Genomic DNA, 44,873 nt, shown 5'->3' with positions numbered 1-44,873 from the left:
AAGTCAAGCATTTAATTTCGCTTTTCTTCGTGAGGTTCTCAGTGGAACCCCGCTGACCCGGCGGCTTGTAATCCGTTGTTCCGTGTCAGTGGAGGCGCATTATAGGGAGTTATTTCAGGCTGACAAGTTAAAAATACAAAAAACTTATCAAGCGATTACTTTTCGGACAATGAAGCTATTTTTGCCTGGTTTTCAAACAAAAACGAGCCCCGCAGGGCCCGTTTATTTAGGTTTTGTGACTTACTGCACTGCCACAATACGATCGTCATTCACTTCCAGACGAATCGTTTTGCCCGGAATCAGCTCACCAGACAAGATTTGCTGTGCCAGTGGGTTTTCGATCTGCTGCTGGATAGCACGTTTCAATGGACGTGCACCATACACAGGATCATAACCATTCACACTCAGCAATTTAAGTGCTTCGTCAGAGATGTGGATTTCATAACCACGCTCTTCCAGACGTTTGTACAGACGCTGCAGTTGGATCTGAGCAATAGAAGCAATGTGTTTCTCACCCAGCGGATGGAATACAACAACCTCATCTATACGGTTGATGAATTCCGGGCGGAAGTTCTGGCTCACAACGCCCAGCACCATATCTTTCATATGGCTGTAATCCAGCTCGCCGAAGCGCTCCTGAATCAGATCAGAGCCCAGGTTCGAAGTCATGATGACAACCGTATTACGGAAATCGACCGTTCTCCCCTGCCCGTCAGTCAAACGACCATCGTCAAGCACCTGCAGCAGAATGTTGAAGACATCCGGATGCGCTTTTTCCACTTCATCCAGCAGAATGACCGAATAAGGGCGACGACGCACCGCTTCCGTCAGGTACCCACCTTCTTCATAACCGACATATCCCGGAGGCGCACCTACCAGACGAGATACCGAGTGTTTCTCCATAAACTCGGACATATCGATACGCACCATCGCATCGTCACTGTCGAACATAAAGTTCGCCAGTGCTTTGCACAGCTCGGTTTTACCGACACCGGTTGGCCCCAGGAACAAGAATGAACCAATCGGACGATTCGGATCGGACAATCCTGCACGGCTACGACGGATGGCGTTAGATACCGCTTCTACCGCTTCGTTCTGGCCAATCACGCGGCTGTGCAGATCCTGTTCCATCCGCAACAATTTTTCCCGCTCGCCTTCCAACATACGAGCCACCGGGATACCGGTCCAGCGCGCCAGCACTTCGGCAATTTCTGCATCCGTCACTTTATTACGCAGCAGACGCATAGTTTTACCTTCAGACTGGGTTGCAGCTTCCAGCTGTTTTTCCAGTTCCGGAATTTTGCCGTACTGCAGTTCAGACATGCGCGCCAGGTCGCCGACACGACGCGCCTGTTCGATAGCGATTTTTGCCTGTTCCAGCTCTGCCTTAATGGTTTGCGTTCCAGAGAGGGACGCTTTTTCAGCTTTCCACTCTTCTTCTAACTCTGAATACTGGCGCTCTTTGTCGTCCAGTTCTTCATTAAGCATATCAAGACGTTTTTTACTTGCCTCATCAGACTCTTTCATCAACGCCTGCTGTTCCAGCTTGAGCTGGATAATACGGCGGTCGAGTCTGTCGAGTTCTTCCGGCTTGGAGTCAATCTGCATACGGATACTGGACGCTGCTTCATCGATAAGGTCGATAGCTTTATCCGGCAACTGACGGTCAGCAATGTAGCGGTGAGACAGCGTGGCTGCCGCAACAATCGCCGGGTCAGTAATCTGCACATGGTGGTGCAGCTCGTAACGCTCTTTCAGGCCGCGCAGAATGGCGATGGTGTCTTCTACTGATGGCTCAGCCACAAACACTTTCTGGAAACGACGTTCCAGCGCCGCATCTTTTTCGATGTACTGGCGATATTCATCAAGCGTGGTGGCCCCTACGCAGTGCAGTTCCCCGCGCGCCAGCGCCGGTTTCAGCATGTTACCGGCGTCCATCGCGCCATCGGCTTTACCTGCGCCGACCATTGTATGCAACTCATCGATAAACAGAATGACGTTGCCTTCCTGTTTCGAGAGATCGTTGAGCACACCTTTTAAACGTTCTTCAAACTCACCGCGATACTTCGCCCCGGCCACCAGCGCGCCCATATCCAGCGCCAGCACGCGACGACCTTTTAACCCTTCAGGTACTTCACCGTTAATGATTCGCTGTGCCAACCCTTCGACGATAGCGGTTTTACCAACACCTGGCTCACCGATCAAAACCGGGTTGTTTTTAGTACGACGTTGCAGCACCTGAATCGTGCGGCGAATTTCTTCATCACGACCGATAACCGGATCGAGCTTGCCTTGTTCGGCGCGTTCGGTCAGGTCGACGGTATATTTTTTCAAGGCCTGACGTTGGTCTTCAGCCCCCTGGTCATTCACGCTTTCACCTCCACGCATTTGTTCAATTGCCTGAGTGATATTGGCGGTTGTCGCTCCTGCTGATTTTAATAAATCGGTCAGCGTACCGCGCGACTCAAGCGCTGCCAGAACGAACAGTTCTGACGAAATGAAATTGTCTCCACGTTTTTGCGCCAGCTTGTCGCAAAGATTCAGTGCACGCACCAAATCCTGAGAAGGCTGAACATCACCGCCGGTACCTTCTACCTGTGGTAAACGGCTCAATGCCTGATCAATCGCTGTGCGTAACTGGCCAGCATTGATGCCAGCGGACGTTAACAAAGGACGAACCGATCCCCCTTCCTGATTCAGCAAGGCGCTCATTAGATGAAGTGGTTCGATAAATTGGTTGTCGTGCCCCAGTGCGAGTGACTGGGCATCGGCAAGAGCAAGCTGGAATTTATTGGTAAGACGATCCAGACGCATAACTCCTCCCATAACAGGTCAAAATTGCTACTGGAGATTAAATGAGGTCATCCCTCAATTATTCAAGGTGAATGACCTGAATTATGTGAAAAGAAAATTACACGTACCGGATCGTCTTGATTCTTTAGGTTATATCAGCCAAATAAAACTTGCCATACGACCCGTGGTATTGTCGCGACGATAAGAGAAGAACGTCTCACTTTCGTTGAAGGTGCAATGGTCGCCACCGTAGACGCTCTCTACCCCTACATTTGCCAGACGTTGACGTGCAAGCTTATAGATATCCGCCAGATATTTTTCACCACGCGGCACAAATGCACTGTCAGCTTGCGGATCTTTTGCCATAAACGCGGTGCGAACTTCTGCACCTACCTCAAACGCAATCGGACCAATCGCCGGCCCTAACCAGGCAATAATGTTTTCCGGCTTGTCGGCAAAGCACGCCACCGTTTCTTCCAGCACACCTTCACATAACCCGCGCCAGCCCGCATGGGCCGCCGCCACTTCTGTTCCAGCACGATTACAAAACAGCACCGGCAGACAGTCCGCCGTCATCACTGCACATACGGTGCCTGGCGTATTGCTGTAGGACGCATCTGCACGTTTAGATAAGTATGGCCCGCCGCTTAATTTCAGGACATCTTTACCGTGTACCTGTTCAAGCCAAACGGGTTTCGAAGGCAGATTGCCCGCAGCAAACAGCCGCTTGCGGTTCTCTTCCACATGCTCCGGGTTATCGCCACAATGGGCACCCAGGTTCAGCGAATCATAAGGCGACATACTGACGCCGCCAATGCGGGTAGAACTACAGGCTGCGACACCCTGAGGTATCGGCCACTGCGGGACAATTAGCTTACTCATAACCAGGCAACATCATCCTTATGCTCTTCAAAATCAGCGCGCATCACTTCGATAAGCTCCACCATATCTTGTGGGATTGGCGCATGCCATTCCATCTCGATACCGGAAATCGGATGATACAAACGCAACATGGTCGCGTGCAGCGCCTGACGGTCAAACTTACGCAGCACGGAGATAAACTCGTCAGAAGCACCTTTCGGCGGGCGCGGACGACCGCCGTAGACCTGATCGCCTACCAGCGGATGGGTGATATGCGCCATGTGCACGCGGATCTGGTGCGTACGTCCGGTTTCCAGACGCAACCGCAGACGCGTGTGCACACGGAAATGCTCCATAATGCGATAGTGCGTTACCGCAGGTTTCCCCATTGGATGCACTGACATATGCGTACGTTTGGTGGGATGACGGCTGATCGGTTCTTCGACCGTACCGCCCGCTGTCATATGGCCAATCGCCACAGCTTCATACTCACGAGTGATTTCGCGCAGCTGCAATGACTCGACCAGGCGTGTTTGCGCCGGGACAGTTTTTGCCACAACCATAAGCCCGGTTGTGTCTTTATCCAGACGGTGCACAATACCGGCTCGTGGGACATCCGCAATTGGCGGGTAGTAATGCAGCAACGCATTCAAAACCGTACCATCAGGATTGCCCGCGCCCGGATGAACCACCAGATCACGTGGTTTGTTGATGACGAGAATGTCGTCATCTTCATAAACGATATCCAGCGGGATATCCTGAGCTTCAAAACGAATCTCTTCATCAATTTCAGCATTGATGGAGACACGCTCTCCACCTAACACTTTTTCTTTCGGCTTATCGCAAAGATTGCCATTTACCAGTACGCGCTGGTCGAGGATCCATTCTTTTATGCGCGATCGCGAATAATCAGGGAACAATTCGGCCAAAGCCTGATCTAAGCGTTGACCAAGCTGATTTTCGGAGACTGTTGCGGTGAGTTCTACTCGTTGTGCCATAAACTGCTTCTTCGTTTAACGTTGGGTTTTACGGCTTTGCCGTTTAATATAGTGTGCTATTGTAGCTGGTCTTAACCGGGAGCAGGAACAGAGAATCTCCCGTATTACATTTTGAGGAAAGTCAAAACGTCATGACGCGCATGAAATATCTGGTGGCAGCAGCCACGTTGAGCCTGTTTTTGGCGGGTTGCTCTGGTTCAAAGGAAGAGGTGCCCGATAATCCGCCAAATGAAATCTACGCGACTGCTCAGCAAAAGCTGCAGGACGGTAACTGGAAACAGGCAATAACGCAATTGGAAGCGTTGGATAACCGTTATCCATTTGGACCGTATTCTCAGCAGGTGCAATTAGATCTCATCTACGCCTACTACAAAAACGCCGATCTGCCACTTGCTCAGGCTGCCATCGATCGTTTTATTCGTCTGAACCCAACTCACCCTAACATTGATTATGTCATGTACATGCGTGGCCTGACCAATATGGCGCTGGACGATAGCGCACTGCAAGGATTCTTTGGCGTCGATCGTAGCGATCGCGATCCACAGCATGCCCGAGCTGCGTTTAATGACTTTTCCAAACTGGTACGTGGTTATCCGAACAGCCAGTACACAACCGATGCCACTAAGCGTCTGGTATTCCTGAAAGATCGTCTGGCGAAGTATGAATACTCTGTTGCTGAGTACTATACCGCCCGTGGCGCATGGGTTGCAGTCGTGAACCGTGTGGAAGGTATGCTGCGTGACTATCCGGATACCCAGGCAACGCGTGATGCCCTGCCGTTGATGGAAAACGCTTATCGCCAAATGCAGATGAATGCCCAGGCAGAAAAAGTAGCGAAAATCATTGCCGCTAACAGCAGCAACACCTGATTGACCTCAGAATGCAAAACGGCAGCCTCTGGGCTGCCGTTTTTTTATTCGTTAACGCCACAACTGAAGCGGTTTAGCTGCGACGCATCCTATCAAATATGGCCTGCTTTCAGGTATTCCTCAAGTAAAAAATCGCCTGTTCCTGCGGTGCCTCACAAAAAGGTTTTCTTGACAAAAAGCGACAAAATAATGTGATTTAGATCACACATTTTGACATTAGGAACGGTATGCTGGAATCACCAAGACGGGAAAGACAAGAGGTAAAATTTATGACAATGAACATTACCAGTAAACAAATGGAAATTACTCCGGCAATTCGCCAGCATGTCGCAGACCGTCTCTCCAAACTGGATAAATGGCAAACTCATCTGATTAATCCACATATCATTCTGTCTAAGGAGCCACAGGGTTTCATTGCTGATGCCACCATCAACACCCCGAATGGACATCTGGTCGCCAGCGCAAAACACGAGGATATGTACACCGCCATTAACGATTTGATCAACAAGCTGGAACGGCAGCTCAATAAAGTGCAGCACAAAGGCGAAGCCCGTCGTGCAACAACTTCAGTAAAAGACGCCAACTTCGTCGAAGCAGAAGAAGAGTAGTCCCTTACATTGAGTGTATCGCCAACGCGCCTTCGGGCGCGTTTTTTGTTGACAGGGTGAAAACAGTACGGGTACTTTACTGATGTAGCCAAAGGAAAATTACATGAAACTTGTCCCGTTCTTCTTCGCATTCTTTTTTACCTTCCCCTGAATGGGAGGCGTTTCGTCGTGTGATAAAGAATGCGAAGACGAACAATAAGGCCTCCCACAACGGGGGGCCTTTTTTATTGATAACAAGAAAGGCAACACTATGACATCGGAAAACCCATTACTGGCGCTGCGAGAAAAGATCAGCTCGCTGGATGAAAAATTACTGGCCCTGCTGGCAGAACGACGTGGTCTGGCGGTAGAAGTCGGTAAAGCCAAGTTGCTGTCTCATCGCCCGGTACGCGATATTGATCGGGAACGCGACCTGCTGGACCGTTTAATTCAGCTTGGTAAAGCACATCACCTCGATGCCCACTACATCACGCGCTTGTTCCAGCTTATTATCGAAGACTCTGTCCTGACCCAGCAGGCGCTCCTTCAGCAACATCTGAACAAGATCAACCCGCATTCCGCTCGTGTTGCCTTCCTGGGACCAAAAGGGTCTTACTCACACCTTGCAGCACGTCAGTACGCCGCACGTCATTTTGAGCAGTTTATTGAAAGCGGCTGCGCGAAATTTGCCAATATCTTTAATCAGGTTGAAACCGGACAGGCAGACTACGCGGTAGTGCCTATTGAAAACACCAGTTCCGGTGCGATTAATGACGTTTACGATCTTCTGCAGCACACCAGCCTCTCTATCGTCGGAGAGATGACGATTACTATCGACCATTGCGTACTGGTGTCGGGAACAACCGATCTGGAGAGCATCGACACGGTATACAGCCATCCGCAGCCGTTCCAGCAGTGCAGCAAGTTCCTGAACCGCTACCCGCACTGGAAGATTGAATACACTGAAAGCACTTCAGCTGCGATGGAAAAGGTCGCCCAGGCTAACTCACCACGCGTAGCAGCCCTGGGGAGCGAAGCCGGTGGTGTATTGCATGGTCTGCAGGTACTTGAGCATATTGAAGCTAATCAGACGCAAAACATTACCCGCTTCGTGGTTCTGGCACGTAAAGCAATCAATGTTTCTGACCAGGTTCCAGCGAAAACAACGTTGCTGATGGCGACAGGACAACAGGCAGGTGCGCTGGTTGAAGCGCTGCTGGTACTGCGTAACCATAATCTGATTATGACCAAGCTGGAATCCCGCCCGATTCACGGCAATCCGTGGGAAGAGATGTTTTATCTCGATATCCAGGCCAACCTGGAATCACCCCAGATGCAAAAAGCCCTGAAGGAGTTGGGGGAGATTACGCGTTCGATGAAAGTATTGGGATGTTATCCGAGTGAAAACGTGGTGCCGGTCGACCCGAGCTAACGTGACAATGCCGGATGGTGCTGCGCTTATCCGGCCTACAATTCAGGCGATTTTTGTAGGCCGATAAGGCGAAGCCGCCATCAGGCATCTTACTTATTGACGGCTATCGTTAGCCTGGCGTAACAGGGTACGACTTTCACTCTGGAAGCGCTGCGCATAGTCGCCAAACCAGTGTTCCACCTTACGGAAACTGTCGATAAAAGCCTGCTTATCCCCCTGCTCCAGCAAACCAATCGCTTCGCCAAAACGTTGGTAATAACGTTTGATGAGCGCAAGATTACTCTCTGACGACATAATAATATCGGCATAGAGCTGAGGGTCCTGGGCAAACAGACGACCAACCATTGCCAGTTCAAGACGGTAAATAGGTGAAGAAAGAGCCAGCAACTGCTCCAGTTGCACATTCTCCTCCGCTAAATGCAGCCCGTAAGCAAATGTCGCAAAGTGACGTAGCGCTTGAATAAACGCCATATTCTGGTCGTGCTCAACGGCGCTAATCCGATGCAGTCTCGCGCCCCAAACCTGAATCTGCTCAAGGAACCACTGATAGGCTTCCGGCTGCCGCCCATCACACCAAACCACGACCTGTTTTGCCAGACTGCCGCTGTCCGGACCAAACATCGGGTGTAAACCCACAACCGGACCGTCGTGTGCCGCCAGCATCGCCTGCAGAGGACCATTTTTCACCGAGGCCAGATCGACCAGAATACAATCAGACGGCAGGCGCGGTAATTTCGCGATTACCTGTTCAGTAACGTGGATCGGCACACTGACGATCACCATGCCTGCATCGGCGACGATCTCAGTGGCGCGCTCCCAGTCCTGCTGTTCCAGGATCCGCACCTGATAGCCAGACAGCGTCAGCATCTTCTCGAACAGCCGCCCCATCTGCCCGCCACCACCGACGATCACCACCGGACGCAAAGAAGGGCAAAGCGTCTTAAAGCCTTTGTCATTCTCACTTGAATAAGACTCGCGCATAACCCGACGCAATACATCTTCGATCAGATCTGGCGGCACCCCCAGCGCTTCAGCTTCTGCGCGGCGGGAAGCCAGCATTGTGGCTTCCCGCTCTGGTACGTAGATCGGCAGCCCAAAGCGGCTTTTGACTTCACCGACTTCGGCAACCAGCTCCAGACGGCGTGCCAGTAAATCCAGCAATGCCTTATCAACTTCATCAATTTGATCGCGCAATGCGGTCAATTCAGCAACCATACCAACCTCTTATGCTACACGCGCCGTCAGCTGGCCGTTTAAATCTTGACTAATTTCACGCAGTAGCGCATCCGTCATTTCCCAGCTAATGCAGGCATCAGTTACGGAGACACCGTATTTCATTTCGCTGCGTGGCTGTTCGGAGGACTGGTTGCCTTCGTGAATATTACTTTCAATCATCAAGCCGATGATCGAGCGATTGCCATCTTTGATTTGGGCGATCACAGATTCAGCCACGGCTGGCTGGCGACGGTAATCTTTATTGGAATTACCATGACTGCAATCTACCATCAGAGAAGGTCGTAGTCCTGCCTGCTCCATCTCTTTTTCGCACTGGGCGACATCAGCCGGGCTGTAGTTCGGCGCTTTACCACCGCGCAGGATCACGTGACCATCTGGATTACCCTGCGTTTGCAGCAGTGCAACCTGCCCCGCCTGGTTAATACCCACAAAGCGGTGTGATTGTGCTGCAGCACGCATGGCGTTAATTGCCGTCGCCAGGCTCCCATCCGTACCATTCTTAAAACCAACCGGCATAGAAAGACCAGAAGCCATTTCACGATGCGTCTGTGATTCAGTGGTACGCGCACCGATAGCTGACCAGCTAAACAGATCGCCCAGGTATTGCGGGCTGTTTGGATCTAACGCTTCTGTAGCCAGCGGTAGCCCCATATTCACCAATTCAAGCAGCAATTGACGCGCAATTTTCAGACCCGCTTCAACATCAAAAGAGCCATCCATATGAGGATCGTTAATCAACCCTTTCCAGCCGACGGTGGTACGGGGCTTTTCAAAATAGACGCGCATCACCAGGTAGAGGCTATCGCTGACCTCTGCGGCAAGGGCTTTAAATCGACGAGCGTACTCAATAGCCGCTTCAGGATCGTGAATCGAGCATGGACCACACACCACCAGCAGTCGCGGGTCGCGGCCAGAGATAATGTCTGAAATGGTTTTACGCGACTGAGCGATTTGCGCCTCCTGTGCGAGGCTCAGCGGAAATTCCGCTTTAAGCTGCTCTGGGGTCATCAGAACCTGTTCGTCGGTAATGTGTACGTTGTTCAGCGCGTCTTTTTGCATGATGGTGATCCTGTTTAGCTCGTTTGCGATAGTTTTCCTCAGCGAGGAGGTAATCACGATAACACAACGGGTAAAGATTTCAATCCACATTCCGTAATTTTTTGTTTACAGTAAGCGACTTTTCAGCAAAATTACCGCAAGATACCGTACATTTAAATTTACACATCTCTATATATGAATCCGCTATGCTTTAAAAAAACGGGGAGAACAGGCAATGAAGCAACTCATCTGTACCTTATTTGTATTATTTCTCAGCGGATGTCAGATAGATCCCTATACTTTCTCCCCCACCTGGACAGGTACCGACTGGTTTGATGCCGGGATACAAGATGCCATTTCAGGCTATGTCGTTAAAGATAACGAGACACTTGCCGACAACTACAATGACCCAGAGGTCGATCGCGCCCAATATCTTAAGGGGTACGCCGAAGGACAAAGGAAAACCTGTCAGCAGGACTTTGTTTACGCAAGAGGATTGACCGGAAAAACCTTCCCTGCCAGTTGCGACACGGTAGACAATGTCAGCCAGTTACATGACGCATGGCAAAAAGGAGCAAATGAAGGTGCGGCCTCAACAAGGTTAAATTAAACAAGAGCTTAAATTTTATAAATTAATGAGATTTAGCTTAAATACTCAATACACTCATTCCAGGAATAATGACGCCCTGGGAAAATAATGTTATTTTGTTGCAAACGATCTTGAATGTATATCGACGCATTACGGCAAACGCTGGTAGGTACCTATTCATGAGCTTTTCTTACCGACTCATACTTCTACTGGCACTGCTTCTGACCGGATTACCTCTGTACGCTCACAGCGTTACGGAAGAGGCAAAATCTGTGCGCTCTATGGTTTCCGGTATCGTCAGTTATACACGCTGGCCCGCACTTTCAGGGCCACCAAAACTGTGTATATTCTCTTCTTCGCGCTTTTCCAGCGTGCTGGAAGATACCCGAGCAGGAGCACTACCCTATCTTCCTGTCATCATTCATACGGAACAAGAAGTTTTAGTTGCGCAGTGTGATGGCTTTTATTTTGGAAAAGAAAGCCCTACATATCAGGCGGAATTAAAGAATAAATATCCTACTAAGGCATTGTTATTAATTGCCGAACAGAATCCCGAATGCGTTATTGGCAGCGCTTTTTGCCTCATAATTAAAGATGAAGACGTGAGATTTTCCGTAAATATGGATTCCCTGTCACGCAGCGGTGTAAGGGTGAGTCCGGACGTATTGATGCTTGCGCGGAATAAAAAGCATGAATAAGGGTCCTTCTCCCATAAAACGCCCAACGTTTAAGCGGACACTACGGCGTATCAGCATCGTCAGCGTACTGGTAACCATGACGCTGATTTGGCTGCTGCTTAGCATTTCTTCTGTGCTGGCTTTGAAGCAATACGCACAAAAGAACCTGGATCTCACGGCAGCAACCATGACCCGCACGCTCGAAGCAGCATTAGTCTTTTCGGATAGTGTCGCAGCATCGGAAACGCTGGCTGCATTGGGGCAGCAAGGGCAATTTTCAGTTGCAGAGGTCCGCAATCAAAAGCAGAAAGTGATCGCCACCTGGCACTATGACGCGCAGGATACCACTGACAAAATCAGCAGCATCATCAGCCACTGGCTGTTCCCGCAACCGGTGACTCAGCCCATTTTGCACAATGGCGACGTTATTGGTGAGGTGCGCTTGATTGCCCGCGATAGCGTTATTAGCCATTTTATTTATTTGTCGCTAGCCGTTCTTACCGGATGCATTTTACTGGCATCGGGTATTGCGTTGATGCTTACTCGTTATTTACACAATGGCGTCGTGGACGCCCTGCAAAATATTACTGAAGTGGTACATGATGTTCGTACCAATCGAAATTTCTCGCGGCGCGTATCTGAAGAGCGGATTGAAGAATTTCATCTGTTTGCGCAGGACTTTAATAGCCTGCTGGATGAGATGGAAGAGTGGCAACTACGTCTGCAGGCAAAGAATGCCCAACTGTTGCGTACCGCGCTACATGACCCTTTGACCGGTCTTGCGAACCGTGCCGCATTTCGTAGCAGTATTAACGCACTGATGAACGACGACGCGGCCCACAGCAGCTCTGCGTTGCTATTCCTTGATGGCGATAATTTTAAATTTATTAATGATACCTGGGGACACGCTGCGGGCGATCGGGTCCTGATCGAAGTCGCAAAAAGGTTGGCCGAATTTGGTGGTAATCGGCATCACCCATACCGACTTGGCGGCGATGAATTTGCCATGGTGCTTTACAGCGTCCATTCTGAATACGAAGTTCAACGTATCTGCGCGGCGTTGTCGCAAGAGTTTAATCGACCTTTTGACCTGCATAACGGTCATCTGGCAAGCATGACACTCAGTATTGGTTTTGCACTGACGTGGGAACATGCCTCTGCCGAGAAATTACAAGAACTTGCCGATCACAATATGTATCAGGCTAAAAATTTGCGCGCTGAGCGCATTATTAAAAAATAAGGAATTACACACATGCTAAAACGTTTATTATCCCCGTTTATTCTCATCATGCTGATTCTGGCAGGCTGTCAGGCGCCTCAGGGGAAATTTACCCCAGAGCAAATTGCAGCGATGAAATCGTACGGATTCACTGAAGCTTCAGGAGACTGGTCTCTGGGTTTGTCTGACACCATACTGTTTGACAAAAACGACTATAAACTCCGCCCTGAAAGTGAAAAGCAAATCCAGGAAATGGCGTCCAAACTGGCTGCTACCGGGTTAAACCATGCTCGTCTGGATGGGCATACCGATAACTATGGTGAGGACAGCTACAACGAAGCTCTGTCGCTCAAACGAGCCAATGTGGTTGCAGATGCCTGGGCTCAGGGTGCCAACATTCCACGCACTAACCTGACAACCCAAGGGCTCGGGAAGAAATACCCGATTGCCAGCAACCAGACTTCAAAAGGGCGCGCTGAAAACCGCCGCGTTGCGGTAGTCATCAGTACACCTTAATCATTACCCGGCTGGCTGCGCTAACAGAGAATGGGACGTACTGAACTCGCGCAGTCAGTCGATTGCAATGACGAACGAAACACCCGCCCCACACGACTCAGCACCTCGCCGGTAACGTAACAATCACCTTTCCATTAAGCCTTAAACGCCCCAAAACCAATTTACCCGGCTAACCGCTGGCATCGGTATTCTGTCGATATAAAAAAAGGGGCCAGCCAAAAATGGCCAGCCCCTTCTATCAGGATGTCGCCTGAGCGATATCTTAGTTAAGACGCTCTTTGATACGAGCAGACTTACCAGTACGCTCACGCAGGTAGTACAGTTTAGCTTTACGAACAGCACCACGACGTTTAACAGCAATGCTGTCAACTACCGGAGAGTGAGTCTGGAAGACACGCTCAACGCCTTCGCCGTTGGAAATTTTACGAACAGTGAATGCAGAGTGCAGACCGCGGTTACGAATAGCGATAACCACGCCCTCGAATGCCTGCAGACGTTTTTTGGAACCTTCAACAACCCATACTTTCACTTCCACGGTATCACCCGGACGGAAGGAAGGTACGTCCTGCTTCATCTGTTCTTGTTCAAGTTGCTTAATAATGTTGCTCATAATTTAATCTCTTATCCTGGGTAAACTGATATTGGGGGCTTACGCCTGCCCATCATGTTTATGTTGCTGTTGTGCGTGTTCCTTTTTGAACTCCGCCAGCAACCTTGCTTGCTCTTCAGTCAGAGCCAGGTTTTCCAGAAGTTCAGGTCTTCTAAGCCAGGTCCGGCCCAGCGACTGCTTCAAACGCCAGCGACGTATTTCAGCGTGGTTTCCCGACAGTAATACCGCCGGTACCTCCATCTGTTCTAACACTTCAGGTCGGGTATAGTGTGGACAGTCCAGCAACCCGTCAGCAAACGAATCTTCAATTGCTGATGCTTCATGACCCAGTACGCCCGGAATAAACCGGGAAACGGAGTCGATCAGCGTCATTGCCGGTAACTCACCACCGCTGAGAACGTAATCGCCGATTGACCATTCTTCATCAATTTCGGTTTGAATCACGCGCTCATCTATTCCTTCATAGCGACCGCACACCAGAATCAACTTTTGATTCGTTGCCAGTTCGCTAACGCCCGCTTGATCAAGCTTGCGTCCCTGAGGTGACAGATAAATCACCTTTGCGCCTTCACCAGCCGCAGCTTTTGCTGCATGAATAGCATCCCGTAAAGGTTGCACCATCATCAACATCCCCGGTCCGCCGCCGTAAGGACGATCGTCCACGGTACGGTGCCGGTCATGCGTAAAGTCACGAGGACTCCAGCTCTGGATGTTCAGCAGGCCATTTTTTACTGCCCGGCCAGTTACCCCGTAATCGGTAATTGCGCGGAACATTTCTGGAAACAGGCTAACGATACCTATAAACACAAGCCAATCCCCATAACGCCGACTTTTACCGTTTATCCGGTGGTTTAAAAACCAGGATCCCAATCTACTTCGATAGTACGAGTAGCGAGATCGACTTTCTTGATAACCTGCCCATCGAGGAACGGTACTAAACGTTCCTTGATACCAAACGCATCTTTCAGGTTTGCCTTAATGACGATCACGTCATTCGATCCGGTTTCCATCATATCGACGACTTTTCCGAGATCGTAGCCTTCAGTGGTCACTACCTGGCAACCCATAAGGTCTTTCCAGTAGTAGGAACCCTCTTCCAGCGCAGGCAACTGCGAGGAATCCACGACAATTTCACAATTAGTCAGTAGATTCGCCGAATCACGATCGTCAACGCCTTTCAGCTTGATGATCAGATCCTGATTGTGGTGCTTCCAGCTTTCCAGCTGTACTTGCTGCCACTGACCCGCCTTCTGGATAAACCAGGGCTGATAGTCAAAAATGCTTTCGGCGTCTTCAGTGGAAGAAAACACTCTGAGCCAACCACGGATACCGTAAGAAGACCCCATTTTCCCCAAAACGATGGGTTCCACGGGTGCCTGTGCGGCGAGTTGCTTGCTCATCATGACCACCGTGACAGATTAAGCTGCTTTGTTTGCTGCTTTGATCAGCGTAGCTACGCGATCAGAAATAGTCGCGCCCTGGCCAACCCAGTGAGCGATGCGATCCAGATCCAGGCGAGTGCCTTCTTCTTTTTCGCTAGCGATCGGGTTAAAGAAGCCAACGCGCTCGATGAAGCGACCGTTGCGTGCATTACGGCTGTCGGTGACAACAACCTGGTAGAACGGACGCTTTTTAGCGCCGTGACGAGCTAAACGAATAGTTACCATAACATCCTCTTGTGTGAATAAAACACCGGGCCCCATCGAGGGAAGGGACCCGGTGTCATATTAAAAGCCCAAAAATTTTACTGATTTCTGAGAAAAAAGCAATCAACAGTTAATAACTCTGCCGTAGAAGGCCGTCGGCGGCGCAGCAAGTTCGGTGCCGGCGTGCGCGCAGCCACCGCAGCGTACACGCAGTACGTGAGGATGGCGAGCACACCCCGGAGCCGAAATAGCCAGTGAGCCAGGCCGGAAAAATTAGCGCCCAGGGAAGCCAGGCGGCATCATCCCCTTCATATTCCGCATCATCTTCGCCATCCCGCCCTTCTTCATTTTCTTCATCATGCGCTGCATGTCGTCGAACTGTTTCAGAAGACGGTTAACATCCTGTACCTGCATCCCGCAGCCCAGTGCGATACGGCGTTTGCGGGAACCTTTGATGATTTCCGGCTTAGCGCGTTCTTTCATCGTCATCGAGTTGATGATGGCTTCCATACGCACCAGCACTTTATCGTCCATCTGCGATTTCACGTTGTCAGGGATCTGACCCATGCCCGGCAGTTTGCCCATCAGGCTGGCCATGCCGCCCATGTTTTTCATCTGCTTAAGCTGTTCAAGGAAATCGTTCAGATCGAAGCCGTCGCCTTTTTTCAGCTTGCTGGCTAATTTCTCTGCCTGTGCGCGGTCAACTTTGCTTTCGATATCTTCGATCAGCGACAGCACATCACCCATGCCGAGAATACGGGAGGCAATCCTGTCCGGGTGGAACGGCTCCAGCGCTTCCGTTTTCTCACCGACACCGAGGAATTTAATCGGCTTACCGGTGATATGACGAATAGACAGTGCCGCACCGCCACGGGCGTCACCGTCGACTTTAGTCAGTACCACACCGGTCAGCGGCAGAGCTTCGTTAAACGCTTTCGCAGTATTCGCAGCATCCTGACCCGTCATAGCATCGACAACAAACAGCGTTTCTACCGGATTGATAGACGCGTGGACCTGTTTGATTTCGTCCATCATCGCTTCATCAACGTGCAGACGACCGGCGGTATCCACCAGTAGCACGTCGTAGAATTTGAGTTTAGCTTCTTTCAGCGCGGCGTTAACGATATCAATCGGCTTCTGACCGACGTCAGAAGGGAAGAAGTCCACGCCGACCTGTTCGGCCAACGTTTCCAGCTGTTTGATCGCCGCCGGGCGATAGACGTCCGCGGAGACCACCAGTACTTTCTTCTTGTGCTTCTCGCGCAGGAATTTACCCAGCTTACCTACGCTGGTCGTTTTACCCGCACCCTGCAGACCCGCCATCAACACCACTGCCGGTGGCTGGGCCGCCAGGTTCAGCGTCTGGTTCTCTTCGCCCATCGCCGCGACGAGTTCGTTACGAACAATTTTGACGAACTCCTGACCCGGCGTCAGGCTCTTATTCACTTCATGACCAACCGCTTTCTCTTTTACGCGATTGATAAACTCACGCACTACCGGCAGCGCGACGTCAGCCTCCAGCAGCGCCATGCGCACTTCGCGCAGCGTCTCTTTAACGTTGTCTTCAGTAAGGCGTCCACGGCCACTGATATTGCGCAGCGTGCGCGACAAACGATCGGTTAAATTATCAAACATTGTCTCTCGCCTGGGGTGGAAACGGTCGGTCGCAACAGCGACACATCAACAGAAATTTGCCGCAGTATAACATGAAGCCGCCTTTGTTGTTATGCAACGGTTGGAGCAGAGGTCACGTAACGCTATACTGCTTTTCTTTACTCTTGGTCAACTGTCGACACCCATATGCCCGTTTTTGCTCTGTTAGCCCTTGTCGCCTATTCCGTCAGCCTTGCGCTGATCGTTCCCGCCCTGCTGCAAAAAAACAGCGGTTGGCGGCGTATGGCTATTCTTTCTGCGGTTATCGCGCTGGTCTGTCACGCGTTTGCCCTGGAAGCACGTATTCTGCCAGGTGGTGAAAGCGGACAAAACCTGAGCCTGCTGAACGTCGGTTCTCTTGTTAGCCTGATGATCTGTACGGTAATGACCATTGTGGCCTCACGCAACCGCGGCTGGCTATTGCTGCCGATCGTGTATGCCTTTGCATTAATCAATCTGGCATGCGCTACGTTTATGCCCAACGAATACATCACCCACCTTGAAGCCACACCGGGCATGATGATTCACATCGGGCTATCGCTCTTATCCTATGCCACCTTAATCATTGCCGCGCTGTATGCGCTGCAACTGGCATGGATCGATTATCAGCTCAAAAATAAAAGACTGGCGTTCAACAATGAAATGCCGCCATTGATGAGCATTGAGCGCAAAATGTTTCATATCACCCAGATAGGCGTGGTTCTGCTGACGCTGACGCTATGTACTGGCCTGTTTTATATGCACAACCTGTTCAGCACAGAAAATATTGATAAAGCCGTTCTGTCTATCGTGGCATGGTTTGTCTATATCGTTCTGCTGTGGGGACATTACCATGAAGGCTGGCGCGGACGTCGTGTCGTCTGGTTTAACGTCGCAGGCGCAGGCATTCTGACGCTGGCCTATTTCGGCAGCCGCATCTTGCAGCAGTTTGTGAGTTAAGTCTTTTAAGGAACCTACGTGGAACACATCTCCACCACCACGCTTATTGTTACGCTTCTCATCATGGTGGTTATTTCCGCCTATTTTTCCGGTTCCGAAACCGGAATGATGACCCTGAACCGCTACCGTCTGCGACACCGCGCAAAACAGGGAAATCGTCAGGCAAAACGCGTTGAGAAACTGCTTCGTAAGCCCGACCGTCTGATAAGCCTGGTCCTCATTGGTAACAACCTGGTGAATATACTGGCCTCAGCGCTCGGAACCATTGTCGGTATGCGTCTGTATGGCGATGCGGGCGTGGCAATCGCCACCGGGGTTCTGACCTTTGTGGTACTGGTATTTGCTGAAGTATTGCCCAAAACCATTGCCGCGCTGTATCCAGAAAAGGTGGCCTATCCCAGCAGCGTGTTGTTAGCGCCACTGCAAATACTGATGATGCCGCTTGTCTGGTTACTGAATACCATCACACGTCTGCTGATGCGTATGATGGGCATCAAAACAGATATCGTGGTGAGCGGTTCGCTGAGTAAAGATGAACTACGAACGCTGGTGAATGAATCGCGCTCGCAAATCTCTCGCCGTAACCAGGATATGCTACTGTCCGTGCTGGACCTGGAAAAAGTCAGCGTCGATGACATTATGATCCCGCGTAACGAAATCATCGGTATCGATATTAACGATGACTGGAAATCAATCGTCCGCCAACTTTCGCACTCCCCGCACGGGCGTATCGTGCTGTACCGCGACTCACTGGATGATGCCATTAGTATGCTGCGCGTCCGTGAAGCCTGGCGACTCATGGCCGAGAAAAAGGAGTTCACCAAAGAGACCATGTTACGCGCCGCCGACGAGATCTACTTTGTCCCGGAAGGTACCCCACTCAGCACTCAGTTGATCAAATTTCAGCGTAATAAGAAGAAGGTCGGCCTGGTGGTCAACGAATATGGCGATATTCAGGGGTTGGTCACCGTTGAAGATATTCTGGAGGAGATTGTCGGTGACTTCACCACGTCAATGTCCCCGACGCTTGCCGAAGAAGTCACGCCGCAGAATGACGGCTCAGTGATTATTGACGGCAGCGCCAACGTTCGTGAAATCAATAAGGCCTTTAACTGGCATTTGCCGGAAGATGATGCGCGAACGGTAAACGGTATTATCCTTGAAGCACTGGAAGAGATCCCCGTTGCCGGCACGCGAGTGCGCATTGGTCAGTACGATATCGATATTCTCGACGTACAGGACAATATGATTAAGCAGGTGCAGGTATTGCCGGTCAAACCGCTTCGCGAGAGCGTATCTGACCAGTGAGGATAATCCAGACCGGGTAACGCATCAGCACTACCCGGTCTGAAGCTGATTAGCTTTTAGCTTTCGCGACGGAAACCATCGCCGCGCGAATGGTACGTCCGTTAAGGGTATAGCCTTTCTGCATTACCATCAGCACGTTACCGGCAGCAACTTCATCAGACTCAACCATGGCAATAGCCTGGTGTACGTTCGGGTCCATCGGCACATCGATATCCGCAACCACCTGCACGCCAAACTTCGCCACAACATCCAGCATCGATTTACGGGTCAGTTCAATACCTTCAACCATCGCCGCCATCGCGTCATTATCTTTGTTCGCCACTTCCAGCGCGCGGTCCAGGCTATCCAGCACCGGCAGCAGTTCGTTGACGAATTTTTCCAGTGCAAACTTATGCGCTTTTTCTACGTCCAGTTCGGTACGACGACGCAGGTTTTCCATTTCCGCTTTGATACGCAACACGCTGTCACGCTCGCGCGTTTCAGCTTCTGCAAGCTGAGCCTCCAGATTCGCAATCTTTTCATCGCGCGGATCCACCTGCTCAGCAGAAGCGTCTGATTCAACCGCCTCAACTTCTTCGTGCTGATCCATGATAATTTCTTCCGGGGCTTGCCCCTCAGGCGTTTTCTGTTCTTTACTACTCATGAATTTCTCCGCGTTTTTTCGCATTCATCTCGCTAACTTGGCTTATTATGGGGATCAGATTCAGGGATTCAAGGGAAGTACTCACATTGTCACCAATCTTCGTTACAAGGACCTCGATAAAATGAACAAACATTTCAAGTGTATTGGCATTGTGGGGCATCCACGTCACCCTACTGCACTGACGACACATGAAATGCTCTACCGCTGGTTATGCACGAAAGGTTACGAGGTTATCGTGGAGCAACAAATCGCCCATGAGCTCCAGCTGAAAAATGTGCAGACCGGTACGCTGGCAGAAATTGGTCAACAGGCGGACCTCGCGGTGGTTGTCGGTGGTGACGGCAATATGCTTGGGGCCGCACGCACGCTTGCGCGTTACGACATCAAGGTCATCGGGATTAACCGCGGCAACCTCGGTTTTCTGACCGATCTTGACCCGGACAATGCCCAACAGCAATTAGCAGATGTACTGGAAGGTCATTATATCAGCGAAAAGCGTTTTCTACTTGAAGCACAGGTCTGCCAGCAGGATTGCCAAAAGCGTATCAGCACTGCAATTAATGAAGTGGTGTTGCACCCAGGCAAAGTTGCGCACATGATTGAATTTGAAGTCTATATAGATGAAATTTTTGCCTTCTCTCAGCGTTCAGACGGACTGATTATCTCCACGCCAACTGGGTCTACCGCCTACTCGCTGTCTGCCGGAGGCCCCATTCTCACCCCTTCCCTGGATGCCATTACGCTGGTACCGATGTTCCCACATACGCTCTCCGCGCGCCCGCTGGTAATTAACAGTAACAGCACGATTCGCCTGCGCTTCTCGCATCGCCGTAATGACCTGGAGATCAGCTGCGACAGCCAGATTGCCTTACCTATACAGGAAGGCGAAGACGTATTGATTCGCCGCTGTGATTATCACCTGAATCTGATTCATCCCAAAGATTACAGCTATTTCAACACATTAAGCACTAAGTTAGGCTGGTCAAAAAAATTATTCTAATTTAACGCCAACCTCTTTACTGTATAAAAAACCAGTTTATACTGTATGCAATCACAGTCATGGTTTTTCATACAGGAAAACAGCTATGTTGGCACAACTGACCATCAGCAATTTTGCTATCGTTCGTGAACTGGAGATCGATTTCCAAAGCGGAATGACCGTCATCACTGGCGAGACCGGTGCGGGTAAATCCATTGCCATTGATGCTCTCGGGTTGTGTCTGGGCGGGCGGGCGGATGCCGACATGGTGCGCACAGATGCCACTCGCGCCGATCTGTGTGCGCGTTTCTCTTTAAAAGACACCCCTGCGGCGCTACGCTGGCTGGAAGAGAACCAGCTTGAAGAGGGGCGTGAGTGTTTGTTACGCCGCGTAATCAGCAGCGACGGACGCTCCCGAGGCTTTATCAATGGCACTGCCGTTCCCCTGTCACAGCTTCGCGAACTAGGTCAGTTGCTTATTCAAATCCATGGCCAGCACGCGCATCAGCTCCTGACAAAATCGGAACACCAAAAGTCCCTCCTTGATGGTTACGCTAATGAAGCGTCCCTGATTCAGGAAATGTCCGCACGCTACCAGCTATGGCATCAGAGCTGCCGTGATCTGGCCCATCATCAGCAACAAAGCCAGGAACGCGCAGCCCGGGCAGAACTGTTGCAATATCAGTTAAAAGAGTTGAACGAATTTAACCCCCTGGCGGGCGAGTTCGAGCAAATTGATGAAGAGTACAAGCGTCTGGCTAACAGCGGGCAGTTGCTCACCACCAGCCAGCAAGCGCTGGCTATCATGGCCGATGGCGAAGACATTAACCTGCAAAGTCAGTTATACACAGCCAAACAGCTGGTCAGTGAACTGGCGGGCATGGACGGCAAGCTCTCTGGTATTCTGGACATGCTGGAAGAGGCGACTATTCAGCTCAGCGAAGCCAGCGACGAACTGCGACACTATTGTGATCGCCTGGATTTAGACCCTAACCGTTTGTTTGAGCTTGAACAGCGTATTTCTAAGCAAATCTCTCTGGCGCGTAAGCATCACGTCGCCCCTGAAGCATTGCCACAGTTTTACCAGTCCCTGCTTGATGAGCAACAGCAGCTTGACGATCAGGCTGACTCGCTCGAAACCTTAACCCTGGCGGTAAACGCGCACCACCAGCAGGCGCTGGAAACGGCAAAAATATTGCACCGCCAGCGCCAGCATTACGCTCAGGAATTGGGGAAACTCATCACCGAGAGTATGCATGCACTCTCAATGCCGCACGGTCTCTTTTGCATCGATGTGAAGTTTGATGAACACCATCTGAGCATAGACGGAGCCGATCGCATTGAGTTTAAAGTCACCACGAACCCAGGCCAACCATTGCAGCCAATTGCGAAAGTCGCTTCTGGTGGGGAACTGTCGCGTATCGCACTGGCCATTCAGGTGATTACCGCACGTAAAATGGAAACCCCTGCGCTGATTTTTGATGAAGTTGACGTTGGTATCAGTGGTCCGACGGCAGCGGTTGTGGGTAAGCTACTGCGCCAGTTGGGTGAATCAACTCAGGTGATGTGCGTCACCCACTTGCCGCAGGTTGCGGGTTGCGGTCATCAGCATTTCTATGTCAGCAAAGAAACGGACGGCGCAATGACTGAAACACATATGCAGGCGCTTGATAAACGCGCACGTCTGCAGGAGCTCGCTCGCTTACTTGGCGGTAGCGAAGTAACGCGTAATACCCTCGCGAATGCAAAAGAACTGCTGGCAGCATAAACTTTTTTACCTTGCTAAGGTCTGAGTTCAACATAAAATCGCCGACTGACCTGACACCAAAAGGTTTTAAAGTGGTGAAAGGTCTATTATCATCGGCATATTACATATGAGCCGCGTACTGCTCGGGCCCGAAAAGGAATCAAATCACTATGCGCTGTAAAACGCTGACTGCTGCTGCAGCAGTACTACTGATGTTGACCGCAGGCTGTTCCACTCTGGAGCGAGTGGTTTACCGCCCTGACATCAACCAGGGAAACTATCTGACACCTACTGATGTCGCTAAAGTACGTACGGGTATGACGCAACAACAGGTTGCTTATGCTCTGGGTACACCAATGATGTCCGATCCTTTTGGCACCAATACCTGGTTTTATGTGTTCCGTCAGCAGCCGGGTCATGAAGGCGTGACGCAGCAAACGCTGACGCTGACCTTTAACAGCAGTGGTGTATTGACCAACATTGATAACAAACCTGCCCTGACCGACAAAAAGTAGGTTTAAGAGATCAAAAAAAGGTGCTCAATGAGCACCTTTTTTAATGTTTGTTATTTTTTAGCGGATTTCTCTGCCCGCTGCCTGCGCAGTTCTTTCGGATCAGCAATCAACGGTCGATAGATTTCTACCCGATCGCCATCATGTACGACATCAGCAAGCTTCACCGGACGGCTGTAGATGCCCACCTTATTTTTGCTGAGATCGATATCAGTACGTAGTTCCAGCAGCCCGGAAGCGCGAATCGCTTCTTCGACGGTTGCGCCCTGCTGCAACGTCACGCGCTGTAGATACTGTTTCTCCGGCAGCGCGTACGCGACTTCAACGACAATCTTAGCCGACACTGACACTGTAAACCTCTTTTGCGCGAACCGTGAAGGCCTGCACCATGTTCGACGCCAGCTCTTTAAAGATACGGCCAAATGCCAGTTCGATCAGTTTATTCGTGAACTCAAAATCAAGATGAAATTCAATGCGACACGCTTCCTGGCTCAACGGCGTAAACTTCCAGCCCCCAATGAGTTTTTTGAACGGTCCATCGACCAGATGCATAAGGATGCTCTGGTTACTGGTCAGTTGATTACGCGTGGTGAACGTTTTGCTAATCCCTGCTTTAGAGACATCCACAGCCGCTGTCATCTGCCCCGGAGTCGACTCCAGGACACGGCTTCCGGTGCAACCCGGTAAAAACTGAGGATAGGATTTAACATCATTCACTAACTGATACATCTGTTCCGCACTGTAAGGTACTAAAGCGGTCCGGCTAATCTGAGGCATAACAATTTCCATCAATATCAATCGTGCAAATAATACCATTTATCATCCGCTAAAAAAAACGCTATAGCCCAACTCGTGATAAGATAGCGCCTTGCGCCCCGCTGGATGAAATGGGGTGTTTTTCAATTCCAGATTACCTATACTGAGCGGCATTATGACGAAGAAAAAAGCACACAAACCTGGCTCAGCCACAATCGCGCTTAACAAGCGCGCACGACACGAATATTTTATCGAAGAAGAGTTCGAGGCTGGACTCGCACTGCAAGGCTGGGAAGTCAAATCCCTGCGTGCAGGAAAGGCCAATATTGGCGATAGCTATGTCATTCTCAAAGACGGCGAAGCATTCCTGTTTGGTGCCAACTTCACGCCGATGGCCGTTGCCTCAACGCACGTCGTGTGTGACCCTACTCGCACCCGTAAACTTCTGTTAAACCAACGCGAACTCGACTCCTTATATGGGCGTATGAATCGTGACGGTTACACCGTTGTGGCACTTTCTCTGTACTGGAAAAATGCCTGGTGCAAAGTCAAAATCGGCGTCGCAAAAGGGAAGAAACAGCACGACAAGCGTTCTGATGTAAAAGAGCGTGAGTGGCAGTTGGACAAAGCTCGTATTATGAAAAATGCAGGTCGATAAATCCCTTCTCAGCAGCCAGTCTCTCATCATGAGGCTGGCCCTTATTGTTTAGTTATTGAAACTCATCCATTACATTCACCAAGATTATAGTTTTTACACCGCTGAATCGTTAAAACCTAAAATAGTCTTCCCATTATTTTATCGCGTCCATAGCTTAATAAAGTAAAAGTTCAAGAGCGTATTATTTATATTTTACACTTCACCAATAACACTATTATTACTGGTGTTTATTAGCTTTATAAAAAAACCGCATAGAATAAAAACAACTTTATATACAATGATTTAGGTTTAAGCAAAAACCAAAACATGTACTGGAAAGTATCCTTTTCAATTGTCCCAATGTATTTTTAATATAGATAATTTGCGTAATACATCCTTTCTGACTATATCATCTAATACGAAAGAACTATTCAAACTTAAAGGCTCTGACGTATTCGATAAACAAACTGATACCTGCGTGACCTAATCAATGAAATCACACGTGCAAACTCATCTATATGATGAACGGGCACCTGTCAGCTCATTTTCCCAACACGCTATTGTGGATTAATACTCTCGGCCTGCCATCAGGAGTGAATATATGCGTCTACTCGCCGTTGTATCAAAATTGACTGGTGTTTCCACAAATATTGAAGCTTCTGAAGTCACGCTCAATTCACCTTCCATCGTGAAGCTGTCTGTTTCTCGTGAAGAAATCAGTCAACTTTCCCGCGTAAATCAGGATCTGATTGTCACACTCCGCTCCGGTGAAACCATCACAATTAAAAACTTTTACGTTGGCAAAGGTGATGAACAAAGCCAGCTCGTACTTGAAGATAGCAACGGTGCGCTATGGTGGGTTCAGGATACGGATGGCGCATTCCACTACCAGCATCTGGACGACCTCACCCCATTAATGGCGAGCGAAGGCAGTCATGAAGGCGGTGCAGTTTGGCCGTGGGTTCTTGGCGGGATCGCTGTGGCTGGGGGAATCGGCCTCGCCGCAGGCGGTGGCGGCGGTGGCGGCGGTGGAAATGGCAATAATGCTGGCAATGGCAATGAAGGAAATGGTGCTGGTGACGGAAATGGCAACGAAGGAAATGGCGATGGTGACGGAAATGGCAACGAAGGAAATGGCGATGGCGGCTCGCCACCCACGACAACGCCCACGATGCCAGGCGTACCGATTATTACCAGCGTCACTGACAATCAGGCTCCCATTACTGGTCTTGTCAATCAACAGACGTCTACTAATGATAATACGCCAGAACTTCAGGGCACTGGCCCCGCGAACGCAACCTTACATATTTTCGATAACGGTACCGAAATAGGTCAGGTCACTATCGATGCCAACGGGAACTGGACGTTTACTCCATCCTCCCCGCTTGCAGAAGGTACTCACCAGTTTACGGTCAGCGCATCAAACAATGTGGGCAGCAGCGCAATCTCAGACAGTTGGGTCATTACCATCGATACAACCCCACCTGCCGCCGCAATAATTTCTTCAGTGAATCAGGAAGGCACTACAGTGACGGGTAGTGCAGAGCCCGGAAGCACTGTCACTATCATTGGCAGTAACAACCAGGTTCTGGGATCAACTATCGTCGGTTCAGGCGGTACCTTCACTATTGGCATATCGCCCGCGCAAACACACGGTGAAGCGCTAACAGCAAAGATTCAGGATGAAGCAGGCAATATCGGGCCAGATACCTCATTCAGTGCCTCTAATTCCGGTTATCCAGGCGTACCCGTGATAGTCAGTGTTATGGATGATGTCGCTCCCTCCGTTGGGCCATTGCTCAACAATCAGTCAACTAATGATGCGACCCCAACGCTTTCCGGGACAGCTGAGGCTAACAGTACGGTTAAAATTTACAATAACGGGGCATATATCGACAGCGTCGTCGCCGACAGAAACGGTAGTTGGGACTGGACCTCCAGCACAAACTTGCGGGACGGCTCATATGCCTTCACCGCTACGGCAACCAACCACCTGGGTACGGGGGGAATGTCGACGGCCTTCAATATCAATATCGATACTCAGCCGCCGCTGTCGCCAGACGATCTGACCGTATCTGCCGATGGCGCTGTCGTCACGGGTACGGCTGAACCCGGCAGTACCGTGACGATAACCGACAATAACAATCATTTAATCGGCAGTGGTGTTACCGGGCCAGATGGCTCGTTTACTATCACCATAAACCCACCACAAACCAATGGCGAAACCATCACCGCTATCGCTACCGATCCGGCAGGAAACACGAGTTTACCTGAAACGGCGATCGCTCCCGATATCACCGCCCCGCTACCGCCCACAAACCTGACAATCAATAATGCGGGCGATCAGGTTTCCGGCACGGCAGAGCCCAACAGTACCGTACATATTCTCAATCCTGGTGGCACTATCATTGGCACAACCACCGCTGATGCTGACGGAGATTTCACCGCCACACTGGTTCCGCCACAAACTAACGGCGAACATCTTGTCGCCAACGCAACGGATGCAGCAGGCAATACCAGTGGTAACACAGCACTCACAGCGCCAGACAGCACCGCACCTGATGCGCCGACAGGGGTGATTGTCGCCGGGGATGGTGGTTCAGTGAGTGGACATGCTGAAATCGGCAGCACCATCACCGTAAAAGACAGCAACGGGAGTACGATTGGCGTGGGTCAGGCAGACAGTGGTGGTCACTTTGTTGTGTCGATCACCCCGTCACAAATCAATGGTGAAACGGTAAAAGTGACCGCAACGGACAGTGCAGGCAACGAAAGTCTGCCCGCTTCCGCACTGGCTCCGGATATTACCGCGCCAGACCAACCGATTATTATTGCCGTCTTAGACAATGTTCCCGATGTCATCGGAAAAATTGATAACAACACGCTGACTAACGATGATAAACCGGAAATTAAGGGCACTGCCGAAGCGGGCTCGCAGGTCAAAATTTACGATAATGGCACCCTGCTAACTACCGTTACCGCCGACATCAATGGTAACTGGGACTACACGCCCAGCACCGCGCTGAGCCAGGGCGCACACGTGTTTACGGTTACGGCAACCGATGCCGCCAACAACACCAGTAGCGCCGCCAGCTGGAAAATCATTGTCGATAGCGTCGCGCCGGCCGTCCCGGCTATTACTTTGATCAACGATGACGTCGGAACCATCACCGGTAACATCGCGAATAACAACGGGATAACCAACGACAACACGCCGACCCTCTCAGGGACCGGCGAGCCAGGCTCGCTGGTGAACCTGTATGATAACGGTTTACTGATGACGGTGATGCTCATCGACAAGTCAGGTACCTGGAGCTATACCGTCCCGGACAACAAGCAGCTTGCCGATATTGACCATCGTTTTACCGTATCCGCAACGGATGCCGCCGGTAACGTCGTCACCTCCCCCGTGACTGTCACCATTACCGTTGACACCCAGCCTCCAGGGGTACCAGTCATTTCAGCCACCACCGATAACGTCGGAAATGCCCCCGTTGACTTGCCTTCTGGTAGCCGCTCAAACGATAACCTGCCGTCACTGAAAGGGACCGGAGACGTTGGCTCCACCATCACTATCTACGATGGTGCCACGCCTATTGGAACGACCACCGTTGTGGCTGGAGGAACCTGGAGTTTCCCTGTCACCCAGCCACTTAGTGAAGGCTCGCACACATTGTCAGCTATCGCGACAGATGCGGCAGGTAACGCCAGTACCGCCGGAAGTTTCATGCTGACTGTCGATACAACGCCACCCGCAGCCCCGATCATCACCTCAGCGGAAGGGCTTATTGGCCTGGAAACTAAAGTACTGAGTAATGGCGGCAGTACGAAAAGCGACAACCCCAAACTGTCAGGAACAGGTGAACCGGGCGCGACAATTACGATTTATGAGAATGGCGGCCTCGCCGGCATCGCTACCGTACAGCCAGACGGCACCTGGACATTTACCCCAACCTCACTTGCAGATGGGCCGCATAAATTCACCGCCACGGCGACCGACGCCGCGGGCAACACAGGGATCCCATCGGCGGGCTTTACGCTGACGGTGGATAATCTGCCGCCAACGCAACCGCTCCCACCCACCATTACGGATGACGTCAATCCGATAACCGGGGTCGTGACCAACGGCATAACTAACGACACCACGCCAATGTTCAGCGGCACGGGGAGTGTCGGCGACCTTATTTCCATCTACCTTGGTAATAATCCCGCGCCGTTGGGTACCGCGACGGTGGGCGCAGATGGTAAGTGGAGCTTTACGCCTGGCGACCCCATCAATCCAGACAGCTATCAGATTACCATTACCGCAACTGACCCTGCCGGCAACGTCAGCCTGCCATCAAATGCCATCACCCTGAATATCGACATCACGCCGCCGGCAGCGCCAACCATTATCGCCGTCAATGATAATGTCGGCACTATTCAAGGCAATCTTGCGCCTGGCGCAATAACAGATGATACGACGCCAACTATTCGCGGAACCGGCACTGACGGCGACACGATCACGCTGTACAACGGCAGTACGATTATCGGTACCACAACGGTGGTTGGCACCACCTGGAGTATTACTCCTGGGACGGCGCTGGCAAACGGAAGTTATACGCTAACGGCCATTGCAACCGATGCGGCGGGGAACGCCAGTACCTCATCAAACAGCGTCTCGTTTACGGTTAACAGCACCGTGCTGACCCTACCGCTGGTTACGGATATTGCAGATGACGCTGGTGCTATTATCGGTTCATTGACCAACAATAGCGTCACGGATGATACCACCCCAACAGTCAGCGGGACCGGTGCGCCGGGCAGTACGGTAGTCATTTTCGATGGTGGCAATCCCATTGCCGAAACCCTCGTTGCAGCGAATGGTAGCTGGAGTATTGAGATTACGCTGACGGGCAATGGCCCGCACACGCTGACGTTCGGCGCCAGGGATGCAGCGGGTAATTCCCTGGCGGCAGGAAACCCTGTAATGTTGATACTCGATACACAGCCTCCCGCCGAGCCAATCGTCACCAGTGTTGACCCGAACGGCACGCTGGTAAGTGGGACAGCCGAGCCGGGCAGCACCGTCATCATCAGAAGTGGTACTACGGTACTGGGCCAGGGCATTGCGAATAGCGTCACAGGTGCCTACACCGTCACGATCTCACCCGCACAAACTACGGGGCAGAATCTGAACGCAATCGCCCAGGATCAGGCGGGCAATAGCAGCGACCCTACGCCATTTAACGCGGCCACATCCAGCATTCCGCATCCGCCAACTCTCGAAATCATTGATGATGTCTCGCCTGTTACAGGAGCGATTGGCAACGGTAAAACCACCAATGACACCTTGCCGCTGTTACAAGGAACCGCCACGGCAGGAGCAACGGTCAAAATTTATCAGGATGGGAATGTAATCGGTACGGTCACCGCCGATGCCGTTTCCGGCGCATGGAGCTATCCATTATCCGCTCCGCTGACAAACGGCACGACTTACAATTTCACCGTATCGCAAACTGTTGCGGGTATAGACAGTGGCATATCGCCCAATTACGCCATCACTATCGATACAGCCGCCCCACAAGCCCCTGCGATCACCAGCGTAATTGACGACGTGTTACCGGGTACAGGATCGTTAGATACCGGACAAATTACCAACGATTCACGCCCGACCCTCAATGGAACTGGCGAAGCGGGCGCGACGATCACCCTTTACGATAAAGGTATCGCGATTGGCATAACCACCGTAAGTGGCAGCGGATACTGGAGCTATACACCAACTGATGGGTTGGGAGAAGGCGAGCATATCTTTACCGCACGCGCAACGGATGCTGCAGGCAACCTGGGCGATCCCTCCAACAGCTTCCGGATTATTGTCGATACGTTAATCCCAAGCGCGCCCTCTATTGTGTCGGTAATGGACGACGTCGGTACCCCGCAGTCCCTTACATCCGGACAGCTAACCAACGACAACACCCCGTCGCTTGCTGGCGTCACCGAGGCCGATTCAGTAGTGACCATTCGCGATAATGGCGCGGTAATTGGCACAACCACCAGCGATGAAAACGGTAACTGGGGCTTTACACCGGCTCCAGCACTTAGTGAAGGCAATCATTCGTTCACCGCAACCGTCACGGATGGTGCTGGCAACATCAGCCCGGCAAGCCCACCTTTCGTTCTGGTTGTTGATACGCTGTCGCCCGCAGCACCGAGCATTACCTCGGTGATTGACGATCAACCCGGCAACACATCGCTGACTAACGGACAATTGACTAACGATGCACAACCCACGCTGAACGGCAAAGGAGAGATCGGCGCCTCTATCACCATCCGCGATAAAGACGTTGATATTGGTACAACCCAGGTTGATGAGTCCGGCAACTGGAGCTTCACGCCGGATACCCCACTGACTCAGGGGCAACACATCTTTACCGCCGTTGCCACCGATCAGGCGGGCAATATGGGAGGCGTATCTTCGTCCTTTACCCTCGAACTGGATTCCATCGCCCCGCAGCCCCCTATCATTAGCGCGGTGCTGGACAATACAGCTCCCACAACAGGCGCGATAACCAATGGGCAGACGACAAACGAAACACGTCCGGCACTGAGCGGTACGGGCGAAGTGGGGGCGACCATTACCGTTCTGAGCGATGGTCAACCCATTGGCACCACTACCGTGGGTGCGGGAGGTACCTGGAACTTTACCCCAACGGATGCACTGAGCAACGGACCGCATACATTGACCGTCACCGCGACCGACAGTGCAGGTAACACCAGCGCTGCATCGAACGGCTTTGGGCTCATCGTTGATACCGTATCGCCGGGTATACCCATCATTTCTCAGGTAGCAGATGATGTCGGCCCGCTGACGGGTAATCTGAACAACGGCCAGGCCACAAATGATGCGCAACCCACGCTCAGTGGTACGGCAGAAGCCAATTCCACGATCAAAATTTATGACAATGGCACCTATCTCGGTACCGCCCCGGTTGACGCCAATGGGGCCTGGAGCTTCACGCCAACAGCTGCACTTGGAAATGGTAACCATGCGCTCACGGTGACCGCCACGGACGCAGCCGGAAACGTCAGTCAATCATCCGCCACATTTAACATCATTGTGGATACCGTTGCTCCGCTTGCCCCCACCATTATCCAGGCCGTCGATGATGTACAGCCCGGCACCGGGACGCTGTCCAGCGGGGCCTGGACCAATGACACCCGTCCGCTGCTCAGTGGCTCAACGGAAGCGAATGCCCGGGTCGCGATTTACGATAACGGCACGCTGCTGGGGACGGTAACCGCCACAATCGATGGGACGTGGGAATATCTGCCCCCCATACTGAGCAACGGCCAACATACATTCACTGCTATCGCCACAGACGCCGCCGGCAATATCGGTGCCACCTCAAGCGGATTTATTATTAATGTCGATACGACCCCACCGCCAATCCCACAACTGATCTCGGTCATAGATGACATCGCAGGCGGTGTTTTCAATGCAGCGCTGAACAACGGGCAGCTAACCAACGATGCCCGCCCAACGCTCAACGGCACCGCCGAAGCCGGTAGCACTGTCAGTATCTATGACGGGAACACTCTGCTTGGTACTGCGCTGGTGCAAAGCAATAATAGCTGGACATTTACCCCGACCACGCCGCTCGCGACCGGGTCCCATACCTTCACCGTGACCGCTACCGATGCGGCAGGCAATACCAGCGGCGCAACACCAGGTTTTACCGTGGTGGTGGACACCGCGGCTCCGGCACAGCCTTCAATAAGCAGCATTATTGATGATGTTGGCCCCAACACCGGTGCGATTGGCAGCAATCAGCCCACCAATGACGCACGCCCAACCCTGAACGGCTCCGCAGAGGCCAACGCGCGAGTCGATATTTATGATAATGGCAGTTTTGTCACCAGCGTAACGGCTGACAGCACTGGCAACTGGAATTACACGCCGTCCACTGATCTGGCTCAAGGGGCTCATTCGTTTACCATCACGGCGACAGATGCAGCGGGGAATACCAGTGGATTTTCGTCTGCAGCAGCCATTGTTGTCGATACCATCGCACCCGCTGTTCCAACCGGGCTGGCGGTCAACGCCAATGGTACGGCGTTAACCGGTGTGGCCGAAGCGAACAGTACGGTCATTATCACCTCCGGTAGCGGAACGGTACTCGGCACCACAACAGCAAATGCTTCCGGTAACTTCACCTTTACCCTGAATCCACCGCAAATTAGTGGGCAAACGCTGCAGGTCAGCGCACAGGATGCCGCTGGCAATATCGGCACCGCCGGCAACGTGCTGGCCCCGTTTACCGGTGTTCCTCCCGCGCCGGTGATCTCCAGCGTATTCGATGATGTCGGCACTATCACGGGCCTGGTCACCGCCGGGAAAACCACCAATGATACCCGCCCAACACTGAGCGGAACTGCGCAGGCAAACGCCGTTATCAACCTGTATAACAACGGCACGTTGATGGGTAGCACAACCGCAGACGGGAATGGGATCTGGAGTTTTACGCCAGGCAGCGCCCTGAGTGAAGGCAACCACGCGTTTACCGCCAACGCCACAAATGCCAACGGCTCGAGCGTTTTGTCTGGCTCGTTCAGCGTCATTGTGGATACCACGCCACCGCCCCCCCCTACGATTCTGATCAGCGCCGATGGCGGAACAGTGAGCGGTATTGCCGAAGCCGGCAGTACGGTTACGATATCCCTGCCCGGTGGCACCAGCGTGACAGCGGTCGCCAACAGTAGTGGGGTCTACAGTGCCACCTTGCCTGTACGCCAGATTGAAGGTCAGTCGTTATCTGCAACGGCAACCGACGCGGCGGGCAACACGTCATCGCCTGCCAGCGTCATCGCGCCGGTACTCCCTCTGCTGGCTGAAGATAATGTCACCCGTTTGCCGCTACAGACTGACGTGACAGTCAGCACTGAGCATCAAAGCGATTACGGTTTCCTGCTGGTGAACGCACTGGGTAGCGTCGCCAACGTGCTGGGTAACGACACGGCAAGTGTTAATTTCAGCATCCAGTCTGGCGGTAGTGGCTCCATCACCATTAACGCCGCGGCGACCGGCATTGTGCTGTCACTATTGAGCTCAATGGAGATTGTTATCCAGCGCTATGACACCGTGCTCAACACCTGGATAACCGTGGTCGATACTTCGAAACCCAATTTCGCCAGTTTGCTGACCATCGGAGCCTCTGGAGTGACGCTCAATTATGATGGGCTGACAGGCGGGGATTATCGCGTGGTCAGCTTCAACACTAACCTGCTGGCGACCGGCGCTTACACCAGCCTGGACGTTGCCGTGGTGAAAACCAACGGCGGAACCATCACCGGGGGGACCACAGAATCCGGTAACATCATCACCGATACCGATCCCACTAACGGTCAAGATAACGCCCCTTCCGGTACGCTGGTCACCGCCATTACCGATGGTAATGGCAATGTGGTAAACGTCACGGCAGGCGGCGTGAATGTACAGGGTAAATACGGCACCCTGCATATTAACCAGGACGGCAGTTATACCTATACCCTGACCAATACAGCAATATCGGTGTATGGCCGCTCCGAAAGCTTCACCTATACGTTGACGCATGGCACAGACCATTCCTCAGCCAAACTGGTTGTCACGCTGGGCCAGGCCCCAACCACCAGCACGGTAACGGCAGCAGATGATGTGGCGTCACTGACCTACGGAACCCAGGTGATCGCGGTCGACCACGGCACGTCAAAACAAACTGGCTTCACACTGGCAAATGTCGGGCTGGGTGATGTCCTCGACGTCAGTCTGGTCAACGGTCTGACTAACCCGATTAAGTTCAACGTGGATGACGGAGCAACCCGTACGCTCACCGTCCAGGCAAATGTCCTCGGTGTGACACTTGGCGGTTTTGATCTCTATGTCTACCGCTTCAATGAGGCTATTCAGCAGTATGAACAATATCGGGTGCAGCCAAACTGGGTTACGGCGCTGCTGGGCGGCAGCTCTTCAGCGTATACCATCACGCTGCCGGGTGGTGACTATCTTTTCCTGCTTAACGCCTCTGGCGGCCTGACGTTACTGACCAGCTATACCCTGAATATTCAGGCGGATCATACCTACGCGGTGGACAGTCTCAGCGCGGTAACCAACGGTAATATTCTGGTCAATGACTCGGCTCCGATAAACAGCGTCATCACCGAAGTGAATGGCGTGGCGATTAACGGGACGGGCACCACCAGTATTAACGGACAATACGGCACGCTGACTATCGATGCGAAGGGGAACTATACCTATACCCTGAAAAGCGGGCTGGGTGCAGATAGCATCAGCACACCGGACAGTTTCGTCTATACGGTCAAAGCCCCCAATGGCGATACAGGTAGCGCCTCGCTGAACATTACGGCGACCCCGCAGGCGCTTGACGCAGTAAATGACGTCAGCGGCATGATGGCGGTGAGTACCGTTCAGGATTCTGCGGCATACGGAAGCGGCGCGCTGGGCACCGCGACAATTCCGACGCTGGGGAGCAAAGCTACCGGTTCAGGTTCGTTTGACATCGCAACAAATGACGTACTGAAAGGCGCCACGCTCAACTTCAGCATCGGCACCCTTATCACCGTCGGTACGCTGGGCGTGACCTGGACAATCACCGGTCCTGACGGATTCTCGCTTTCAGGCTCTGTACCCGCCAGCGCCATCAGCCTGTTAGGCAGTTCAATTGCCGTCTCGCTGGGTAATGCCGAGCTAGCCGCGGGTCATTACAGCATCAGCTTCACAGGAACGATGGGGGGGCTGGCCGTTGGCAACGTCAGCATTACGCCGAACGTTACGGGCACGACATGGCACCTCAATACCTGGGACGTTAACGCCACGACGGTGAATGGCAATATTTTTGATGGCAGTGATGCCTCTGGCGCGCACGATCAGCTCTCAACCGTCCATACCCAGCTCACTATCACCGGCTTTAACGGCAGTACCGCCACACTCAATCCGACCAGCAGCATCAGTAGCACAACAATTCAGGGTCATTATGGCTCACTGACCATGAATCTGGATGGCTCATACATCTATACGCTGAAACCGGGTACAACCGTGGCGTCGATGGCCAGCAAAGAGACATTTACCTATACGCTTAACGACCAAAACGGGCATACGGACACCGCGACGCTGACCATCAATATGAATCCACAGATGGCAAGCACCGCGCAGCATGACGTGATCATCGGCTCGGTCTACGGCGATACGCTGATTTATCACCTGCTTAATGCCAGCGATGCAACGGGCGGTAACGGAACGGCAGACACCTGGACCAACTTCTCGCTGGCGCAGGGCGACAAAATCGACATCGGCGACCTGCTGGTAGGCTGGAACGGACAAAATGCCACGCTCGGTAACTACCTCACGGTGACCACCAGCGGTAACAACACCATCGTTTCCATTGATCGCGACGGTACAGGCAGCACGTACCACACCACTAACCTCGTAACGCTGGAGAACGTACACACCACGCTCGATGAGCTGATCCAACAAAATCACATTGTGACCTGAAACGAACGTCATACCGCTATAACGAGATAACAACAGCCCCGGATGCCATGACGTCCGGGGCAATAACAGTCGTCACTGCCCTATTTTGCAAGGGATAAACTATGAGAAATGTCGCCCCTGTCGCTGTACTGCTGGCATTAACGTTCTGTTCCGTTCATGCGAATGCCGAAGATGAACCGCAAATTATTACGCCGGAAGGGCTGGCAACCAGTCAGATGCTTCCCTCTCTGGATGGCTCTGTGGCCGATCTGCCGCTAAGCGTTGCCGCTCCCGGAAGCCTGACGCTTAACGACGCGGTGAGCCGCGCAGTGAGCTGGCATCCTTCTATTCGTGAATCCATTGGCAAACTGCTCTCGCAAAATGAGCAGATAGACGTGGCGAAAGCGAAATATTATCCGCAAGTTACAGCCGGAATGAACAACGGCTACAGCAATACCTACACCGACCATGGCTTCAGCCCTGCACTGGTCATTTCGGTGTCACAAATGCTGTATGACTTTGGCAAAGTCGCCAGCCAGGTGCGCGCCGAAGCCGCCGGTTCGGCGCAACAACAGGCAAACGTGTTACTCAGCATCGATACTGTCGCCCACGCCACCGCCAATGCCATCGTCCAGGTTCAGACATGGCAACAGATGGTGGATGCCGCCGAAGAGCAACTGGTCGCGCTAAACGGTATTGGTCGACTGACCAGAGAACGTAATGATGAAGGGGCGACCTCGCTGTCTGACGTGGTACAAACCGATGCGCGTATTGAGTCTGCTCGTTCACAGCTGGCGCAATATCAGGCCAATCTCGACAGTAGCAAAGCGACATTGATGAGCTATCTCGGCTGGCGCACACTGAACGGCATCAGCAATGAGTTTCCGGTAAAACTGGACAGCAGTTGCGATGTGGTAAAACCGGAGGATAAGTTAGTTCCTGCAGTGCTGGCAGCCTGGGCGCAGGCGAACATCGCACAGGCCAATCTGGATTACGCCAACGCACAGATGACGCCAACCATTTCCCTGGAGCCATCTGTTCAGCACTATCTCAACGACAAATACCCCAGCCATGAGGTGCTCGACAAAACGCAGTACTCAGCGTGGGTAAAAGTCGAAATGCCGCTGTATCAGGGCGGCGGTCTCACCGCCCGGCGCAACGCCGCCAGCCACGCGGTAGAGTCCGCACAGTACTCTATTCAGCGCACCCGACTTGAAGTTCGGCAAAAATTACTGGAATCCCGCAGCCAGGCAATGAGCCTCGCGACTGCATTACAGATCCTGCGCCGCCAGCAGCGACTGAGCGAACGCACTCGTGAACTGTATCAACAGCAGTATCTGGATCTCGGCTCACGCCCATTACTTGATGTTCTTAACGCCGAACAGGAAGTGTACCAGGCCCGTTTTGCCGAACTCCAGACCCAAAGCCAGCTGCGCCAGCTACAACTGAACTGCCTCTACAACACCGGATCGTTGCGCCAGGCGTTCGCCTTAAATAACCGCAGCATTCAATCGGTGGAGATCCAGCTATGAGCGACGTCGAGCCTGTTGTTAAAGATGCTATTGGCGAACCCGCCCTGAGCCAGTGGGCGCAGGCAGTTACCCACATTGCCAGCCACTATCGCCTTACTTGCTCGCCAGGCGCTATCCAGGCCAACGCCCCATGGTTCGAGGGGAAAAGCAAAACCCTTGCTTTGACGCAATTAGCGCGCCAGGCGGGACTTTCCTTTCATACGCTGGATACCGCAAAGCAGGTACTTAACCAATGGCGTTTGCCGGTGGTGGCGGAACTGCATGACGGCCAAATCATGGTGATAGAACATTTCAACGGTGAAGATGCACTGGATGTCTTTATTATTGCCGACGAGGGACAACGCAACCGGCTGGCGGTGGCAGAGCTTCTGCCAGAAATCCATACTATCACCGCACTGCGCCCGTTATCGGCGTTAAAAGACAGTCGGGTTGATCGCTATATTTCGCGCTTTAAACCCGACTGGATACGCGAGCTAGTTTTACAAGATATCCGCCCTTACCTGCCCGTCATGGTTGCTGCGTTTCTGATTAACGTCCTGTCACTCTCCGGGATAATTTTTTCAATGCAGGTTTACGACCGGGTGATCCCCGCCCAGTCATATCCGACTCTCTATGTTCTCTCGACCGGTGTCCTGGTCGCGGTATTGTTTGGCTTTTTGCTTCGCGAAGCACGTACCCACATTATGGATCTACTCGGTAAACGTGCAGACATGCGTATTTCCGATCGCGTGTTCAGCCACGCCCTGCGGTTGCGCAATAGCGCGGTTCCCCGCTCAACAGGGAGTTTTATTTCCCAACTCCGCGAGCTGGAGCAGATCCGGGAGATGATCACCTCCTCAACCATGTCGACCATCGTCGACCTGCCGTTTTTCCTGCTGTTTATTGTCGTACTGGCGTGCATTGCTCCGCCGCTGGCGTGGATAGCCCCCGTCGCTGCCATTCTGATGATTCTGCCGGGGCTGTTATTACAGAAAAAACTGGCGGTACTTGCTAACCAGGCCGCACATGAATCCACTCTGCGCAACGCGGTGCTGGTCGAAAGCGTTCAGGGGCTGGAAGATATCAAGCTAATGCAGGCGGAGAACCGTTTTTTACAGCAATGGAACAGCTATATCCGCATTACTGGCGAGTCCGGGCTACGCACACGCAAGCTTACCCAGGGGCTGATCGGCTGGGGGATGTCAGTACAAAGCCTGGTTTACGCCGCCATCATTATGTTCGGTGCGCCTATGGTTATTGAAGGCACGATGACCACCGGGGCCGTGGTGGCCGCCTCGATGCTCGGATCACGGATGATCGCCCCGATGGCTAACCTGTGTGGTGTGCTGGCTCGCTGGCAGCAGGTCAAAGCAGCCAAAATGGGGCTGGACAGCATTATGCAACTTCCCACCGAGACGCAGCACGATGAAGACCGGATACACCAGGAAATCTTCCGCGGCCACTATCTGTTTGAAAATGCGCACTTTCGCTACCACAGTGACGACCAGCGCGTACCGTTACGCATCTCGCGCCTGGAAGTGATGCCCGGAGAGCGGATTGCGATACTCGGGCGTAACGGCGCGGGTAAATCAACCCTGCTACAGGCCATGGCGGGCGGCGTGGAGATTATTCAGGGTGATGTCCGACTCGATAACCTGAGTCTGGCGCAAATCGATATGGCTGATTTACGCCGCAATATCGGCTTTCTCAGCCAGAACGCGCGGCTTTTTTTCGGTACGTTACGCGAGAATCTGACACTCGGCGCACCGCATGCCAGCGACACGCAGATATTCGAAGCGCTGGAGGTCAGTGGCGCATCTGCATTCGTCAAACAACTCGCCAAAGGGCTGGCACACCCCATTATGGAAGGCGGTAATGGGCTTTCCGGCGGGCAGCGACAGTCGATTCTGCTCGCCAGAATGTTACTGCGATCGCCCAATATCGTACTGCTCGACGAACCCAGTGCCTCGCTGGATGAACACACCGAGCGGGAATTTATACAACGGTTAAACCAGTGGCTGGGCAACCGCACATTGATTGTCGCCACACATCGCGTTCCGGTTCTGGAGCTGGTCGAGCGCGTGGTGGTACTCAAAGAAGGTCAGCTGGTCATGGATGCCCCAAAAGCGCAGGCGCTAAATGCAAATCGGGCACCTGCACAGACTCACGGTCGGGAGTGGAAAAATGAAAACCAATCCGCATGACGCCGCCATGGACGACCTCGATATCCGCCGGGAACACCGTTTTTCCGGTGCCAGCCGCATTATTCTGCTCAGCACACTGCTTTTTGCCATCCTGGGGGGATGGGCGTATTTCGGTAAACTGGATGAAGTCTCTACCGGCAGTGGGAAAGTCATCCCCAGCTCGCGTGAACAAATATTGCAGTCGCTTGACGGCGGGATCCTCGCCGAACTCAGCGTGCACGAAGGTGATAAAGTTCAGGCCAACCAGATTGTCGCCCGCCTCGACCCAACGCGTTCTGAATCCAACGTGGGTGAAAGCGCCGCCCGATACCGTGCATCTTTAGCGTCAAGCGCCAGACTGAATGCCGAAGTCAACGATTTGCAGCTAACGTTCCCCAGATCGCTACAGGCCTGGCCGGAGCTTATCGCCTCTGAAACCCGGTTATATAAAAGCCGCCGGGCGCAGCTTGCCGATTCGATGGTGGAACTACAGGATGCGCTGGTCTCCGTGAACAAGGAACTGGCGATCACCCAACGGCTGGAGAAAAGCGGTGCCGCCAGCCATGTGGAAGTGCTGCGCCTGCAACGACAAAAAAGCGATCTTGGGCTCAAAATAACCGACCTGCGCTCGCAATATTACGTGCAGGCGCGTGAAGCGCTGTCGAAGGCCAACGCCGAGGTAGATATGCTGGCGGCCATCTTAAAAGGTCGCGAAGATTCCGTTACCCGCCTGACCGTTCGCGCCCCGATGCGCGGTATCGTAAAAAACATCCAGGTCACCACGATTGGCGGCGTTATCCCTCCTAACGGCGAAATGATGGAGATTGTCCCGGTAGACGATCATTTGCTGATTGAAACCCGCCTGTCACCGCGCGATATCGCGTTTATCCACCCCGGACAGCGGGCACTGGTAAAGATTACTGCCTATGACTACGCCATTTACGGAGGGCTGGAGGGCGTGGTCGAAACCATCTCCCCAGATACCATTCAGGACAAAGTGAAGCCGGAAATCTTCTACTACCGTGTTTTCATACGTACCCATCAGGACTTTTTGCAGAACAAGCTGGGACGTCATTTTTCTATCGTACCGGGCATGATTGCCACTGTGGATATAAAAACAGGTGAAAAAACCATCGTCGACTATTTAATCAAACCATTTAATCGTGCAAAAGAAGCACTGCGCGAGCGGTAAATCCTTGCGGTTAAGGGGTTGTGGGGGCTGGTCACGCGTGTCACAAGTCTGTTATACTTGCTGTAACACATTGGGGCTGATTCTGGATTCGACGGGATTCGCGAAACCCAAGGTGCATGCCGAGGGGCGGTTGGCCTCGTAAAAAGCCGCAAAAAAATAGTCGCAAACGACGAAAACTACGCTTTAGCAGCTTAATAACCTGCTCTGAGCCCTCTCTCCCTAGCTTCCGCTCTTAAGACGGGGATCAAAGAGAGGTCAAACCCAAAAGAGATCGCGTGGATGCCCTGCCTGGGGTTGAAGCGTTAAAACTAATCAGGCTAGTCTGGTAGTGGCGTGTCTGTCCGCAGGTGCCAGGCGAATGTAAAGACTGACTAAGCATGTAGTACCGAGGATGTAGGAATTTCGGACGCGGGTTCAACTCCCGCCAGCTCCACCAAAATTCTCCATCGGTGATTACCAGAGTCATCCGATGAAGTCCTAAAAGCCCGCACAGCGCAAGCCCTGCGGGCTTTTTTGTGCCCTCAATTTGTCCCGCGTAGTCCGAACAGAACTAATTAAATCCGAACCTTTTAGGCCCATTGATAGGCCCAACGAAAAGCTCTATTGTTTTCGTTGGGCCTAAACGCATGGAGACTCCCCATGGCAAGAAAAACCAAGCCGTTAACCGATACGGAAATCAAAGCCGCCAAACCTAAAGATGCCGATTACCAGCTGTATGATGGTGACGGGCTTACTCTGTTAATCAAGTCCAGCGGCAGTAAGCTCTGGCAATTCCGTTACTATCGACCTCTGACCAAGCAGCGAACCAAACAGAGCTTTGGAGCCTACCCTGCCGTCTCGCTTTCTGATGCGCGTAAACTAAGAGCTGAATCTCGAGTTTTATTAGCAAAAGACATTGATCCTCAGGAGCATCAGAAAGAACAGGTGAGGAATTCTCAAGAAGCTAAAACCAATACCTTCTTGTTAGTTGCCGAGCGTTGGTGGAATGTGAAGAAACCAGCGTAACAGAGGACTATGCCGACGATATCTGGCGCTCGCTTGAGAGAGATGTTTTCCCGGCAATCGGTGATATCAGTGTCACTGAGATTAAGGCTCATACTCTGGTTAAAGCAGTTCAGCCAGTTCAGGCCAGAGGTGCATTAGAGACTGTTCGCCGCCTTTGTCAGCGTATTAACGAAGTCATGATTTATGCGCAGAACACAGGCTTGATTGATGCAGTTCCCAGCGTAAACATCGGGAAAGCGTTCGAGAAACCGCAGAAGAAAAACATGCCGAGTATCCGCCCGGATCAACTCCCACAACTAATGCAAACTATGCGCACGGCAAGTATCAGCCTGTCCACACGATGCCTGTTCATGTGGCAGCTTCTCACCATTACCCGCCCTGCCGAAGCCGCTGAAGCTCGATGGGATGAGATTGATTTTGATGCTAGCGAATGGAAAATTCCTGCTGCTCGAATGAAGATGAACCGGGACCATACGGTTCCATTATCTGATGGAGCTCTCGCTATTCTGGAAATGATGAAGTCTCTCAGTGGTGGCCGAGAGTTTATATTTCCCAGTCGCATTAAGCCTACCCAGCCGATGAACAGCCAGACTGTGAATGCAGCCCTTAAGCGTGCTGGCTTAGGAGGTGTCCTCGTATCACACGGTTTACGTTCTATCGCCAGTACTGCACTCAATGAGGAAGGATTTCCACCCGATGTTATTGAGGCAGCGCTTGCCCATGTGGATAAAAATGAGGTACGTCGAGCTTACAACCGCAGTGATTACCTCGAGCAACGTCGTCCGATGATGCAATGGTGGGCTGAATTCGTAAACAAAGCAGACAGCGGGAGCATTGTTGATAACGGGAAAAGAGAGTTAAAACTTGTAGTCTGAGCTTCTTGCTAGAAAAAGCGGACATTAACAATTCACGGGATACTTCTTTTCAGGGATCAGGTAACTGGCAAACCAGCGATTCGTGAGGGAGAAACAGAGGTATGATGGCATCAATACCTCATGAAATGCATTTACCGGAGTATGTTATATTTCCATTAACAACTGAACGTCTCACATGAGTTTTGATGCTTCAGATTATGCATGAGTAGATAACTTCAGGTTTTCAAGTAAGATCCTGACTATAAATCAGTGAGCAAATATTTTGAGCTAAACGCATTGTTAATGCGTGAATAAGCACATGGAGATAAAGTATGAGACTGTCACGCATCACATTGCAAAACTACCGACGTTTTGAAAAGTTCGAGATTGATCTACACCCTGAACTCACTGTGATTGCAGCGCGCAATGGTCAAGGGAAAACGACTATTCTGGAAGCTATTGCAGCAGCACTAGGGCCTTTTGTGGGAGCTTTTGATTTCGGGCGATCTGAGCACATACGCCGCACCGACGCACGCTATTCTGTGCAGGACAAAAGTTATGAGAACGAACAAAACTTTCCCGTTATCATTGATTCTGAGATGATCGAGCCAGTAATTCAGTGGCAACGAGCATTAAATAGTGCTAAGGGCCGCACTACTACGAAAGAAGCTGCTCCACTGTCTGATTTGGGAAAATTACTGCAGGAGGATCTGCGTAAAAACTCAGACGTGGCTCTGCCTGTATTGCGTTATTACAGCTCCAAGCGTTTGTGGGTTAGCCACAAGAACACTGCTCGCAAAGCGATACTAACTGAAAGTCGTACTGCAGGATATGAAGATTGCTTATCTTCTCTCTCCAGTTTTGCGCAACTACAGGATTGGGTTAGAAAGGCGACGAATGCAATCCAACAACAACGAGAATTGCCTGGCTATGAGAAATCCAATTTAGAAGCAAGGCTCAATGGTATAAAGAAGGCCGTCGACACTGTGATGGGTGAGGAGGGCTGGAGCCACTTTCACCATAGCTTCATATATGATGAGTTAGCGATGTATCATCCGGACCATGGAGCGTTACCAATAAGTTTACTCAGTGACGGGGTTCGTGCCATGATCTCATTAGCAGCTGATCTGGCTTTACGCTGCGCTCGCCTCAACGGTTACCTAGGCGAGCTTGCCCCCCTTCAAAGTTCAGGCATTGTCCTTATTGATGAGGTTGATCTACACCTACACCCAGCATGGCAGCAAAGGGTAGTGCAAGCTTTACGCAAAGCATTTCCCAAACTGCAATTTATCATTAGTAGCCACAGCCCCCAAGTGTTATCAACTATTAAGAGCGATAATATTCGTGTCGTATTCAAAAATAACGATGGGCATTGGCTGGCGGAGTCACCTGTTCAAGAAATCCTAGGTCGTGAAAGCGCAATTGCCCTTAACGATGTCATGGGTGTTAACCCCATTCCTCCTGTTGAAGCAGCAAAGCTTATTGCGACTTACACTGCAGTCATTGAAAATGGAGATGATGATAGTGGCGAAGGCCGCGCACTGCGCAGACAATTAGTGGATATTTATGGTGAAAAGCATCCCGTATTGTTAGATGCCGATAAACTAATCCGTTTTCAGAGATTTAAATTGCGCAAGTCCTCTAAAGATGAGGGGCAGGGTTAATGCATAAACTTGATAGAACTCTAGCAACGCCACCTGAGAGCTTAAGTGACTATGACTATCGAACACAGACTTGGAAAGATTTGGCTCCCGATTGCAAAAAAGCTTTACGTGCCGCGCTTGTTGAAATGCAAGGCATACCCGGAGTAACTACTCCTGACGCTGATGAATACGGCCTACGTTGTGCTTACTGTGAATGTGCAATATACGATGCCGGTCATATCGAGCATTTCAGAAGAAAAAATCGGAGTCATTTTCCCGAGCTGACTTTTGTATGGCATAACCTGTTCTTGGCTTGTGGCTCTCAAAATAATTGTGGACATTACAAAGATCGCCCTGAAGCAGCGCCTTATAACCCAGATCATCTTATTAAACCTGATATCCACGATCCAGAACACTATCTGTATTTTCACTCATCAGGTCAGGTATGGCCTCTAGAGGGGTTGAGCGAAAATGATAAACGTTGCGCTGAAGAAACCATTCGTGTATTCGGGCTCGATAGTAATGTACTTTCAGGTGCTCGTAGGTCAGCTTTATCCATCTATAGAAACAAAATTCTCGAAGAACTTAACGAGATTTCAGAGTGGTCAGAGTCTGACCGGGTAGATTATTTAATGGAAGAGATTGAAGCTACTAGGTGGGATCCTTATGCGACAACAATTAAACATTTCCTACAGAAACAAAGTTAATGATTTTATTAAGCACTAAATATAAAC

Annotated in this window: 33 protein-coding genes, 1 other RNA gene, 1 pseudogene and 1 other annotated feature; of the genes and pseudogenes, 22 read left to right on the top strand and 13 right to left on the bottom strand. The window is 51.7% G+C overall.

The window, feature by feature from the left end; translation table 11 throughout:
• Positions 1-240: 240 nt before the first annotated feature.
• The 3 genes from clpB to rluD all read right to left on the bottom strand — a co-directional run bounded on the left by clpB (position 241) and on the right by rluD (position 4,652).
• Positions 241-2,814 carry an ATP-dependent chaperone ClpB gene (gene clpB, locus NNO03_RS19490; protein WP_271450278.1) on the bottom strand — a complete coding sequence of 858 codons (2,574 nt, stop codon included), beginning with the start codon at positions 2,812-2,814 and terminating at the stop codon, positions 241-243.
• Between the two features lie 129 nt (positions 2,815-2,943).
• Positions 2,944-3,675 carry a purine nucleoside phosphorylase YfiH gene (gene yfiH, locus NNO03_RS19485; protein ID WP_271442430.1) on the bottom strand — a complete coding sequence of 244 codons (732 nt, stop codon included), beginning with the start codon at positions 3,673-3,675 and terminating at the stop codon, positions 2,944-2,946.
• Entirely contained in the window at positions 3,672-4,652 is a 981-nt protein-coding gene (gene rluD, locus NNO03_RS19480) for a 23S rRNA pseudouridine(1911/1915/1917) synthase RluD (protein WP_271442429.1), read from the bottom strand. The genes yfiH and rluD overlap by 4 nt, the downstream gene beginning before the upstream one ends.
• Positions 4,653-4,783: 131 nt before the next feature.
• Between rluD and bamD the strand changes: the two genes are divergently transcribed.
• The 4 genes from bamD to pheA all read left to right on the top strand — a co-directional run bounded on the left by bamD (position 4,784) and on the right by pheA (position 7,540).
• Positions 4,784-5,521, top strand: a complete 738-nt coding sequence (gene bamD, locus NNO03_RS19475) for an outer membrane protein assembly factor BamD (protein WP_005130417.1) — start codon at positions 4,784-4,786, stop codon at positions 5,519-5,521.
• A gap of 269 nt (positions 5,522-5,790) precedes the next feature.
• Entirely contained in the window at positions 5,791-6,129 is a 339-nt protein-coding gene (gene raiA, locus NNO03_RS19470; RefSeq protein WP_271442428.1) for a ribosome-associated translation inhibitor RaiA, read from the top strand.
• A gap of 102 nt (positions 6,130-6,231) precedes the next feature.
• Positions 6,232-6,357: a sequence feature (Phe leader region), on the top strand.
• Positions 6,233-6,280 (top strand): pheA operon leader peptide PheL, encoded by a 48-nt coding sequence (gene pheL / locus NNO03_RS19465; protein WP_100250063.1) that lies wholly within the window; start codon positions 6,233-6,235, stop codon positions 6,278-6,280. It overlaps the preceding feature by 48 nt.
• Before the next feature lie 22 nt (positions 6,358-6,379).
• The gene (gene pheA / locus NNO03_RS19460; protein WP_271450277.1) at positions 6,380-7,540 is read left to right on the top strand and encodes a bifunctional chorismate mutase/prephenate dehydratase; all 1,161 of its coding nucleotides are present in this window, start codon (positions 6,380-6,382) and stop codon (positions 7,538-7,540) included.
• 93 nt (positions 7,541-7,633) lie between these two features.
• On the opposite strand, the gene tyrA is transcribed toward pheA, so the two are convergent.
• The gene (tyrA, locus tag NNO03_RS19455; RefSeq protein WP_271450276.1) at positions 7,634-8,755 is read right to left on the bottom strand and encodes a bifunctional chorismate mutase/prephenate dehydrogenase; all 1,122 of its coding nucleotides are present in this window, start codon (positions 8,753-8,755) and stop codon (positions 7,634-7,636) included.
• A gap of 9 nt (positions 8,756-8,764) precedes the next feature.
• Positions 8,765-9,835, bottom strand: a complete 1,071-nt coding sequence (gene aroF, locus NNO03_RS19450; RefSeq protein WP_005130422.1) for a 3-deoxy-7-phosphoheptulonate synthase AroF — start codon at positions 9,833-9,835, stop codon at positions 8,765-8,767.
• 214 nt (positions 9,836-10,049) lie between these two features.
• Between aroF and NNO03_RS19445 the strand changes: the two genes are divergently transcribed.
• From NNO03_RS19445 to NNO03_RS19430, 4 genes are all read left to right on the top strand, one after another.
• Positions 10,050-10,424 (top strand): DUF2799 domain-containing protein, encoded by a 375-nt coding sequence (locus NNO03_RS19445; protein ID WP_271442425.1) that lies wholly within the window; start codon positions 10,050-10,052, stop codon positions 10,422-10,424.
• Between the two features lie 158 nt (positions 10,425-10,582).
• Positions 10,583-11,101 (top strand): YfiR family protein, encoded by a 519-nt coding sequence (locus NNO03_RS19440; RefSeq protein ID WP_040234078.1) that lies wholly within the window; start codon positions 10,583-10,585, stop codon positions 11,099-11,101.
• Entirely contained in the window at positions 11,094-12,320 is a 1,227-nt protein-coding gene (gene dgcN / locus NNO03_RS19435; protein WP_271450275.1) for a diguanylate cyclase DgcN, read from the top strand. Before NNO03_RS19440 ends, dgcN begins: the two co-directional genes overlap by 8 nt.
• A 12-nt stretch (positions 12,321-12,332) precedes the next feature.
• Positions 12,333-12,815 (top strand): OmpA family protein, encoded by a 483-nt coding sequence (locus tag NNO03_RS19430; protein WP_045446366.1) that lies wholly within the window; start codon positions 12,333-12,335, stop codon positions 12,813-12,815.
• 262 nt (positions 12,816-13,077) lie between these two features.
• On the opposite strand, the gene rplS is transcribed toward NNO03_RS19430, so the two are convergent.
• The 5 genes from rplS to ffh all read right to left on the bottom strand — a co-directional run bounded on the left by rplS (position 13,078) and on the right by ffh (position 16,706).
• Entirely contained in the window at positions 13,078-13,425 is a 348-nt protein-coding gene (gene rplS, locus NNO03_RS19425) for a 50S ribosomal protein L19 (RefSeq protein WP_002914145.1), read from the bottom strand.
• A 39-nt stretch (positions 13,426-13,464) separates the two neighbouring features.
• On the bottom strand, positions 13,465-14,232 hold the full coding sequence (trmD, locus tag NNO03_RS19420; RefSeq protein WP_003031232.1) for a tRNA (guanosine(37)-N1)-methyltransferase TrmD: 768 nt from the start codon (positions 14,230-14,232) through the stop codon (positions 13,465-13,467).
• 44 nt (positions 14,233-14,276) lie between these two features.
• Positions 14,277-14,825 (bottom strand): ribosome maturation factor RimM, encoded by a 549-nt coding sequence (rimM, locus tag NNO03_RS19415; protein WP_271450281.1) that lies wholly within the window; start codon positions 14,823-14,825, stop codon positions 14,277-14,279.
• Positions 14,826-14,843: 18 nt separating this feature from the next.
• Positions 14,844-15,092 carry a 30S ribosomal protein S16 gene (gene rpsP, locus NNO03_RS19410; protein WP_003031228.1) on the bottom strand — a complete coding sequence of 83 codons (249 nt, stop codon included), beginning with the start codon at positions 15,090-15,092 and terminating at the stop codon, positions 14,844-14,846.
• 252 nt (positions 15,093-15,344) lie between these two features.
• Positions 15,345-16,706, bottom strand: a complete 1,362-nt coding sequence (gene ffh / locus NNO03_RS19405; protein WP_271442422.1) for a signal recognition particle protein — start codon at positions 16,704-16,706, stop codon at positions 15,345-15,347.
• Positions 16,707-16,871: 165 nt separating this feature from the next.
• Between ffh and NNO03_RS19400 the strand changes: the two genes are divergently transcribed.
• Together NNO03_RS19400 and NNO03_RS19395 are read left to right on the top strand one after the other, a co-directional pair.
• Positions 16,872-17,663, top strand: a complete 792-nt coding sequence (locus NNO03_RS19400; RefSeq protein ID WP_137383491.1) for an inner membrane protein YpjD — start codon at positions 16,872-16,874, stop codon at positions 17,661-17,663.
• Between the two features lie 18 nt (positions 17,664-17,681).
• Positions 17,682-18,971, top strand: a complete 1,290-nt coding sequence (locus NNO03_RS19395) for an HlyC/CorC family transporter (protein WP_005130434.1) — start codon at positions 17,682-17,684, stop codon at positions 18,969-18,971.
• Positions 18,972-19,020: 49 nt separating this feature from the next.
• Here NNO03_RS19395 and grpE read toward each other — a convergent pair whose 3' ends face one another.
• Positions 19,021-19,614, bottom strand: coding sequence for a nucleotide exchange factor GrpE (gene grpE, locus NNO03_RS19390; RefSeq protein ID WP_048212941.1), 594 nt, complete (start codon positions 19,612-19,614; stop codon positions 19,021-19,023).
• A gap of 121 nt (positions 19,615-19,735) precedes the next feature.
• Here grpE and nadK point away from each other — a divergent pair, with 121 nt between their 5' ends.
• The 3 genes from nadK (at position 19,736) to bamE (ending at position 22,855) form a co-directional block, all read left to right on the top strand.
• Positions 19,736-20,614, top strand: coding sequence for an NAD(+) kinase (nadK, locus tag NNO03_RS19385; protein ID WP_137383492.1), 879 nt, complete (start codon positions 19,736-19,738; stop codon positions 20,612-20,614).
• Between the two features lie 85 nt (positions 20,615-20,699).
• Positions 20,700-22,361, top strand: a complete 1,662-nt coding sequence (recN, locus tag NNO03_RS19380; RefSeq protein ID WP_271450274.1) for a DNA repair protein RecN — start codon at positions 20,700-20,702, stop codon at positions 22,359-22,361.
• A gap of 149 nt (positions 22,362-22,510) precedes the next feature.
• Positions 22,511-22,855, top strand: coding sequence for an outer membrane protein assembly factor BamE (gene bamE, locus NNO03_RS19375; protein WP_200009169.1), 345 nt, complete (start codon positions 22,511-22,513; stop codon positions 22,853-22,855).
• Positions 22,856-22,905: 50 nt separating this feature from the next.
• Here the strand turns inward: bamE and NNO03_RS19370 are convergent, their stop codons facing one another.
• Positions 22,906-23,196: an RnfH family protein gene (locus NNO03_RS19370; RefSeq protein ID WP_271450280.1), complete on the bottom strand. Its 291-nt coding sequence runs from the start codon at positions 23,194-23,196 to the stop codon at positions 22,906-22,908.
• The gene (gene ratA, locus NNO03_RS19365; RefSeq protein WP_040234063.1) at positions 23,186-23,629 is read right to left on the bottom strand and encodes a type II toxin-antitoxin system toxin RatA; all 444 of its coding nucleotides are present in this window, start codon (positions 23,627-23,629) and stop codon (positions 23,186-23,188) included. Before ratA ends, NNO03_RS19370 begins: the two co-directional genes overlap by 11 nt.
• 154 nt (positions 23,630-23,783) lie before the next feature.
• Here ratA and smpB point away from each other — a divergent pair, with 154 nt between their 5' ends.
• The 9 genes and pseudogenes from smpB to NNO03_RS19320 all read left to right on the top strand — a co-directional run bounded on the left by smpB (position 23,784) and on the right by NNO03_RS19320 (position 44,846).
• Positions 23,784-24,266, top strand: a complete 483-nt coding sequence (gene smpB / locus NNO03_RS19360) for an SsrA-binding protein SmpB (RefSeq protein WP_003031211.1) — start codon at positions 23,784-23,786, stop codon at positions 24,264-24,266.
• 580 nt (positions 24,267-24,846) lie between these two features.
• Positions 24,847-35,772 (top strand): BapA/Bap/LapF family large adhesin, encoded by a 10,926-nt coding sequence (locus tag NNO03_RS19355; protein WP_271450273.1) that lies wholly within the window; start codon positions 24,847-24,849, stop codon positions 35,770-35,772.
• Positions 35,773-35,873: 101 nt separating this feature from the next.
• A complete protein-coding gene (locus NNO03_RS19350; protein WP_271450272.1) occupies positions 35,874-37,283 on the top strand; it encodes a TolC family outer membrane protein in 1,410 nt (469 codons plus the stop codon).
• The gene (locus tag NNO03_RS19345) at positions 37,280-39,466 is read left to right on the top strand and encodes a type I secretion system permease/ATPase (protein WP_271450271.1); all 2,187 of its coding nucleotides are present in this window, start codon (positions 37,280-37,282) and stop codon (positions 39,464-39,466) included. The genes NNO03_RS19350 and NNO03_RS19345 overlap by 4 nt, the downstream gene beginning before the upstream one ends.
• Positions 39,467-39,473: 7 nt before the next feature.
• A complete protein-coding gene (locus NNO03_RS19340; protein WP_271450279.1) occupies positions 39,474-40,637 on the top strand; it encodes an HlyD family efflux transporter periplasmic adaptor subunit in 1,164 nt (387 codons plus the stop codon).
• 72 nt (positions 40,638-40,709) lie between these two features.
• Positions 40,710-41,073: a transfer-messenger RNA gene (gene ssrA, locus NNO03_RS19335) on the top strand.
• 203 nt (positions 41,074-41,276) lie between these two features.
• A pseudogene (locus NNO03_RS19330) lies at positions 41,277-42,517 on the top strand (integrase).
• Positions 42,518-42,828: 311 nt separating this feature from the next.
• Positions 42,829-44,160 carry an AAA family ATPase gene (locus tag NNO03_RS19325; RefSeq protein WP_271450270.1) on the top strand — a complete coding sequence of 444 codons (1,332 nt, stop codon included), beginning with the start codon at positions 42,829-42,831 and terminating at the stop codon, positions 44,158-44,160.
• The gene (locus NNO03_RS19320) at positions 44,160-44,846 is read left to right on the top strand and encodes a retron system putative HNH endonuclease (protein ID WP_271450269.1); all 687 of its coding nucleotides are present in this window, start codon (positions 44,160-44,162) and stop codon (positions 44,844-44,846) included. Before NNO03_RS19325 ends, NNO03_RS19320 begins: the two co-directional genes overlap by 1 nt.
• The last annotated feature ends 27 nt before the right edge of the window (positions 44,847-44,873 follow it).

Origin of the sequence: Citrobacter sp. Igbk 16, from assembly GCF_028069755.1 — a bacterium.
GTDB lineage: Bacteria > Pseudomonadota > Gammaproteobacteria > Enterobacterales > Enterobacteriaceae > Citrobacter.
The sequence above is the reverse complement of the archived record's forward strand: the minus strand, read 5'-3'. Positions and strand labels throughout refer to the sequence as shown.

What these genes read in the sequence shown, in the direction of transcription:
- grpE (WP_048212941.1), bottom strand. Translation starts at nt 19,614, where the DNA reads ATGAGTAGTAAAGAACAGAAAACGCCTGAGGGGCAAGCCCCGGAAGAA.
- bamE (WP_200009169.1), top strand. Translation starts at nt 22,511, where the DNA reads ATGCGCTGTAAAACGCTGACTGCTGCTGCAGCAGTACTACTGATGTTG.
- dgcN (WP_271450275.1), top strand. Translation starts at nt 11,094, where the DNA reads ATGAATAAGGGTCCTTCTCCCATAAAACGCCCAACGTTTAAGCGGACA.
- smpB (WP_003031211.1), top strand. Translation starts at nt 23,784, where the DNA reads ATGACGAAGAAAAAAGCACACAAACCTGGCTCAGCCACAATCGCGCTT.
- aroF (WP_005130422.1), bottom strand. Translation starts at nt 9,835, where the DNA reads ATGCAAAAAGACGCGCTGAACAACGTACACATTACCGACGAACAGGTT.
- ffh (WP_271442422.1), bottom strand. Translation starts at nt 16,706, where the DNA reads ATGTTTGATAATTTAACCGATCGTTTGTCGCGCACGCTGCGCAATATC.
- rimM (WP_271450281.1), bottom strand. Translation starts at nt 14,825, where the DNA reads ATGAGCAAGCAACTCGCCGCACAGGCACCCGTGGAACCCATCGTTTTG.
- NNO03_RS19350 (WP_271450272.1), top strand. Translation starts at nt 35,874, where the DNA reads ATGAGAAATGTCGCCCCTGTCGCTGTACTGCTGGCATTAACGTTCTGT.
- NNO03_RS19340 (WP_271450279.1), top strand. Translation starts at nt 39,474, where the DNA reads ATGGACGACCTCGATATCCGCCGGGAACACCGTTTTTCCGGTGCCAGC.
- NNO03_RS19325 (WP_271450270.1), top strand. Translation starts at nt 42,829, where the DNA reads ATGAGACTGTCACGCATCACATTGCAAAACTACCGACGTTTTGAAAAG.
- ratA (WP_040234063.1), bottom strand. Translation starts at nt 23,629, where the DNA reads ATGCCTCAGATTAGCCGGACCGCTTTAGTACCTTACAGTGCGGAACAG.
- rplS (WP_002914145.1), bottom strand. Translation starts at nt 13,425, where the DNA reads ATGAGCAACATTATTAAGCAACTTGAACAAGAACAGATGAAGCAGGAC.
- recN (WP_271450274.1), top strand. Translation starts at nt 20,700, where the DNA reads ATGTTGGCACAACTGACCATCAGCAATTTTGCTATCGTTCGTGAACTG.
- nadK (WP_137383492.1), top strand. Translation starts at nt 19,736, where the DNA reads ATGAACAAACATTTCAAGTGTATTGGCATTGTGGGGCATCCACGTCAC.
- yfiH (WP_271442430.1), bottom strand. Translation starts at nt 3,675, where the DNA reads ATGAGTAAGCTAATTGTCCCGCAGTGGCCGATACCTCAGGGTGTCGCA.
- bamD (WP_005130417.1), top strand. Translation starts at nt 4,784, where the DNA reads ATGACGCGCATGAAATATCTGGTGGCAGCAGCCACGTTGAGCCTGTTT.
- rpsP (WP_003031228.1), bottom strand. Translation starts at nt 15,092, where the DNA reads ATGGTAACTATTCGTTTAGCTCGTCACGGCGCTAAAAAGCGTCCGTTC.
- NNO03_RS19440 (WP_040234078.1), top strand. Translation starts at nt 10,583, where the DNA reads ATGAGCTTTTCTTACCGACTCATACTTCTACTGGCACTGCTTCTGACC.
- pheA (WP_271450277.1), top strand. Translation starts at nt 6,380, where the DNA reads ATGACATCGGAAAACCCATTACTGGCGCTGCGAGAAAAGATCAGCTCG.
- NNO03_RS19400 (WP_137383491.1), top strand. Translation starts at nt 16,872, where the DNA reads ATGCCCGTTTTTGCTCTGTTAGCCCTTGTCGCCTATTCCGTCAGCCTT.
- tyrA (WP_271450276.1), bottom strand. Translation starts at nt 8,755, where the DNA reads ATGGTTGCTGAATTGACCGCATTGCGCGATCAAATTGATGAAGTTGAT.
- NNO03_RS19445 (WP_271442425.1), top strand. Translation starts at nt 10,050, where the DNA reads ATGAAGCAACTCATCTGTACCTTATTTGTATTATTTCTCAGCGGATGT.
- NNO03_RS19430 (WP_045446366.1), top strand. Translation starts at nt 12,333, where the DNA reads ATGCTAAAACGTTTATTATCCCCGTTTATTCTCATCATGCTGATTCTG.
- NNO03_RS19320 (WP_271450269.1), top strand. Translation starts at nt 44,160, where the DNA reads ATGCATAAACTTGATAGAACTCTAGCAACGCCACCTGAGAGCTTAAGT.
- clpB (WP_271450278.1), bottom strand. Translation starts at nt 2,814, where the DNA reads ATGCGTCTGGATCGTCTTACCAATAAATTCCAGCTTGCTCTTGCCGAT.
- raiA (WP_271442428.1), top strand. Translation starts at nt 5,791, where the DNA reads ATGACAATGAACATTACCAGTAAACAAATGGAAATTACTCCGGCAATT.
- rluD (WP_271442429.1), bottom strand. Translation starts at nt 4,652, where the DNA reads ATGGCACAACGAGTAGAACTCACCGCAACAGTCTCCGAAAATCAGCTT.
- NNO03_RS19355 (WP_271450273.1), top strand. Translation starts at nt 24,847, where the DNA reads ATGCGTCTACTCGCCGTTGTATCAAAATTGACTGGTGTTTCCACAAAT.
- NNO03_RS19345 (WP_271450271.1), top strand. Translation starts at nt 37,280, where the DNA reads ATGAGCGACGTCGAGCCTGTTGTTAAAGATGCTATTGGCGAACCCGCC.